Origin of the sequence: Psychroflexus planctonicus, from assembly GCF_014640195.1 — a bacterium.
Lineage (GTDB): Bacteria > Bacteroidota > Bacteroidia > Flavobacteriales > Flavobacteriaceae > Psychroflexus > Psychroflexus planctonicus.
The window spans coordinates 403,700-458,111 of the sequence record NZ_BMGM01000001.1; the positions used below are offsets into that span (position 1 = coordinate 403,700).

At 34.3% G+C, this 54,412-nt stretch carries 46 protein-coding genes (1 of these 46 only partly in view); 30 read left to right on the forward strand and 16 right to left on the reverse strand.

The window, feature by feature from the left end:
- The 6 genes in view from kdpB to IEV72_RS01955 are tightly spaced (at most 50 nt apart) and all read left to right on the forward strand, a layout consistent with a single transcriptional unit that may run on beyond the window.
- Positions 1-1,734: the 3' portion of a potassium-transporting ATPase subunit KdpB gene (gene kdpB, locus IEV72_RS01930; protein ID WP_188457381.1), read on the forward strand. Its footprint begins 333 nt before the window's first position; 1,734 of the gene's 2,067 nt are visible here — the last part of the coding sequence; the start codon falls outside the window, past its left edge; its stop codon occupies positions 1,732-1,734.
- 11 nt (positions 1,735-1,745) lie between these two features.
- Positions 1,746-2,342, forward strand: coding sequence for a potassium-transporting ATPase subunit KdpC (gene kdpC, locus IEV72_RS01935; protein WP_188457382.1), 597 nt, complete (start codon positions 1,746-1,748; stop codon positions 2,340-2,342).
- Positions 2,343-2,353: 11 nt separating this feature from the next.
- The gene (locus IEV72_RS01940) at positions 2,354-3,463 is read left to right on the forward strand and encodes an outer membrane beta-barrel protein (protein WP_188457383.1); all 1,110 of its coding nucleotides are present in this window, start codon (positions 2,354-2,356) and stop codon (positions 3,461-3,463) included.
- Positions 3,464-3,513: 50 nt separating this feature from the next.
- Positions 3,514-3,873, forward strand: coding sequence for a nuclear transport factor 2 family protein (locus tag IEV72_RS01945; protein WP_188457384.1), 360 nt, complete (start codon positions 3,514-3,516; stop codon positions 3,871-3,873).
- Between the two features lie 8 nt (positions 3,874-3,881).
- Positions 3,882-4,988: a sensor protein KdpD gene (locus tag IEV72_RS01950; RefSeq protein ID WP_188457385.1), complete on the forward strand. Its 1,107-nt coding sequence runs from the start codon at positions 3,882-3,884 to the stop codon at positions 4,986-4,988.
- A 12-nt stretch (positions 4,989-5,000) separates the two neighbouring features.
- Positions 5,001-6,767: a HAMP domain-containing sensor histidine kinase gene (locus tag IEV72_RS01955; RefSeq protein WP_188457386.1), complete on the forward strand. Its 1,767-nt coding sequence runs from the start codon at positions 5,001-5,003 to the stop codon at positions 6,765-6,767.
- A gap of 67 nt (positions 6,768-6,834) precedes the next feature.
- Here the strand turns inward: IEV72_RS01955 and IEV72_RS01960 are convergent, their stop codons facing one another.
- The 10 genes from IEV72_RS01960 to IEV72_RS02005 form a co-directional block, all read right to left on the reverse strand.
- Positions 6,835-8,511, reverse strand: coding sequence for an ABC transporter ATP-binding protein (locus tag IEV72_RS01960; protein WP_188457387.1), 1,677 nt, complete (start codon positions 8,509-8,511; stop codon positions 6,835-6,837).
- Positions 8,512-8,523: 12 nt separating this feature from the next.
- Complete coding sequence (locus tag IEV72_RS01965; RefSeq protein ID WP_188457388.1) at positions 8,524-9,237, reverse strand: 3'-5' exonuclease; 714 nt, start codon at positions 9,235-9,237, stop codon at positions 8,524-8,526.
- Positions 9,238-9,249: 12 nt separating this feature from the next.
- Positions 9,250-10,407: a serine hydrolase domain-containing protein gene (locus tag IEV72_RS01970; RefSeq protein WP_188457389.1), complete on the reverse strand. Its 1,158-nt coding sequence runs from the start codon at positions 10,405-10,407 to the stop codon at positions 9,250-9,252.
- A 152-nt stretch (positions 10,408-10,559) separates the two neighbouring features.
- Complete coding sequence (locus tag IEV72_RS01975; protein WP_188457390.1) at positions 10,560-11,234, reverse strand: SCO family protein; 675 nt, start codon at positions 11,232-11,234, stop codon at positions 10,560-10,562.
- Positions 11,235-11,383: 149 nt separating this feature from the next.
- Positions 11,384-12,466: a bifunctional 3-deoxy-7-phosphoheptulonate synthase/chorismate mutase type II gene (locus tag IEV72_RS01980; protein WP_188457391.1), complete on the reverse strand. Its 1,083-nt coding sequence runs from the start codon at positions 12,464-12,466 to the stop codon at positions 11,384-11,386.
- Positions 12,467-12,469: 3 nt separating this feature from the next.
- Positions 12,470-13,315: a prephenate dehydrogenase gene (locus IEV72_RS01985; RefSeq protein ID WP_188457392.1), complete on the reverse strand. Its 846-nt coding sequence runs from the start codon at positions 13,313-13,315 to the stop codon at positions 12,470-12,472.
- The gene (locus tag IEV72_RS01990) at positions 13,312-14,478 is read right to left on the reverse strand and encodes a pyridoxal phosphate-dependent aminotransferase (RefSeq protein WP_188457393.1); all 1,167 of its coding nucleotides are present in this window, start codon (positions 14,476-14,478) and stop codon (positions 13,312-13,314) included. The genes IEV72_RS01985 and IEV72_RS01990 overlap by 4 nt, the downstream gene beginning before the upstream one ends.
- Complete coding sequence (locus IEV72_RS01995; protein ID WP_188457394.1) at positions 14,475-15,302, reverse strand: prephenate dehydratase; 828 nt, start codon at positions 15,300-15,302, stop codon at positions 14,475-14,477. Before IEV72_RS01995 ends, IEV72_RS01990 begins: the two co-directional genes overlap by 4 nt.
- 379 nt (positions 15,303-15,681) lie before the next feature.
- Positions 15,682-16,212 (reverse strand): ribosome maturation factor RimM, encoded by a 531-nt coding sequence (rimM, locus tag IEV72_RS02000; protein WP_188457395.1) that lies wholly within the window; start codon positions 16,210-16,212, stop codon positions 15,682-15,684.
- Between the two features lie 12 nt (positions 16,213-16,224).
- The gene (locus tag IEV72_RS02005) at positions 16,225-16,800 is read right to left on the reverse strand and encodes a 30S ribosomal protein S16 (protein WP_188457396.1); all 576 of its coding nucleotides are present in this window, start codon (positions 16,798-16,800) and stop codon (positions 16,225-16,227) included.
- Between the two features lie 142 nt (positions 16,801-16,942).
- On the opposite strand from IEV72_RS02005, the gene IEV72_RS02010 reads away from it, so the two are divergent.
- The 5 genes from IEV72_RS02010 (at position 16,943) to IEV72_RS02030 (ending at position 21,743) form a co-directional block, all read left to right on the forward strand.
- The gene (locus IEV72_RS02010) at positions 16,943-17,746 is read left to right on the forward strand and encodes a DUF6252 domain-containing protein (RefSeq protein ID WP_188457397.1); all 804 of its coding nucleotides are present in this window, start codon (positions 16,943-16,945) and stop codon (positions 17,744-17,746) included.
- A gap of 5 nt (positions 17,747-17,751) precedes the next feature.
- Positions 17,752-18,774 carry a pirin family protein gene (locus IEV72_RS02015; protein ID WP_188457398.1) on the forward strand — a complete coding sequence of 341 codons (1,023 nt, stop codon included), beginning with the start codon at positions 17,752-17,754 and terminating at the stop codon, positions 18,772-18,774.
- Positions 18,775-18,867: 93 nt separating this feature from the next.
- Positions 18,868-20,730: a T9SS type B sorting domain-containing protein gene (locus tag IEV72_RS02020; protein WP_188457399.1), complete on the forward strand. Its 1,863-nt coding sequence runs from the start codon at positions 18,868-18,870 to the stop codon at positions 20,728-20,730.
- A gap of 354 nt (positions 20,731-21,084) precedes the next feature.
- On the forward strand, positions 21,085-21,432 hold the full coding sequence (locus tag IEV72_RS02025) for a type II toxin-antitoxin system RelE/ParE family toxin (RefSeq protein ID WP_188457400.1): 348 nt from the start codon (positions 21,085-21,087) through the stop codon (positions 21,430-21,432).
- Positions 21,429-21,743: a helix-turn-helix domain-containing protein gene (locus tag IEV72_RS02030; RefSeq protein WP_188457401.1), complete on the forward strand. Its 315-nt coding sequence runs from the start codon at positions 21,429-21,431 to the stop codon at positions 21,741-21,743. Before IEV72_RS02025 ends, IEV72_RS02030 begins: the two co-directional genes overlap by 4 nt.
- A gap of 261 nt (positions 21,744-22,004) precedes the next feature.
- Here IEV72_RS02030 and IEV72_RS02035 read toward each other — a convergent pair whose 3' ends face one another.
- Entirely contained in the window at positions 22,005-22,370 is a 366-nt protein-coding gene (locus IEV72_RS02035) for a cupin domain-containing protein (RefSeq protein ID WP_188457402.1), read from the reverse strand.
- 120 nt (positions 22,371-22,490) lie between these two features.
- Between IEV72_RS02035 and IEV72_RS02040 the strand changes: the two genes are divergently transcribed.
- Entirely contained in the window at positions 22,491-22,988 is a 498-nt protein-coding gene (locus IEV72_RS02040; protein WP_188457403.1) for a GreA/GreB family elongation factor, read from the forward strand.
- Between the two features lie 90 nt (positions 22,989-23,078).
- On the opposite strand, the gene IEV72_RS02045 is transcribed toward IEV72_RS02040, so the two are convergent.
- The 4 genes from IEV72_RS02045 to IEV72_RS02060 are packed head-to-tail and all read right to left on the reverse strand — an operon-like array spanning position 23,079 to position 28,870.
- The gene (locus IEV72_RS02045) at positions 23,079-23,558 is read right to left on the reverse strand and encodes a hypothetical protein (RefSeq protein WP_188457404.1); all 480 of its coding nucleotides are present in this window, start codon (positions 23,556-23,558) and stop codon (positions 23,079-23,081) included.
- A gap of 20 nt (positions 23,559-23,578) precedes the next feature.
- Complete coding sequence (locus IEV72_RS02050; protein ID WP_188457405.1) at positions 23,579-26,455, reverse strand: response regulator; 2,877 nt, start codon at positions 26,453-26,455, stop codon at positions 23,579-23,581.
- The gene (locus IEV72_RS02055; RefSeq protein WP_188457406.1) at positions 26,449-27,525 is read right to left on the reverse strand and encodes an FIST C-terminal domain-containing protein; all 1,077 of its coding nucleotides are present in this window, start codon (positions 27,523-27,525) and stop codon (positions 26,449-26,451) included. The genes IEV72_RS02050 and IEV72_RS02055 overlap by 7 nt, the downstream gene beginning before the upstream one ends.
- A 1-nt stretch (position 27,526) precedes the next feature.
- Positions 27,527-28,870 carry a sigma-54-dependent transcriptional regulator gene (locus tag IEV72_RS02060; RefSeq protein WP_188457407.1) on the reverse strand — a complete coding sequence of 448 codons (1,344 nt, stop codon included), beginning with the start codon at positions 28,868-28,870 and terminating at the stop codon, positions 27,527-27,529.
- Between the two features lie 303 nt (positions 28,871-29,173).
- Here IEV72_RS02060 and IEV72_RS02065 point away from each other — a divergent pair, with 303 nt between their 5' ends.
- The 8 genes from IEV72_RS02065 to IEV72_RS02100 all read left to right on the forward strand — a co-directional run bounded on the left by IEV72_RS02065 (position 29,174) and on the right by IEV72_RS02100 (position 43,802).
- Positions 29,174-29,608: a hypothetical protein gene (locus IEV72_RS02065; RefSeq protein WP_188457408.1), complete on the forward strand. Its 435-nt coding sequence runs from the start codon at positions 29,174-29,176 to the stop codon at positions 29,606-29,608.
- 909 nt (positions 29,609-30,517) lie between these two features.
- Positions 30,518-32,287: a tetratricopeptide repeat protein gene (locus IEV72_RS02070; protein WP_188457409.1), complete on the forward strand. Its 1,770-nt coding sequence runs from the start codon at positions 30,518-30,520 to the stop codon at positions 32,285-32,287.
- Positions 32,288-32,787: 500 nt separating this feature from the next.
- The gene (locus IEV72_RS02075) at positions 32,788-33,165 is read left to right on the forward strand and encodes a hypothetical protein (protein WP_188457410.1); all 378 of its coding nucleotides are present in this window, start codon (positions 32,788-32,790) and stop codon (positions 33,163-33,165) included.
- Positions 33,166-33,170: 5 nt separating this feature from the next.
- Entirely contained in the window at positions 33,171-38,510 is a 5,340-nt protein-coding gene (locus IEV72_RS02080; RefSeq protein WP_188457411.1) for a T9SS type A sorting domain-containing protein, read from the forward strand.
- A 62-nt stretch (positions 38,511-38,572) separates the two neighbouring features.
- Entirely contained in the window at positions 38,573-38,782 is a 210-nt protein-coding gene (locus IEV72_RS02085) for a hypothetical protein (protein WP_188457412.1), read from the forward strand.
- A 594-nt stretch (positions 38,783-39,376) separates the two neighbouring features.
- A complete protein-coding gene (locus IEV72_RS02090; RefSeq protein ID WP_188457413.1) occupies positions 39,377-43,198 on the forward strand; it encodes a T9SS type A sorting domain-containing protein in 3,822 nt (1,273 codons plus the stop codon).
- Positions 43,199-43,306: 108 nt separating this feature from the next.
- A complete protein-coding gene (locus tag IEV72_RS02095; protein WP_188457414.1) occupies positions 43,307-43,585 on the forward strand; it encodes a T9SS type A sorting domain-containing protein in 279 nt (92 codons plus the stop codon).
- A gap of 7 nt (positions 43,586-43,592) precedes the next feature.
- Positions 43,593-43,802 (forward strand): hypothetical protein, encoded by a 210-nt coding sequence (locus IEV72_RS02100; protein WP_188457415.1) that lies wholly within the window; start codon positions 43,593-43,595, stop codon positions 43,800-43,802.
- Between the two features lie 303 nt (positions 43,803-44,105).
- On the opposite strand, the gene IEV72_RS02105 is transcribed toward IEV72_RS02100, so the two are convergent.
- Positions 44,106-45,242, reverse strand: coding sequence for a helix-turn-helix domain-containing protein (locus IEV72_RS02105; RefSeq protein WP_188457416.1), 1,137 nt, complete (start codon positions 45,240-45,242; stop codon positions 44,106-44,108).
- Positions 45,243-45,482: 240 nt separating this feature from the next.
- On the opposite strand from IEV72_RS02105, the gene IEV72_RS02110 reads away from it, so the two are divergent.
- The 10 genes from IEV72_RS02110 to IEV72_RS02155 all read left to right on the forward strand — a co-directional run.
- Entirely contained in the window at positions 45,483-46,466 is a 984-nt protein-coding gene (locus IEV72_RS02110) for a phage tail-like protein (RefSeq protein WP_188457417.1), read from the forward strand.
- A 536-nt stretch (positions 46,467-47,002) separates the two neighbouring features.
- On the forward strand, positions 47,003-47,896 hold the full coding sequence (locus IEV72_RS02115) for a phage tail-like protein (RefSeq protein WP_188457418.1): 894 nt from the start codon (positions 47,003-47,005) through the stop codon (positions 47,894-47,896).
- Between the two features lie 413 nt (positions 47,897-48,309).
- Positions 48,310-49,170 carry an Lcl domain-containing protein gene (locus tag IEV72_RS02120; protein ID WP_188457419.1) on the forward strand — a complete coding sequence of 287 codons (861 nt, stop codon included), beginning with the start codon at positions 48,310-48,312 and terminating at the stop codon, positions 49,168-49,170.
- 23 nt (positions 49,171-49,193) lie between these two features.
- On the forward strand, positions 49,194-49,997 hold the full coding sequence (locus IEV72_RS02125; RefSeq protein ID WP_188457420.1) for a phage tail-like protein: 804 nt from the start codon (positions 49,194-49,196) through the stop codon (positions 49,995-49,997).
- A gap of 45 nt (positions 49,998-50,042) precedes the next feature.
- Positions 50,043-50,213, forward strand: a complete 171-nt coding sequence (locus IEV72_RS02130) for a phage tail-like protein (protein WP_188457421.1) — start codon at positions 50,043-50,045, stop codon at positions 50,211-50,213.
- Positions 50,214-50,218: 5 nt separating this feature from the next.
- A complete protein-coding gene (locus IEV72_RS02135; RefSeq protein ID WP_188457422.1) occupies positions 50,219-50,647 on the forward strand; it encodes a T9SS type A sorting domain-containing protein in 429 nt (142 codons plus the stop codon).
- A 7-nt stretch (positions 50,648-50,654) separates the two neighbouring features.
- On the forward strand, positions 50,655-50,864 hold the full coding sequence (locus IEV72_RS02140) for a hypothetical protein (RefSeq protein WP_188457423.1): 210 nt from the start codon (positions 50,655-50,657) through the stop codon (positions 50,862-50,864).
- 236 nt (positions 50,865-51,100) lie between these two features.
- Positions 51,101-52,921: a tetratricopeptide repeat protein gene (locus IEV72_RS02145; RefSeq protein ID WP_188457424.1), complete on the forward strand. Its 1,821-nt coding sequence runs from the start codon at positions 51,101-51,103 to the stop codon at positions 52,919-52,921.
- 644 nt (positions 52,922-53,565) lie between these two features.
- Positions 53,566-54,174: a phage tail-like protein gene (locus tag IEV72_RS02150; RefSeq protein WP_188457425.1), complete on the forward strand. Its 609-nt coding sequence runs from the start codon at positions 53,566-53,568 to the stop codon at positions 54,172-54,174.
- Positions 54,175-54,200: 26 nt separating this feature from the next.
- Positions 54,201-54,412, forward strand: a 212-nt coding sequence (locus tag IEV72_RS02155) for a phage tail-like protein (RefSeq protein WP_505891261.1), incomplete at its 3' end; no start/stop codon positions are given.

The following is a 54,412-nucleotide window of genomic DNA, read 5'->3' on the forward strand; positions in this document are numbered from 1 at the left end:
CAGGACATCAAAAATCCGATAGACAACAGTCGTTTTACTGAAATTTCGTCTTCAGAATTGAAAAAAGGTGACCTTTACGTTTGTGAACCCGGCGACATTATCCCTGCCGACGGTAAAATTGTGGAAGGTCTTGCTTCCATAGATGAAGCCGCCATAACTGGTGAAAGTGCTCCCGTTATTCGAGAAGCTGAAACCGATAAAGACTCGGTGATTGGTGGTACAAAAGTGCTTTCAGATAAAATTGTAGTCGAAGTTACCGCAAATCCAGGAAGCAGTTTCTTAGATAAAATGATCGGTCTAGTAGAAGGGGCAAATCGCCAAAAAACACCCAACGAGGTCGCACTAACGATTTTGCTTTCAAGTTTTACCTTGATTTTTTTAATCGTAACCGTTACACTTCAACCTTTTGCCAGTTTAGCGAACACCCCCATCAGCATTGCAGCTTTAATTTCGTTGTTTGTGTGTTTAATACCTACCACCATCGGCGGATTGCTTTCTGCCATTGGTATTGCTGGTATGGATAGAGCCTTACGCGCCAATATTATTGCCAAATCAGGTAAAGCAGTAGAAACTGCCGGAGACATAGACACCTTATTGCTCGACAAAACCGGCACCATTACCATCGGTAACCGTGAGGCCACTGCTTTTGTCGCACTTGATAATGATGATAAAGAAGAATTTATTAAATATTGTTTAATCAGTTCTTTGTCCGACAAAACTCCCGAAGGAAAAAGCATTGTGAAATTGGCAAAAGAGAAAAGCAATGCAACTATAGATAAAGACCACAGTAGCTTAAAAGATGCAGAATTCATCAGTTTTTCTGCGGAAAACCGAATGAGTGGTGTTGATTTAGCCGATGGAAAACAAATTAGAAAAGGCGCTTGGGATGCCATTAAAAAATGGGGTAGCCAATCTTCTGAAAGCGATAAAAATTTCCTTGAAGAAAAAGTCAATGACATTTCAAACAACGGCGGAACACCCTTAGCCCTTGCCATTGATCATAAGATTCTTGGGGTGATTCAGCTTGAAGACATCATAAAACCGGGCATAAGTGAACGATTTGCAAGATTGAGAAAAATGGGTGTAAAAACCGTCATGGTCACGGGAGACAATCCATTAACTGCAAAATTTATTGCCAAACAAGCTGGAGTAGATGATTTTATAGCTGAAGCCAAACCGGAAGATAAAATGCAGTATATCAAAGACGAACAACAACTTGGTAAACTTGTAGCCATGATGGGAGACGGTACCAATGATGCGCCCGGACTTGCCCAAGCCGACGTAGGTGTGGCCATGAACAGCGGTACACAAGCGGCTAAAGAGGCGGCCAACATGGTAGATCTCGACAGCGACCCCACCAAGCTGATTGAAGTAGTGGAAATTGGAAAACAATTGCTCATTACCCGAGGAAATGTAACGACTTTTTCAATTGCCAACGATGTGGCCAAGTATTTTGCCATCGTACCGGCTTTGTTTGTCGTGGCTATTCCAGGTATGGAAGCCTTAAACATTATGAATTTAGGCTCTCCGGAAAGCGCTATTTTAAGTGCGGTAATTTTTAATGCCATCATCATTCCATTCTTAATTCCGTTGGCTTTAAAAGGTGTAAAATACCGTCCTGTTGGAGCTTCCACTTTACTCACCAGAAACTTGTTGTTGTATGGTTTAGGCGGAATTATCGTTCCATTTATTGGTATAAAAGCCATCGATTTGTTAGTGAATCTATTTATTTAAAAAAATTGAAAATGAAAAATTTAAAATCATATATCATCATAACCCTTATCACCATGCTCGTTTTTGGAGCCTTGTATCCATTGGCGATGACAGGTTTAGGAGGGTTGATTTCGCCGGAAGGCGCAGAAGGAAAACCTATTTTTAAAGGAGAAACTTTGATAGGTTATGAAAATGTAGGCCAAGCGTTTTACAGTGACAAGTATTTTTGGAGTCGCCCGTCTGCTGTAGATTACGATGCATCTTCAACAGGAGGAAGCAACTATGGCAACCAAAGTCCGGATTTGCTTGAAGAAGTGCAACAACGAACAGAAAAATTGCTGCAGAACAATCCAGGTTTAGAAAAATCTGAAATCCCTGTGGAATTGATTACTGCTTCCGGTTCAGGTCTGGATCCGCACATCAGCAAAACCGCGGCCATGATTCAAATCAATAGAATTTCTGAAGTGAGAGGAATTGCCAAAGAAGACCTTACAAATCTCGTCAATAAACACAATGAAGATGCATTATTGGGTATTTTTGGCCCAAAAGACATTGTAAATGTGTTAAAACTCAACATCGCCTTAGACGAAATGAGCACTGAAGTTACCGTAGAAAATGAATTGAAATAAAATTGTCAAAAATGAAAAAAATACTAATTTCAATAGGATTGTGCATCCTTGGATATTTTACAGCCACTGCACAAGAAGAAGAATCAACTCATAGCATTAAAATATCTTCTTATGCAGATGGCTATTTCGCCGGCTACAGCAACGATTTAAGCCAAACAGAATTACAACCTTTCATCACCGTAGGAGCAAGAGATAATAGTTTTGGGGTGAATGTTGCACAATTTGGCATAAGCTACGAACACGAAAAAGTAAGAAGTAACATCACCCTGCATTATGGCGATATTGCTGAAGCCACTTGGAGCAGTGAGTTCAATATGATTCAAGAAGCCAATGTGGGTATTCTTCTTGCCGATGGGCTTTGGCTCGATGCAGGATTTTTTAGAACCCATATTGGTACAGAAAGCTTTTTACCTAAAAACAATATGTTGAGTAGCACGGCTTTCAAAACCTTTAATGAACCCTTTTACCAGGCTGGTGCAAGGTTGAGTTATGACCAACTCGATGACTGGTATTTTGAAGTTTGGGCCTTAAACGGTTACAACAGTTTTGTAGATAATAACGATGCCAAATCTTTTGGTGCTTTAGTGAGTTACAAATTTTCTGAAAATACTTCGCTAACCTACACCAATTTGTACGGCCGAGAAAGTGAAGACGATGTTTCTCCAAATCAAAACAGGTTGTATCAAAACATTTACTTAAACCACAATTGGGATGATAAAATATTTCTAACCGTAGGTTTTGATTACGGTTTGCAAAGCAATAGCGATTTAAACAACCCATCGGATACGGCATCTATGTATGCAGGGGTCTTTACTGCCCGCTATCAATTTACACCGATTTGGAGTGTTACAGGAAGAGCCGAAATTTTTAGAGATGAAAATGGTTTTATAAGCGGCACAACAATGAATACTGCTGGCGATGTAACAGGCTTCGATTTAACCGGTTATACTTTGGGTGCCGAATATCGCCCCGCAAGTAGCACCTATCTACGAGCAGAAGTAAGACATACCTCAACCCAAGATGATTTAGAAATTTTCATAAATGACGGAGACCCCACCAACAATAGGTTTGAAGTTTTATTCACTTTAGGTCTGGAAATAGATAAGGTTTTTAAATTTTAATCAATATTCACCTCTTCTAAAATAAGAAGGGGTGATAAATAGTCTTGACAATGGAAAATAGAGCAAAAAAAGCAGCTAATGATTTGATAGATGCGCTCATAGCTGGAAATGTAGAAAAAATTGAAAATTTACTTTGCGATGATTGTAAAATTCATTTGCCTTTCGCAACTGAATATGGTATTCATTTGGAAAGTAAGTTAGAAGCTTTAGAGTATTTAAAAACAAATTTTGGTCAACCTACTTGCGAAGAAATTATAGATAGAAAATCTGTAGCCAGCGATGAAACACACGCAGTTGTAAACTTCAAAGGGAAGTTGAATAAAATTAAATACGAGGATAAAGTTTATGAATATTGCGTATTCTGTGAAGTAGATCAAGGAAAAATTAAAGAACTTTACGCTATTATTTAAGAAGTATTATGAGTGATCTTTCCAATAGTTTTTATGACCAAATAAGCCGCCGTAACCAAGGGCGGCTTAAAATATATATCGGTATGATTGCTGGTGTGGGTAAAAGCTATAGAATGTTGCAGGAAGCTCACGATTTATTGAAAAAAGGCGTAGATATTCGAATTGGTGAAATTGTAACCCACGGCAGAAAAGAAACAGAAGCACTTGTAGATGGCATACCTATAATTCCTAAAAAAGAAATCTTTTATAAATCCAAAAAATTAACTGAACTCAATCTTGAAGACATTCTAGATATAAAACCAAGTGTAGTCATTGTAGATGAACTGGCACATAGCAATATTCCCGGGAGTCAGCATGAAAAACGATGGCAGGATGTCTTAAAAATCATTGAAGCTGGCATCAATGTTATTACGGCATTTAATGTACAACATTTGGAAAGTTTACATGATCAGGTGCATAACGTGACTGGAATTGAAGTTCATGAAACCATTCCCGATCATTTTTTAGAATATGCCGATGAAGTGGTCAATATCGATTTGCCTTCTCAGGATTTAATTCAACGTTTAAAAGACGGAAAAATTTACAGTCCAGAACGGGCAGAGTATGCTTTAGAACATTTTTTTCAACCAGAGAAAATCTTGCATTTACGAGATTTGGCATTACGAAAAGTGGCCGAGAAAGTAGAGCACAAAATTTCCAATACCAATCCCAATACGCCATTTGAAAAGTTTTTGGCGTGCATCAGCACCAATCATAAAGGAGCGAAAAAAATATTGCGAAAGGTATCTAGAATGAGCGCACATTACCAAGCCAAATGGGTGGTGCTGTATGTGCAAACTTCAAAAGAGAGTACGCATAAAGTTAATCTGGCCAGTCAACGTAAACTGCTCCTTAACCTGAAATGGGCTGCCGAACAAGGTGCAAAAACCATGAAAAAAGAGAGTGATGATGTAGCTGAAGCCATTTACGAAGCCATTAAAGAAGAAAAAATAACCACCGTAATTATTGGTAAACCCCAAAGCACTATATTAGATAATCTTTTAGGAAAAAATTATTTTAAAAACCTGCTCAACAAATTGGAAGATCAAGAAATTGACATTGTAATTGTTGCTTAATCCCTTTTCAAAATGACTATAAAAAAGAAACTTATTTTACTTCTGTCGGTCCTGTTTTTGGTGATTATTTCCAGTATTGGTTTAAGTGGCTATTACGTTAATCGATTGGTGCAAAACAGCGAAGAAATTGTAAAAGACAACTACCGTACCTTACTCTATATAGAACAAATGCAGGAAGACTTAGACGAAATTATTTTTAATATCAACAATAAGAACAAAACTTTAGAAGCGCTTCAAGACTATGAAAGCGTCCTAAAAAAACAGGAAGCCAACATCACTGAAAATGGAGAAGCCACATTAACTGAACAACTGAGAGTTGGCTACACAAAAATCAAAGCACACTTAGAAGAAAGCAATGCCGATGCCAATTTGATTTTTAAAGACATTTACAGCACTAAAAAATATTTAAATAAAATTTTTAACCTCAACCAAATTGCCGTTAAAGATCGAAACGAACGCGCTAAAAAAGCTGCAGACGATGCTGTTTTATATTCTTCACTTTTTGCGCTTACTGCCATATTGGTGACTTTGTTTTATATTTTCAAAATACCTGAATACTTGGTGAAACCCATCAAAGGCATCAGTAAACAATTTCAGGAAATTTCGGAACGCAATTACAATGTGTCTTTAGATGAAAGCAGAAACGACGAGTTTAAGGAAATGGCACTATCTTTCAATAAAATGACAAAACGCCTTCAAAAATTTGAGCAAAGCAACCTCGCCCAATTGATGATAGAACGCAATCGTTTAAATGCTGTGGTCGAGCAATTTGACATTCCAATACTTGGGTTTTCAGAAAAAAATCAAATCTTATTTGCCAACGATAGAATGCTGGAGGTGCTTCAGGTAAAAAAGGAAAACATCATCGGAAAAAACATCAACGAAATCGTCTCTAACAACGACTTGTTGAATTTACTGCTCAATCAAGAGAACTCCAACAACGAACGGCAACTGCTGCGCATCATTGTAGAAAACAAAGAACGTTTGTTTTCTAAACGCATCATGACCACCGATACTGAAATTTCTAACAGTGACAGCCTTGCCCACGATTCCATTATCATCCTGGATGATGTTACCGATTTTATCCAAAAAGATGTGCGAAAAACCCAATTTATGGCAACCCTAAGCCATGAGCTAAAAACGCCTGTGGCCGCAATTGAAATGAGCACCGATTTACTCACCAGTATAAAAGTAGGAAAACTCAATGATGAACAAAAAGAATATGTGGACAAAATAAATGACCAAACCCGACATATTCGACGCATGATTAACGAAGTACTGGATTTGTCTAAAATAGAATCCGGTATCATCGATTTTGAATTGGAAAATACCGAAGTTAACCTTCTAATTGAAGAAGCCTTACAAACCGTTCAGCCTTTTTTGAAGAATAAAAACATCCGCATTTCAACTGAAATACAAGAACAACTTCCCATCGTAAAAGTAGATAATCATAAAGTCCTATGGACCATCAACAATTTCCTGACCAACGCCATTCGATATACGCCAGATAAAGGAAAGATTGACCTTTCTGCAAGTTTAAAAGACGGTGAAATTCACATTGAAGTGACTGACCATGGCCAGGGCATCGATAAAGAAAATCAAAAACGAATTTTTGAAAAATACGTGCGATTGAACAAAAATGAAAAAGGTGGAACCGGATTAGGTCTTGCTATTTCCAAAGAATTTATTGAAGCCATGGATGGCAAAATCGGTGTGCATTCAGAAATTGGAAAAGGCTCTACGTTTTGGATAAAATTGAAAACCAATATTACAAGTTAAACCTTTGCTTTAGGGGAAATATTTAATTTAAATTTTGTTTCTTTCGCACATGTATCTTTGTAGAGTCTCACCTCGCATCCAACAACATCTTGGTATAATCGTGCTGTGGTTGTGCATAAACCGCATCCGCTTCACCGCGTTCTACAATTTCACCATCTTTCATGACCAGTAATTGATCGGCCATGTATTTTACAACGGCCAAATCATGCGAAATGAACAAATAGGTAAAACCGAAATCGTCTTTTAATTCATTGAGTAAGTTCAGCACTTGGGCTTGTACGGAAATGTCTAAAGCTGAAACCGATTCATCACAAACTATAATTTTGGGTTGAACGGCTATTGTTCTGGCAATTCCAATGCGTTGACGTTGACCGCCACTAAATTCATGCGGATAGCGATTAAAATGAAATTCTTCTAAACCTACGCGTTGCAACAAAGCCATGGCTTTTTCTTTTCGTTCTTGCTTAGAATGGTATAATTGATGCACTTTCATGGGTTCCATAATGGCTTCACCAACTGGAATTCTTGGATTTAAGGAGGAAAAAGGATCTTGGAAAATCAGTTGAATTTCCCTTCTTAATTTTCGCAATGCTTCGCCTTTAAGTTGTGTGATGTCTTTTCCTTTGTAAAAAACTTGTCCCGCATTGGGTTGGTCTAATCGCAGAATCAAATTTCCTAAAGTAGATTTTCCACAACCTGATTCTCCTACCAAGCCTAAAGTTTCGCCTTCATAAATGCGTAAATTCACATTGTTTACTGCACGAAATTCCGTTTTTTTACTCCACCAATTGGCTTGGTCTGTAAAGCTTTTTACTAGGCTTTTCACTTCTAATAAAGGCGATTTAGCATAAATTTCATCGTGCCTTTTTTTGCGTTCTGAAGCCATTTCAGGTTGAGATGAAACTCGGTTTTGCAAGAAATCACTGACCGTAGGCAAAGGAAAAACACGTTCTTTTACCGAAGGTCGAGAAGCGATTAAGGCTTTGGTATACAACTCTTTTGGATTTTCAAAAATTTCTTTGGCTGTGTTTTGTTCTACGATTTTACCTTGGTACATCACCAAAACCCGATTACATAATTTGGCTACCACTTCTAAATCATGTGAAATAAACAAGACACTCATTTGCGTTTCTTGTTGAAGCGTTTTCAATAAATTCAATATTTCTTTTTGAACGCTCACATCTAAAGCGGTAGTGGGCTCGTCTGCAATTAATAGCATTGGTTTGCAGGCAATGGCCATGGCAATCATTACCCGTTGTTTTTGTCCGCCGCTAATTTGGTGTGGATAAGATGAGAAGATGGATGATGGTCGAGGCAACTTTACTTTTTCAAATAAGCGAATTACTTCGTCTTTAGCTTCTTGCTTTGTTATTTTTTTATGCTGTTGAAGCACTTCTACCACTTGTTTTCCACATTTCATGGAAGGATTTAACGAACTCATGGGTTCTTGAAAAATCATACTGATTTCGTTACCGCGAAGTTGTTCCCAAGCTTTTTTGTTGTTCTGTAAAATGTTTTTTTGTTGAAAAGAAATCTTTCCTTCAACCGAAGCATTATCGCTTAGTAATCCTAATATGGCTAAAGATGAAACCGATTTCCCTGAACCCGATTCGCCTACAATTCCTACGATTTCATTTGGCCAAACTTCATAAGAAATGCCTTTCACTACTGTTGTGAAATTCCCTTCATTTGGAAAACTAACTTCTAACTTATCAACCTTCAATAAAGCTTCACTTTCAGGCATAAATTTGCTGGTTTAGGTAGTGGTAATTTCGTGTTCTTCTAATAATTCTTCTTGCCTTAATCTTAGAAAAACTTGTGCAATGGCAATTACATCTTTTTCGCAATAAATAATAATGCGGTCAATATTGTTTTCTTCATAAAACACTTTGGCAACTTGGCTGCCATCAATATCGTCTTTGGGTGATGGAATTTGTAAAATTTCTGTAAGCAATTTTAAGGAAGTATAATGTTTATAATCGCCAAACTTCCATAATTCTAAGGTATCTAAATGCGGAACTTCCCAAGGTTTTTTTCCAAACAGATTCAGTTTTTCAGGCAAGGCAATTCCGTGAATGAGCATGCGTCTAGCAATGTAAGGAAAATCGAATTCCTTGCCATTATGTGCACAAAGCAAATGCTGTGGTTTGAAAAAATAGTCTTCCAAGAGATGCTTGAAATCGACTAAAATTTCATTTTCTTCACCATAAAAACTTTTTAGTCTGAAGTTGCGTTCGCTTCCCATTGGATTAAAAAAGCCAACTGAAATACAGACGATTTTTCCAAATTCGGCCCAAATTCCTGCACGTTCGTAAAATTCTTCTGGTGTGGTTTCTTCTTTGCGTTGGTAAGCGGTTTTATCTGCGAATAATTTTTGCTTTGTTGCTGAAAGATTTTCAAATTTTTCTTGTTCTGGAACAGTTTCAATGTCCAAAAATAAAATGTTTTCTAGATGAATTTTATGTAGCATAATTATAGGTTTTTATGAAGCATTCCGCATCATTTCATAGGCTCCGTTTAAGTATTCGTAAAAATCAGCTGGAAAAACCGCTGCACTTGTTTTTGATTCTCTTTCGTGACCCAAGCGAACAATTAAAATATTTTTTTCAGGATCTGCAATTACATATTGACCTAAAATGCCTTGCATGACAAAAAAGTTTCTATCGCCAATTTCTTCTAACCAAAAGCCATAACCGTAATTGGTATAGCTATCAAAGCGTGGTTGAGTGCATTTTTGAACAAAATCTTCATTTAAAATTTGTTGACCATTCCATTGCCCGTTGTTCAACATCATTAAGCCGATTCTGGCAAAATCTCTGGCGTTGGAAGAAATACAACAGTAGGTTTTTTCCATTCCGCTTTCTTCACTATCCAATTGCCAAAAAGCGCGGTTTTCCATTCCCATGGGTTTCCAAAAATTTTCACTTAAAAACACCGATAGGTTTTTGTCAATGGCTTTTTCTATTACCATTCCAAGTAATTGGGTATTGCCACTTAAGTAACTAAAAGAATGTCCTGGTTTTTCGTCTACCGATAAACCTAAAATTAAGTCACGGATATTTTCATCGTAATAGGCTTGCGCAGTGATGGAAAAAGGCGAATAATAATTTTCGTCCCAATTTAAGCCAGAAGCCATAGAAGCTAAATCGCCTACGGTAAGTTCATCGGCATATTCGCCTTGTAAATCAGGGAAAAAATCGGTTACTTTTTGGTCTAAACTTTTAATAAAACCATCTTCAATGGCTTTGCCTAACAACAAAGTAGTGATGCTTTTGGCCATGGAAAAGGAATTGGTATGCGATTCTGGTCCGTAGCCATCGGCATAATCTTCATGCCACAATTTTCCATCTTTAAAAATTAAAAAAGCAACTGTTCCATATTTATGATGCGCTTCGCCAAGTTTTTGTGGAATGTAAGCGGTGTTGTAATCTTCATGTTTTTCTAAAGGTATTGCTCGGTCATTTTCGATGCTTCGGTTATCGAAATAGGTATAGTCGTCTATAAAAGCGGTGTCGTGTCCTGTCATGTACACCACGCGAACTCCTTTAAAAATATAATCGTAACCTGTAATGTATAAGCCTAAAACAGCAACTAATACTAAACCTATGATCCACTTCAGGACTTTAGCAATGAATTTCATTCCAATTGATTTTGAGTAAAAATAAACATTTACTTGGATTTTATTAACCAGATAAAGTTCAGATTTTTTATTGATTAGGTTTTTACTTTAGTAAAGGCTCTTTTCTTACCGCTGAGTCGCGGAGATCGCAGAGAGATTTAATTATGTATAATTTAGTCTTGATACTCCAACTTCAAAATACCGATGTCTTTAATAAGCTTATCGATTTCATCTGAATCAGTTCCATCGTAAAAACCACGGATGCGTTTTTCTTTATCTACTAACACAAAATTTTCGGTATGCACTAAATCGTATGGACCGCCATCACCATCGGTTTTGGAAGCTAGATAGTGTTTTCTAGCTAAATCGTATATGTGTTTTTTATCGCCTGTAACCATGTGCCATTTTCCGTCTACAAGTCCCATTTTATCGGCATGTTTTCGCAATTGTGGCACATCGTCAATTTCAGGTGTAACCGTGTGTGAAAGCAGCATGATTTCTTCATCTTTAATAAAATGGTCTTGAACAATCCGCATGTTTTCGGTCATCGGTATACAAATGGTCATACAAGTGGTAAAAAAGAAATCGGCTACATAAATTTTGTCTTCAAAATTTTTGGGTGTTATGCTTTCTCCGTTTTGGTTGGTAAGCTTAAAATCTCCTATTTTGTGAAACTTCCTAACGTATTGAACGCTGGTATCTGCTAATTCTTTATTGACCATATCAGGCTGATAAACCGGTAATTTAGGATCTACCTTTAAAGCTTGATAAATCAAACTGATAATGATAGCTGAAAGAACCAGCATAAAGATGGCAAAGTATTTATATTTTGAAAAGAATTGTAGCATGATTTATAATCGAACTTATATACTTACAAAAATACAAAACAAGCATAAGATAAAGGCTTGTTTTATGATGTGTAGTTATAAAATTAGTGAAAGTTTAAGCTTTTGCAGAAGCTGTCTGATAAGGATGCAAAAGACTTCAAAAAATCATCTTACTCACTTATAATTTTATGTTGATGCTTAATGGATTCTTCATGAATAGCTTTTAAGAATTTCAAGATAAAGTCTTCGCTTAAATCTTGTTCTTTACCCCGATTTATCATGCTGTCTAAGATGTTGTTCCAGCGTTTAGATTGTAAAATAGCAACGTTGTTCTTCTTTTTTAGCAAACCTATTTCTTCGGCAATAGCCATTCGTTTTCCTAAGGCGTCCATCAATTGTTGGTCAATTACGTCTATTTTGGCACGTAGATTTAGTAAAGATTCTTGGTAATCTGATGACTTAGTTGTTTCTTTTCTAATTTTTAAATCAATCGTCATTTTATCTAAAACAGCTGGAGTTATTTGCTGCTTAGCATCGCTCCAAGCATTGTCTGGATCGTAATGGGTTTCTACCATAATACCATCAAAATTTAGATCTAAACCGGTTTGGCAGATATCAAAAATCAAATCTCTTCTTCCTGCAATATGCGATGGGTCTAAGATTAAAGGTAAATCTGGAAATTCATTTTGCAAATCGATAGCAATTTGCCATTCGGGATTGTTTCGGTATTTGGTTTTTTCGTAGGTAGAAAATCCACGGTGAATAACACCCAAATTTTTGATATTGGCATCGTGTAAACGCTCAACCGCTCCTAACCATAAAGGCAAATCTGGATTCACCGGATTCTTTACCAATACAATTTTATCGGTTCCTTGTAAAGCATCTGCAATTTCTTGAACAATAAATGGACTTACCGTACTTCTAGCACCAATCCAAAGTACATCTACATCGGCTTTAAGTGCTAAATCTACGTGGTTTTTGTTGGCTACTTCAGTGGCGATTTTTAGTCCGGTTTCTTCCTTGGCACGTTGCAGCCATTTTAAACCAATAGCGCCAACACCTTCAAAATTACCTGGTCGAGTTCTGGGTTTCCAAATGCCAGCTCGCATAATGCTGGTGTCGGTGTCTTTTAATTGATGCGCTATTTTTACCACTTGGTCTTCGGTTTCTGCACTACAGGGTCCAGCGATAACCAAAGGATGATTCAATCCTAAATTATTGAACCAGTTTTTCATTTCTTTTCTATTTTCCATCTTTTATTTTTTTGCTAATATTTCTTTGATGCGGCTAGTAGAATCCAATAATTGTTCAAGTTCAGAAAATTTGTTGGCTTCCAAAAGTTTTTCAAATTCTTTTAAATGTTGTTGATACTCTTTTAAGCTGGTTAAGACTTCTGTTTTGTTTTGTTTGAAAATCGCCGTCCATGTTTTTGGATTCGATTTAGCCAGACGAACCGTAGAAGCAAATCCACTACCGGCTAAATTGAAGATTTCTCGTTCGTTTTTTTCTAAATCCAACACGGTTTTCCCTAACATAAAAGAACTTACATGCGATAAATGCGAAACATAAGCCAAGTGTTTGTCGTGTTCTTTTGGCGACATAAAATGAAGCTGCATTTGCATTTCTTGTAAAATATGATAGGCTTTCTTTTTAAGATTTTCGTCTGTTTTTTCAGCTTCACAAACAATCATCATGGCCTTGGTAAACAAATTGGGAAAAGCCGCTTTAGGACCAGAAAACTCTGTACCTGCAATGGGATGCAAAGCCAAAAATTGATTCCGCTTAGGATGATTGGCCACTGCCGTACAAATATCGTTTTTAGTTGAACCCATATCCATTACCAAAGTATTTTTCTGTACTTGATTTAAAATCTTAGGCAACAATTCACTAGCTGCATCAACAGGAATACTCAATACAACTACATCGTAATTTTGCAACTGATTGATATTTCCTTTGTGGTGAATTATTTTTCGGGCTAAAGCAGCTTCAACGTGAGCTTGATTTTGATCGATTCCCCAAATTGCTGCATCTGGAAAATGCTCTTGTATAGCCAAAGCAAACGAGCCGCCAATTAAGCCTAAACCAATACTTGCTACTTTCATAAAACTTTCTTTTTCAATTTTTGAACACGTTCTAAACTCGTTTTTAAATCATCTATTACTACACAAAGTGAAAAACGCAAATAGGCTTCTCCTTGGCTTCCAAAAATATGTCCTGGCGTAACAAATAGATTGGCTTCATACAAAAGTTGATCGGCTAAATCTGCTGCTTTTTTCGCTTCTTTTTGTTTCGCCCAAACAAACAAACCAGTGCTGTTTTTATCGTAATCTAAATTTAATTGGTCTGCAATTTTCCAAACCCATTCTCGGCGTTTCCGATACACTGTATTTAATTCTTCAAACCATGTTCTATCTAACTTTAAAACCTTTGAAGCCGTTTGTTGAATGGGAAAAAACATGCCGCTATCCATATTGCTTTTCACTTTTAGAACAGCACTAATAAAATCGGATTTTCCGGCTAAAAAACCCACCCTAAATCCAGCTAAATTGAAGCTTTTGCTCATTGAATTCAACTCCAAAGCTATTTTTTTAGCATTGGTTAATTGAAATATTGAGAATGGATTTTCAGTTAAAATCATGCTATACGGATTGTCGTTTACCAACAAAATATCATGCTGAATAGCAAAGTTGATAATTTCTTGTAATTGCGACCGATCAGCATCTGCGCCCGTTGGCATATTTGGATAATTGACCCACATCATCTTTACCTTAGATAAATCCTTTTTTTGTAATTCCGCTAAATCGGGATGCCAATTTTTATCACCAGACAATGCATAGTAATTGGGAACACAATTTAATAATTTAGTAACTGCGGCGTAAGTAGGATAACCTGGATTGGGAATTAAAACTTCGTCGCCTTCATTTAAAAATGCCATAGAAGTAAGCATAATTCCTTCTTTTGAACCCATTAACGGTAAAATTTCATCTTCTGCATCAAGTTGAACAGCGTAGTGAATTTTATAAAAATTCGACATGGCATTTCGCAACTCATCAATACCTCGATAAGCCTGATATTGAAATGCTTGCGTTTCTTGCAATGCCGTTTCAAAATTTTGAAAAACTGCTTTGGGTGGCGATAAATCAGGACTGCCAATTCCCAAATTAATGATGGGTTTTCCAGCTTCTTTTAAGGCTTTTACTTCCTTCAGTTTTTTACTGAAGTAGTATTCTTCTGTTTGTGCTAAGCGCTTAGAAAATTGAATCATGTTCTTCCACTTTTATATAAACCGAGTGTTTGTATTACTTCTGTTGAAGCATTGAGTACTCGAATTAATTTTTTATAATCACGTATGTGTTTGAATCGTACATCTACAATAAATGCATAATTCCATTGTTTATGGGCAATAGGTATACTTTGAATTTTAGTGAGATTCATACCTAACTCACTCATTGTGGTTAATAGGTTTGCTAAGTTTCCTTGTTCATGTTTCAATTCAAAATGCAAGGTGGCTTTGTTAGCATCTTGGTTTTCAGTTTGGGTTGGTTTTTTCAATAAAACAAAACGGGTTTCGTTGGTGTTAGTATCTTGAACATTAGGCTGAATTACTTCTAAGCCAAACAATTCAGCTGTGCCGTTTGGTACCAAAGCAGCGAGATTTTTTTGCTGATTTTTTGCAATTAGTTTAGCAGGTAAAGCAGTGTCTACATCTTCAATTAATTTAATGTGTGGATGTTTACTGAAAAAATTTCCACATTGATGCAATGCCATTTGATGCGATTTTACTTGGGTAATATCATTCAAACTTTGGTTTGGCAATGCCACTAAGTTGTGACTAATATTCAAATAAAATTCTTGTGTAATTTGCAGATTCGCATCAATTAGTAAACGGTAATTGGGTAAAATACTGCCAGCAATCGAATTTTCAATAGCCATTAAAGAAGCCTCAACTTGGTTATTCACCAGAGCATATACAACTTCTCTAAAAGTAGCGCAAGCTTTAATTTGAGTTTCAGCTTCAAAATAATCACGAATCACTTTATGGTGATTAGATCCTTCTATTCCTTGTATAGCAATTTTTAGATTCTGCATGGGCATAAAAAAAGCCCCAAAAATGGGGCTTTCATAAATTTATGTTCGTATTTATTTAGAACACCCCCGTTTCGCTTAAAAAAGCAAAATAAAAGTAGTTCCAAAAATAAACTTTATTCAACATGGTTGTTTAATATGCTGCTAATGTAATAGAAAGATTTTAATGGCGAAATTTTTTATAAAAAAAAAGCCCCAAAATCTTTCGATTTTAGGACTTTTCATCCACAACATTGATTAGTTAATCCAAGTAATTATGAAAAACACCCTTTATTAGTCCAAAAATAGGAATAATTAAAGTTCGGTATTCAAACAATTTATGAAATGCCTTAAATACTATTTGAAATGTAGTATTTGGTTTATAAATGTACTTTTTAGGGTTTTATTCCAAGTACATTTCAATTAAGCCTTCTGGAGTCTGAAAGTAAAAGCTTTGGTTAGATTTATCTATTTTTTGAATTAACGAATCGTTTACAGGAATTAAAATTTCCTTTCCATTTTTGTGTTCAATTTCAAATAAAGCTTGCGGTGTAGTATCGTTTACTCCTGTAATTTTACCAATTTCACCAAACTTTTCATCAAAAGCGGTAAAACCGATTATTTCGTGATAATAAAATTGGTCTTCTGCTAATTGGGGTAATTGTTTTAAAGGAAGGAAAACAGAAAGCCCAACAAGTTCGTCGGCATCTTCTTCGCTATTTACGTCTTCTAGTTGTACGCGGAGTAAGCTTGATTTATGAAGGCTGGATTCTTCAATAAAAAACGGAATCAATTTTCGGTTTAATTCCACCAAAATTGATTCCGTTGTAAGGTAAGATTCGGGTTCGTCTGTATCTAATTTAATTAGCAACTCGCCCTTAAAGCTGTATTTACTAACGATTTTCCCGAGATAAAAACATTCATCTTTGGTCATCGTATTGCGTAATTAAGCCTTTTTTTCTTCGCTGTTTTCTTCAGCAGTTGGTTCTTCTGCTTTTTCAGCTTCTTCTGCTTCCGCTTTAGCTTTAGCTTCGTCTTCAGCAGCTTTTGCGGCTGCAGCAGCTTCTTCTTCAACAGCTTTTGCTTCCGCTTCACGCTTAGCGTTTTTCTCTTTTTCTACTTCTAAAGCTTTTTGTTTAGCATCTGCAGCAGATTGGCTAACTTCTTGACTTTTAGCAAAAACTTTGTCTTCTTTTTCCTTCAACCAAGCTTCCATTTTTTCATGGGCTTGCTCTTCGGTAAGTGCGCCTTTATCTACACCTGCTAACAAGTGTTTTTTAAGCATCGCACCTTTGTAAGAGAGAATTCTACGAGCAGTGTCTGTTGGTTGAGCTCCATTACGAAGCCATTTTACAGATGCATCTACGTTTAATTCTACAGTTGCAGGATTGGTAGTTGGATTGTAAATTCCTAATTTTTCTAAAAATTTACCGTCTCTTTTTGCACGCGCATCGGCTGCTACTACCCAGAAAAAAGGTTTTCCTTTTTTTCCGTGTCTTTGTAATCTTATTTTTACTGGCATAAAAATTAAATTTTGGAGTTCTCGACCCCGGTTATTAATGTTGTTAAAATCGAGCGCAAAGATACACTTATTATTTTAGGTTTGAGACTAATTGAATTGAATTTTTTATTTTACATTTGCTAATTAATATATTGAAAATACTATGCGAAAAATATTCTTTTTAGCCCTTATTTCTATAGCATTTACAGCTTGTGAAGATGTTGTTGAACCAAGCTCTATTATACAAGGTGAAGTTGATCAAAGCTTATTTAGATCTAATGCTGAAGCTGCTTTTAACAATGAAGGAGAACTTATTATACAAGGCTCTAATATAGATGTAGTTACACTTAGAGTGAACTCTAATACAGTTGGAATGTATGAAATTTCACCAAATTCTGGAAACGCTGCAACTTATGTAAGGGATGGAAGTTCTTATATTACCAATGGACCTAACACGGGTGGAATGATAGAAATTGAAGAAATTAACGAGCAATTTGTTACAGGCAATTTTTTCTTTGAAGCAAGACGTAATGGAGTTGGAGAAAAACTTAACTTTTCTAAAGGAGTGTTTTATCAAGTTCCATTTAATAATGCTGAAGACCCAGAAGATATTGATGATGAAGAAGAAGATTTGATGAATGCCAATGTGAATGGCGCTAATTTTAATTCGTTTTCGACTAATTCAGAAGTTTCAGGTGACATTTTTTCAATTATAACCGTCAACTTAAATGGAGAAAGTATTATTTTATTTTTTCCTTTTCCTGTAGATACAGGTAACTATGAAATTGGCACAGACGAAGGCTTTAGCGCAAATTATTCTTACGGAGAAACTTCTGAAACAGCACAGTCTGGAAATATTGAAATTACTAACTTCAATGAAGATAATGGAACGGTTGAAGGAACTTTTTCTTTTACTACAGAAGAAGGCACGAGTGTAACCGACGGAGAATTCATCATTAACTTTTAATATATATGGCTAAAGTACTCAAGATAAGAGAACTTGGGTTTTATTGGGAAACTTTAGATCCATTTTTATTTTGTGCTTATCATCAAGACAATTTCCCCAAAGGAAATGAAAATTTAGGTCCAGACGCTGAGTTTTTAAAAGGAAGGATAACCGGAAACGATTTTACCAAAAAAGACGAATTTAGGATGTATCATGGTCAAAAAGTACCTGGTTTTCCTGGGCATCCACATGCTGGTTTTGAAACGGTTACTTTAGTAGAAAAAGGTTTCGCAGATCACTCTGATTCACTTGGCGCCAAAGGAAGATTTGGCAACGGAGACGTACAATGGATGACAGCTGGAAAAGGCATTTTGCATTCGGAAATGTTTCCACTTGTGCATCAAGACCAACCCAATCCGTTAGTACTTTTTCAATTGTGGTTAAATTTACCTTCGCGTTCAAAAAAAGTAGAACCACATTTTAAAATGTTTTGGAATGAAGACATTCCCGTTGAGCACATCCAAGACGAAAATGCTAATAAAATACAAATTAAATTAATAGCAGGTAAGCTCTGTAAAAACAAAGCCCTTGCTCCTACACCAGATTCTTTTGCTGCAAAAGCTGAAAATCATTTGCAAATTTGGCGAATTAGCATGGAAGCCAATGCCAAATGGAAACTTCCAGCATCGAGTGCTAGCACCAATAAAATGTTGTTTTTTTATAGTGGAAGCGAAATTGAAGTAGATGGATTTAGTATTGAAGCTGGACATTCGCTTACCTTAAATCCTGCCGAAGAAGTAGAAATTAACAACGGAAACGAAGCTGCAGAATTCTTGTTTTTAGAAGGCATGCCTATCAACGAACCCGTTGTACAGCAAGGTCCGTTTGTAGCCAATTCCAGAAACGAAATGATGGAAGTAATCAACACCTATCAACAAACTCAATTTGGCGGCTGGCCGTTTGATGAGTACGAAAAAGTGCATGCCAAAGATGCGGGTCGTTTTGCGCAACACGCTGATGGAAAAATGGAATATCCACCAGCTAAATAATTTTTCCCTATCCCAATTTACATTAAAATTTTCCAAATAAGTCTCCTCTTTTTTTGGAGAATTCGTTAGCTTGTCAAACTATCAAATTAGTTCATGAAAAAAGTTTTTTTACTCTTTATCAGCATATATCTTTTAAGTTATTTTCAAAGTTTTTCTCAAATTAGTTTTTGTCCTGGAAGTACTGGTGAAGCCATATTCGAAGAAGATTTTGGTCAAGGGCTAACCAACGGACCACCGCTTGATGCAAGTGTAACAACCTATACGTATGTTAATCAGGCTCCAGAAGATGGACAGTATACCATTTCATCTAATTTAATGCAGTTAGGAAGCTTTCATAATACTCCTGACCATACTGGAAATACCAATGGTAAAGCCTTAATTGTGAATGCTTCTTTTGATGCTGGCTTGTTTTTTCAAATTCCCATAAATGGTTTGTGCGAAAACAATCCATATGAGTTTTCTGCTTATTTAATTAACCTGTACAACTCTTCCAATCAAGTCTGTCCGAATGGTGGTATTCCGGTAAATGTAAGATTTCAAATTTGGGATGAAACCGACACAAATTTACTTGCAGAAGGAAGCACTGGAGCTATTCCAGGCACTACAACTCCTATTTGGGAGCAATATGCCGTAAATTTTGAAACGCTACCTGGGCAAACTTCTGTGATTTTAAAAATGCTGAACAATGGTGATGGCGGCTGCGGAAACGACTTAGCCATAGACGACATTGTTTTTAGGTCATGCGGGGATTTAACTGAAATTTTTGACGATGAAAATGAAAATAGTTTCGATTTCTGTGAAAATGAAAATATTGATAATTTAAGTCTAACTGCTGAACCTGATTTCTCTGTTTACGATACGCATTTTTACCAATGGCAACAAAGTAGCGATAATATCAATTGGGACGATATTCCTGGAGAAACTTCAGAAACTATCGAATTAAATGATGTAAACGGAACTCAATTTTACAGGGTTTTGGTAGCTGAAGACCTAATAAATGTAAGCAATAGTTTGTGCAACAGTATTTCTGGTGTTTTTGAAGTTAATGAACGTGAATTTATAGCTGCAGTAAGTTTGGGCGATGTTGAAGTTTGTGAAGGTGAAGATACTTCGCTAGAAATACAAAATAATCCTGAAATTACAATTGAATGGTACGATTCGCCTTCTGGCGGCAATTTACTCCTAGAAGACAGTTTTACTTTTGCTCCAGAATCTTCAGGAACGTATTATGCTGAAAGCACAACAATTAATGGAGACTGTGTAAATCCAAACCGAACTCCGGTTAGTCTAGAAATTAGTTCCATTCCAGAAAACCAGCCAGAAAGTTTCAACATTTGTCCAGGAGATGAACTCAACTTAGATGCAACTTTAGAAGGAGCAACTTATCAATGGTCTACGGGAGAAACCACAGCAGAAATAAGTGTTAGCGAGTCGGGAGTTTACAGTGTACAACGTACAATTGCTGGTTGCTCTGCGACAAAAGAGTTTGAAGTTATTGTAAATGAAGCGGCTGTTGTTCAAAACATTAGAACTGTAAACAACGATATTGTAATTGATTTGGAAAATGAAGGCGATTTTTTATTTTCAGTAAACGGGCAAATTTTTCAAAGCTCTCCTATTTTTGAAGATGTACCCGGTGGTGAGTACGACATAATTATAGATAACAACAATTGTGGAGCACAGGTTATTTCATTTATACATCTTGTAATTCCAAAGTATTTTACGCCAAACGAAGATGGTTTTAATGATGTTTTTAGAATTCCAGCGGACCGATCTTTTAATGAATTCGAAATTTATATTTTCGACCGTTTTGGCAAACTAATGATTGCAGGCAAACGAGCTCCTTTTGCTTGGGATGGCAACTACAACGGAAAAGCTTTACCTTCTCAAGACTATTGGTACAAGTTGATTATTGATGGCCAAACCATTACGGGTCATGTTACTTTAAAGCGTTAAATATTTTTCTGATAGCTCGGATTTGAAATCCGAGTAAACAAAACTTGGAAAATCTGATAATTCGGGAAGTTTTAGGTTTGCAGGTAAATTTATTCGATTTCAAATTAATGTGATAAATACATCACTCAAATTTTGTTCAATTGTTATAATTAATGACATCATTTAGTTCTTAATTTTATGTCACTAATGCACGAATAACCCGAGGAAACACAATTATAATCTGATAGCTCGGATTTGAAATCCGAGTAAACAAAACTTGAAAAACCGAGTTGTGTGTAATGCAAAAATCCGTTTTCAGATTAAATTTGTTTACTGAAAAGGAAACATCTATCTTTGTAGCAAACTTATATCTGAATGGCAGGAAAATTCAAAGTTGAGTTTTTAAAAGAAGTTTTTGAATTTCTAGATGGAATTGACATTAAAGCTCGGAATAAAATCCTTTTTAATATTGATAAAGCGAAAGTTAAAAATGACAATACTCTTTTTAAAAAACTGACTTCGGATATTTGGGAATTTCGGACTTTGTTCAACAAAAAGCAATATCGACTTTTTGCATTTTGGGACAAGACCGACAATAAAGTGACTATAGTAATCGCTACTCACGGAATTGTCAAAAAAACGCAGAAAACACCAAAAAAAGAAATTGACAAAGCGACCGAATTAATGAACAAGTATTTTGAATCTAAAAATAAAAAACGATGAAAACATATTCATTTGACGAAGTAAAGGACAAATACATCGGAAAAAAAGGAACAGCAGAAAGGGATGCTTATGAAAATGAATTGCGACTTGACTTAATTGGTGAAGCAATCAAACAAGCTCGAAAAGAGAGAAAATTGACACAAACCCAGCTCGGAGAATTAATCGGTGTAAAAAAAGCGCAAATTTCTAAAATCGAAAATAACTTGACCGATGCACGATTTGAGACAATTTTAAAAGTTTTTAGAGCATTGAATGCAAAAATCAACTTTAACGTGGAACTTCTGAATCAAAACATGAATGTAGCAAACTGAAAAAAGCACTATACACAAAACAGTCTTTGTGATAGTTAGCTTTGTAATGCTCATACGATTTCAAATTAATGTGATAAATACATCATTCAAATTATGTTCAATTGTTATAATTAATGACATCATTTAGTTCTTAATTTTATGTCACTAATGCACGAATAACCCGAGTAAACACAATTATAATCTGATCGCTCGGATTTGAAATCCGAGTAAACAAAGGCTAAAAGCTTAATTCAAAAATTTCCAAATGTATTTTCTTTAATCCTAAATTTTATTGGGCTTTTTAAGGGTAAATTCATTCTCAATATTACCTGTATTTAAGGTTGTTTTGGGTTCAAACATCAAGACTTTAGCTTCACCTACACCAATGGGTTTATGTGGAGTTCCTTTGGGAATAATAAGCATTTCGCCTGCATTGAGCCTTAAGGTTTTATGCTCAAGTTCTATTTTAATTTGGCCTTCGATAACTAAAAATAGTTCATCTTCCTGTTCGTGTTGGTGCATGATAAATTCATCTTTGAATTTGGCTATTTTAACCTGTTGGCCGTTGAGTTCACCGATAATTTTAGGACTCCAGAATTCTGAAAATGAATTGAATTTTTCTTTGAGATTAATGGGTTGTATGTCCATGGTATTGCTGTGTCTATTTAGAAGCTGATCGAGTAATCAAATTTAGTTTAATGGCTGGAATTGTTCAAAAATTGTTATATTCATTTTTAAGCAGCTTCATTTTAAATAGTAAAGAACGATATGAGCAGAGGATTTGTAAAAGAAAGCGACCAAGAAGAACCGATTGTAGTTCCACCAAGAGCAGCATTGCCCGACAATACGACTAATTATGTAACACCTTATGGAAAGGAAATGTTGGAAAAAGAAAAAACCAATTTAGAAAAACAACGCGCAGAGCTTGACATTAAAGACGAAACCGAACGAAGACGAGCCCTTTCTATGGTTGATGGGAAATTAAATCTACTTATGGAGCGATTAAAAACAGCTCAAGTGATTGAACCTAAAAACCAAAATCAAAATGAAGTTCGATTTGGAGCTAAGGTTAAATTCAAAATGAATGGGAACATACAAGAATTTCAAATTGTGGGTGTAGATGAAGCTGATGTAAAAGAAAAGAAAATCGCTTTTATTTCTCCCTTAGCCAAAGCCTTAACCTCAAAAAAAGAAGGCGATCAATTTGAATTTAAACTAGGTGAAGAAACGCGACCTATAGAAATTTTAGAAATATGTTATGTGTAGGATTTAAACCTTGAGTGATTTCAAGAATTTAAACATAGAAATTGTGGTGTTAAGGAAGTTTGTTTTAATAAGAAAAATTTGTTTGATGGACTATTCAAATTGCTCATTATTTTGAAAGCCCTCTACCCATTCTGCAAAATCTACAAACTCAGGTTCATCTCTCTTGTATATTAAATGTTCTGCAGTTTCTAATTCCCAACTTGATCTCTCGGTTTTCTTTATTGGGAAAATGTCTTTTCTCAAAAACTTGTTCAAAAGATAAGTATTGGAATGATGTGTTTCAATTAACTTCTCTTCTGCTTCCTTGAGTTTATTTGTTTTAAAAAGGATTAATGTCCATTGAAAAAGAAAAATTGGAAAGGTGAAATCGTCTGGGAAAGTTCGATTAAACCATCTTAAATAACGCAAGCCGCCTTTGTAATCCTGTAACTTAATAAATAGTTCTGGTGGCGAATACCTGAGACCACGGCCATCATGATGAAACCCGCCCCAGCGTTTTTTATCAGCTGCAAGTTCTTTTCTAATTCTTGCAATTTTTGTCCGTATTCGTTCTTCTTGCTTTGGCGTCATGGTAAATTAATTTTTAAAAATTAAATCTGATGTTTTAGTTTATTTTTTAAGTCAACTAAAGATTTTTTAATTTCTATAATTTTATTTTCTAAATCTTCAAAAGTATCTAAAACTTCAATTTCTTTTATTCTTCCCAATAAATCGTTTAACATAAGGTCTGATATACTGGGTTTTATCTTGTGCAATGCATGTTTAGCCTTTTCTGCATCTTTAGTGGAATAAGCTTGACTTAAATTAAGAATTGCTTCATTAATTAGTTGTTTAAAAGTGTTAATTAAATCTTGAAAAAAGGCTTCATCTCCAGCTGCAATCTCTTTAATATAGGCAAGATTATAATCAATGTTGATCCTACTACTTTCATGATTAGACTTTTCAATAGATTGGTTTTTAAGCATGTTTGTACATGTAGCCAGTAGTTTTTGTTCAGTAAAAGGCTTTGTAATCACTTTATTTATACCTTTATTTATATAAGAATCTAAGTCGGTTTTAAACACATTTGCAGTTACCGCAACAATAGGAACTTTTAAGTCTAGTTTGGTTCTAATTATTTCTGTTGCTGTAATGCCATCCATTTTAGGCATTTGAATGTCCATTAAAATTAAATCGTAATCATTCTTCCTGATTTTAAGTTCTTCAATAGCTTCTAGACCATTGTTAGCTAAACTTATTTTTGCATTTTTTCTTTCTAAGATACGTTTTACAATTAAAGCATTCATTTGATTGTCTTCAACAACAAGTATATTTTTATTTTCGAGTAATTTAAGGTCTATTTCTTGATCTTTTAAGCTGTTTTGTTTTTTAGAAATCTGGAGCTGTAAGATAAGGTTTATTTTAGTTCCTATATTTTTTTGAGATTCAATTTGAATGTTTCCGTTTAAAAGGTCGATTATGTTTTTAGATATAGGCATACCTAAGCCTGTGCCTGTATTTACAGTATTATTTTTTTCTGTTGAAAATTCTGAAAAAATATCTTTAAGGAAACTTTTTTCCATGCCAATACCATTGTCTTGAATAGAAAAGCTAACTTCTACATAGTTTGGTTGTTGTTTTAAACCTGCTACACTGAAGCTAACCGTTCCATTTGATGTAAATTTTAATGCATTGTTTAAAAAGTTTACCAACACTTGCTTTATCTTGGTAGGATCAGAATGAACGACTAGGTCTAATTTATCATCAAAATTGAAATTGTATTTGTTATTGTTTTTCTTTGCTAAAAATCCTAAAATAGAGAAGATGTTTTTACACAATTCTTTCAGGTTAAAATCAGTTTGTTCTAAATTTACTTTCCCCGCTTTAATTTTGGCTAAATCTAAAACATTGTTAACTAAACTTAGCAGATAAGAAGATGCGTTGATGGTTTGTTTGAGAAAAGCCTTTTGTAATTTTGGTTCATTTTCATAATTTATAAGTTCATTTAAATTTCCATTAATTACATTTAGTGGTGTTCTCATCTCGTGACTGATGTTAGCCAAAAATTTTTCTTTTTCATTGGCAGCAACTTCAGCATTTTTTTTGGCTCTAATAAGCTGTTTTTCTAATTTTTTCTGCTTAGTATTATCAATAAATGCACCAATTACACCTACTTTTTCTCCATGAATATTGCTTTTGGCACCTAAGCTAATTAATATGCTTTTGTTAAGTTTATTTTTTGTTAAGGCATCAATCTCTAAATTTAAATTTTGATTGGCTTGAAGTTTTTGTAGCGCATTGGTTATGTAATCTTGATTATCTTTAGGTATAAAGTGTTGTATGGCGTTTTTCCCTTTTATTTCTTCTATAGTGTAACCAAATAATTTGGTGTGAGCTTCATTGATGAATTCAACATCAAAATGATTATCCACTTCAATTAAACCTACTTCAACACTCTCGAGTAGGGATTGGTATTTTTGTTCTTGGTAGGTTAGTTTTTCTTGAGCTTCTTTTCTGAGTTGGATATTTACTAACAGTTCTGCAAAGAGATGAAGTAGGTTTTTTTCTTTATCGGTATAAATTCTCACCTTCTTAACAGAGTCAAAACCTACAAAACCCATTAAGTTAGATTTATATACTAACGGTAGTGTTATTAAGCTTTTAATATCTTGTGATGATAATATGTTTTTTAAGGAGTATTCTCCTCCATCAGGGAGTTTAGAAACATCTTCTACTATAAATTCTTTACCTAATTTATGTTTATCTATCCAATCAGGAATTTCAGAAGTGGGAATGTCCTGCAAATTCTCTATTTCAGGTGAAATTCCATCTGAGCACCATTCGTAAGTGTTAGATGTTGTGATTAGATCTTTATCGTATTCAAATATATAAGATCGGTCTGCATTAACAAAGCTTCCAATTTCGGCTAAAGAGTTATTTATATTACTTTCAATGTCTTTTAAATCTATATTTACATAAGTAGAAGCCATTTTGATAAGTAAATTTTGAATTTCTATTTCCTTATCAATTTGCTTTTGAATTTTGTTTTTTTGTTCTACCATTTTTGCATTTTGAAGTGCGTTTGCATAAAATTGAAAAACAGGAATTAAGTTTTTACAAAAGCTAGAAGGCATGGGTTGATTTTTAACCAATACAAAATAACCAAAATCGGATAATTCAAAAATATTATAATGCAGTTTGTCCATTTTTGAGTTACAAAAATGAAGCTTTTTAAAGTTATGTTTTAGACTCGCTTTTTGTATTGTATTTTGTATTTTTTCTACATTAATAAAATCAGTAAAAGCATTTGGAAATACAGCTTCTATAGAAATTTTATTTGCATTTTGATCTAATACAAAGGCTGATATACAATTTAATTTTTTTACATAGAAGGCTAAGGTTTCTTTTAGTAAAGCGTGTTTACTAGTAGCTTTTATGGCAAATGTGAGCTCGAGAATTATCTCTTTTTCATGAATTTGATTTAGCATTTTGCTGTTGTAACAATTTTATTATACATCTCTAAATAAGAATTGCCATTATTAACAATTTCACCTATTGAAAATGCCCCCACTAAATTGGTTTTGGCAATACTACTTAACTCTATGTTTATTTTGTTTTGATGGAATAATTTTCTGGATATACAGTTAAAAGAAAGTACATGTTGACTGGTATTAACCGCTATTTTCTCGGCTGCTTTTATTAAATATTCAGAATTGCCAAACATTATTTTAATAAATTCGCCTTCTTCTATTTTATCTACAACTAAAATACCGCCTCTACTAGTTACCGCATAAGGATCTCTAATAATAAGTTCGCTATCCAGCCTCAGCATTCCAAATGGAAACTGCTTAGAAATTTCAACAAAATTATTTTTATTGACATCTAATCCAGATTCTTTATATACAATTTTTTTATAAAACTCAAAAGCGGGTTCCCAATCAATTGATATTATTTCATTTCCTTCATACTCAGTTACTTTATAAATCTTTTTTGAGGATTTCCAGCCGTGTGCATAATTTATTTCTAGTCTGGATTTCAATGCTAAAATTAAACCCGCATTAGCTGTATAACCTTTATTGCTTATTATTTCAATATCGCTTTTTTCTCTAATAGATCCACACCCAGCGCCAAAATAATTAACTGTATTTCCGTAATTGTTATACAAATTTCTTAAAAATATGGTCTTATCCGTTCCAAATGCGCTTAATAAAGTAAAAATTGTTTGTGTTTTAGTGTTTTTTAGACTTGTTTTAAAACTATTTATTTCTTGGTCTAATTCTTTGCTTTCTAAATTTAGGTGTAATATAGTTGCTGCTATAATATCTGGCATTCCTAATAGTATAAATCCATTTTCATAAGGTTTGGAATCATAGATTAAACTTGGAAAAACACCACCATAAATTTCAATTTGGTAAGTATTGATTAACTCTAGATATTGATTTACAAAATTGTTTTTAGTTTGGTCCGAAACGAACACCAAGGCTTTTTTAATTTTGTTATTTTTAAGCTTGTCTAAAGCAGCTAAAAGCTGAGATTTATCTTGTATTAAAAAATGCATACTACTTTAATTTAATTCTATTTTGTTTGGCCAAATGGTATATTGTTGAAACGCCAATATCTAATAGTTTTGCTACTTTTTTCACATTAAAATGATACTTCTCTAGATAATATTGTACAATTTCATTAGTATGTTCGTTTAAGGTTTTTTCTTCTGCAATAGTGGTTTTTATTTTATTGTGGATCCTTATGTCGTCTTTTTCAATAGTATAATTTTCGCACAAGACAAAGGCTAATTCTACCGTAGATTTAAGTTCCCTAATATTGCCTGGGAAGGAATATGATTCTAATTTTTTAATGGCACCTGAAGTAATGTTGGGTGTTTTTTTATTGTTTTGCTTAGCGAAATTATCAATAAAATGCTGAGTAAGTATTTTAATATCAGATTTGCGCTCTCTGAGCGGCGGTAGATGAATTGGAAAACCATAAATTCTATAAAATAAATCTTCTCTAAAAGTTCCGTTTTCAATTTCAGTTCTTAAATCTTTATGAGTAGCCGTAATTAGCTTAAAGTCTACAGGTATTAATTTGCTTCCTCCAATTCTTCTAATCTTTCTTTCTTCTAGGGCCCTTAGTAATTTAGATTGCAATTCAAAATTTAATTCAGCAATTTCATCTAAAAAAAGGATTCCTTTATGGGCTTTTTCAAATAAACCTTCTTTAGATTTTGTAGCGCCTGTAAATGATCCTTTTTCATAACCAAATAGTTCACTTTCTATAAGGTTTGAAGGAATAGCCGAAACATTGATAGAAATAAACTCGCCAGTAATTTGCTTGGCATTTTTATAAATACTGTGCGCAACCATTTCTTTCCCAGTTCCAGTTTCGCCAGTAATATGAATATTAATATTAGTTGTAGCGGCTTTTTTAATATTCTCTTTTAATATTTTAATATCTATATTTTCTCCAATAATATTGGTGTTTTCTACATTTTGCTTTTTTACTTGAGATTTTAAAGTTTTTATTTCATCTTTAAGTTGCCTTTTTTCTTTTATATTTTCAAGAGACTTCCAGATCGCATTTTTTAAATCTTCTGTTTTTACAATATAGTCTTTTACGCCAATTTTTAGTAAGTCTACAACAGTGGGTATATTTTCTTGTCCGCTAACAACTAAAATATCTTGGTTGGGGTTTTGCTTTAAAATTTCATTTATCAGTTGTTTTCCATTCATTTTAGGCATTAAAAAATCTACACAGATTAAATCTGGTTGTTGTTGGAGATTGTTTAAAAGTTGATAAGGGTCATCAAATAAAACAACATCATGATCGGGATTCATGTTTAAGATGTGACGGATTTTTTTCGAAGACCATGGATCATCATCTATAACGAAAATTGTATAAGCCATTTTGTGTGTTTTATTAAAACAAAATTAGAAGCACAAATCTAATTAAATTCTAAAAAATAGAATGTGTTTATAAAATTTAGATTTTTTCTTTTTTTCATACCTGGGTAAGCTTATGATTTCGAAGCATTTGTAATTAAGGAATTAAAATTGCTCTTTTCATTTTTTAAATAAATTTCATTTTATAATAAAAAAAAACTATTTAGTAAATCTATAAAATTAAATTATTGACAAAGCAAATACAAGCTTTAAAATCACAACTCAAAGGTTTATAATAGTATATCCAGCTTGATAAAAATAATGTAGATGAGATATAAGCCTCTAAAGAATGAATATAAAATTTGGTTGGTAAGTGACGATGATTTTTTTGTTAAGTCGCATAAAAAAATACTTCCAAAAACCTTGGGAGTTGAAGTGCAAGCCTTTGTAAGCTATGCATTGGCAAAACAAGCATTAACTTTAAATACAATAGACTTAAATAAAACAGCATTAATAGTGCTAAACCTAAGTACAATAAGTATAGAAGACCAACATAGCATGTGTTTAAGATTACAAGAAATTAATAAAAAATTTAATCACATCATGCAGTATGCAGTAATCATTGACAGAAAGCTCAATCAAAATATTATAGAAAATTATTTATCTAATTTTAAAAAGGTACATTTTATAAATAAGCCTTTACACAAAATGGCATTAATGCCCATACTTAGAAAAGTAATGCCTATTGAATATTATATATAAAATGCAATAACATCAATTTAAGAAATTGATTAATTTTTTAATCTACATCTTGGAGAAAATTCTAAAATATAGAATTAATTAAATGTATAAGTGTCTGTTTACCATTTAATTATGCTAAGGAATGGATTTTGAAACAATTTTGCACAGTCTTTATTAATTTATATAAATTATATTTATGATTTACTTTCTACTATCATTTTTTGTTTTGGCTTTTGGAAGGCTTATATATATAGATTATAAAAATATAAAGAAAATAAACGAATGGAAAGAAATAAAAAAAAGTAAAACAATAAAACAATAATTATAAGCGTACCCCTATTTATCTTTTTAGCTTTTTAATTCCAGGCTTATTATTTAATAAGTCTGGAATTTTTAATATACATAATAAGTGCTGCTAAAACCAGCTTTTATTGTTTTGAAAATAAAAAACACGAGTTATCCAAAATAGTATTGAATTTTATAAAAGATAAAATATTGAAACTCTTAAAGAAAGTTGGAAAAATAAACTGTTTTTACGTAGATAAAACAACATCTTAAAGCAAAGTTCTACTGTAGTCAAAATTCACATGAAGTAAAATTCAAATTTATTGTGCAATTATCGCTTACTATTTATTGGTTATTAGTGGAAGTTAACTTAAATCTTAAAGAAAACTTGCACAATATTTCAAATTTTAAGCATCAATATATTTGATAAAACCCCTGTAAAAGATATGGTTATAAATAATTTCTATAAAACATTGATACTTGAGTAGGTGTATTGTAGAATTTAAACTACTTTTAATCGCTCGCTAGTGAAATAAGATATTGAATATTATATACTAATCAAGTACAGCTGAATTAACTTCAAACTATATGTTTTCAATTCCATTTTATAAAAATTCTCCAAATTTTTATTTTTTAATTCTGTGTATGTGTTCTGGCACTATATTAGGCCAGCAAAATTTATTAAAACAGAAACAAGAAGAAGCCTTTCAACTCATATTCACCAATCAAGATAAGGCTATTGTAATCATTGATTCTCTCATTGAAGCCAACAAAAACAATCTTGACTTTAAACAAGGCAAAAACTTTTCAAATAAAGGGGTTTATTACGCGGTAAAGAACCAATTGGATTCTGCTGCTGTTTATTTTAATAAGGCTATTGAGTTAACACCTAAGGATCATCAATTCTACCCGAAATTATTAAATAATCTAAGCATTGTCCACAAGAAAAAAGGAGAATATATAAAAGCAATTGAAACACTTGATGCAGCTTTGCAAATTGCAAATTCGCGAGATAATAAAGATGCAAAATCCAAAATATACAGTGAATTATCGTCTGTTTACAGAAGTTTAGAAAAATACAATCTAGCCGTAAAATATAGCTTACAAGCAATTGAAATCATAAATACTAAATATACAGTTGATGCTTACGCACTAAATAATGAAAAACAAAAGTTAGCCAATCTATATAGAGCACTTGATAATAATGTTTTTGCTATTCAGCTTTATGAAGAAATCTTACCTTATTTTGAAAATGCCATTTATACAGATTCCAGAATTTCTACTTACATAAACTACGCAGCAAGCTTAATTAATGTAAGTGAATTTGATAAGGCGAAAGTACTTTTAACAAAAGCAAAAAATGAATTAGTAAATTTTAAGAATAAAGAACTATTTGCTTTTTATAAGTTAACCTATGCCTTGTATTACAAAAAAACGGGAGAGCTTAGCAAAGCTGAAAGCTGTTTCGAAATAGCCTTATCGAATTTTGAGAATCACCTAGACAATTATCCCAAAACATTAAATGAATATTTAAGTTTTCTACAAGCACAAAATAAATTTGACAAGTTAATAGATTTTGTAAATAGTGATAAAAAGATAGACAATATGCAGGTGGGGTTTCAAGACCTAGTTGATTACCATGGAGTACTTGGCTTGGCTTTCGAAAAAACAGGTGATTATCAAACATCATTGTACCATTACAAAAACAAAATTCGCTATTCAGATAGTTTAAGCCAACAAAATAATTTTGCAATTGCTAAAGATTTACAAGCCAAGTACCAGAATAAGATCTTAAGTCAGAAAAATAACTTATTACAGCAAGAAAATATAATCCAAGGCAAAACTAATCTTATTGTTTTAATAACTAGCATCTCTTTAATAATCATTTTCTCAATATTGCTTATCCGCTATAAAAATAGAGTAAAAGCCGCCAAAAAGCACCAAGAATTGTCTGATCAAAAAATAAAAGCCGAAGAAAAACTTATTGAAATTAAGGATGCTTTGCTCAAAGAACAAAAAAAAGAATTATTATCTCGTTCGTTTGAAATTAATAAACTGAATAAAGACATTCAGTTTATTAAAAAAAATATGGGTGCTGAAAATGAGATGGTTAAACAAAGGCTAAATGATGTTGACCAATTTATATCACCAAAACATGAAATTGATAAATTACGTTACGAATTTGAAAGAGTTTACCCTAATTTTTATCAAGACATTAAAAAGATGTACCCCAAATTAAATAAAAATGATGCCCTATTTTTATCGTTTGTAAAACTGAAGTTTACCTATAAAGAAATTGCCAACATACTAAATATTACACATAAAAGCGCAATTACTAAAAAGTATAGAATTGCTAAAAAGATGAACCTTGATAACAATGAAGATTTTTACGAATTTGTAGAAAAAAAATTGTAAGTCTTGGCTATTAATTGCGTGTCATTTCACTTTTAAAACTTTTAAGTAAAATATTCTGCTTCTCTTCATATTGCTTTTTTATAAACCTCAGTTCATTTAAATATACAAATTCGTTGAGTGCATAATATGTAATCATCCACTTATCTCATAGTAAATAGGCAATCCATTATTTGTGATGTCGGCTTCATTAGACTAAAATAGATATAGACAGTATATAGACAAGAATGATTTCAGAATCATTAATATTTTATAATATTGATATTCAGATATTTAAATGTTGTTTAATTTGTGTTTTGTAGAACTTTGTCTATAGTTAAATATTGTATTACGCAATGTAAATAGTTTGATTTGTTTGTAAATATAATTAAACCAACAATGTCTCTAATTATCAATAAAAATATTTGAAACACAAATATCATCAAAACTCTTTTGAAGAAAAGAATGTATAATACAACTAATTTACTACACCTTCAATAATTACAAATCTTAAATTTTTAAACATGAAAAACAAACTATTTACTTTATTAATCTTTATTACAAGTTTTGCTTCGTATTCTCAGTCCTTTGAAGACAAAACAGAGAATGATCAAAAAATGGCTGAGTTATTTAACCTTTTTTATAAGCACCAAAATCTTAATGAAACCGTGATTCTTAATCATGGGGTTGACTTAGGATTTATACAACAGGGGTATGTTAAAAATTTTAAAGTCATTACAAAAAATGAAACAATAAATCATAGTTCATATTTATTGTTTCACACTTTAGATATTGAGGGAAATATTGGGAGAATTAGATATGCCATTGTTAGCAATAATAAAAAAGAAGAATTTAAATATCTCCTTTATGATATGAATACGTATAAATCAATCAAAAAATAGTAACTATGAAAAAAAATATACTCTTCTTATTTATCCTTGTCAATTCAATTGCAATGTACTCTCAAAACGTACTTGACAATGGTAGGTTAAGGTTTGGTACAGGGCAAGAAAATTCGGTTAACACTTTAGGAAATTTACAACAACCCTTTTATTTTAATGGTGATGTCTCTAATTGGTATAAATTAACATACTCTTCTTATCCTTTAGATATTGAAGTTGCTGAAGGTGGTGATGGTACTGATGATTGGAATAGGAATGGGGATAAAAGAGTTAATCCAACATTGTCCAACCAAGTAATAGACTATTCAGGGTGGACAGCATTATCAACTAGTCCAAGTGGAAACACATCTGCTAACGCATCAGCTGGTTATGGGACAATAGTTTCCACAGGTGATATTACTATTAATGGTAAAACCTTTCAAATCGAACAATCGTATAATCTACCACAAGATGATGGTTTTATAGAAGTAACCACTACAATAATAAACACAAGTTCTTCTAACTTAGAGAACTTGAGAACTTGGGTTGGCACACGTGATGATTGGGTTGGTCAAGTTGATACACCACTCAAAAAAAGGGGCAATATTGTTGACGGTGAATTTCAGGAGATTTCAAGTACGTCTGAACAGTCGAAGGCTATACAAGTATACACAAATACTGAATCTGTCTTGTTCTACAGTGACTCTGAAGAAGCTTATACAACTTTCGCGAGTTGCTGTAGTTTTACTAACTCTACGGGTTTAAACCCTATAGGTGCACCGGTTTCTACAAATTTCGCTGATGGCTCTTATGCAATGTATGTGAGGTTTAATGATTTGGCTCCTGGAGAATCTGATTCCTTAAAATGGTATTATGCTGCTGGGACATTAGCCGAAATAGATGATATCATAGGTGCAGTTGCAGAAGCTTCTGGCTCAATTAGTAATATTTCGTATGCTACTGCTGATTTTACAGCTGAGACTGATACACCTTCCACAGGTTATTATATTGTGGTTCCCCAGGGATCAACACCACCTTCTATAAGTCAGATTATTGCAGCTCAAGATTATAATGGCGTCACGGTAGTAAATTCTGATAATGCTGCTTTAGCTATAAATACACCAGAATTATTTAATATTTCAGACTTAGAATCTGGTACAAATTACACTTTGTATTTCGTGACAGAATATGATGATAATGGGACAACAGCATACACAGATATTTCTTCAAATGATTTCACAACCCTAGCAAACGACACTCCCACTATTTCAACAATAGAAGATTTAAGTTTTTGTGTTGGAGATTCTTTTACCCCAATAGACTTTACAGTTAATGATGAGTTTCCAGAAACACCACTTACAGTGGTGGCAACATCATCTAATACGGCATTAATTCAAGACAGTGACTTAACAATTTCTAATACGGGGTCAGATTATCAATTAACTTATGTTTCTGTTGATGGTGCGTCTGGTTCAACAAGCATTACCGTTACAGCGACTGATAGCGAAGGAGAATCTGCAACAGAAAGCTTTGTGATCGTCTTAAATCCAAGCGCTTCAATAACAGCAACTACTGGTACTACATCAGCTTTTAACACTGGTTTACCTTATGTAGTTGATTCAGGTATCACAATAATTCAAGATCAATCCATCACTGAATTGAGAGTAAGCATTAATAATTTACAATCTGGAGATAACCTAGAAGTAGGGGCAACCTTACCAGCTGGAGTTACAAGTACATTTAACTCAACAACTGGTGTGTTAAGTATATCGGGTAGTATGACTGATGCAGAAGCACAAGCTATTTTACAATCGGTTGAGTTTAGTACAACCAGTACCGACTTGACTAATCGTGAGATAGAATTTAGTTTAGGTAGCGCACAACCGCTAGAAGATAATGGTCATTTTTATGAATTTGTTGCAGCTCCGGGAATTACCTGGCAAGATGCTGAAACAGCAGCAAGTGATTTAAATTTATATGGTTTACCTGGCTATCTAGCTACAGTAACCAGCCAAGCTGAAAATGATTTTATTGTAGCTAAATTAGCCGGACAAGGCTGGATAGGTGCAAGTGATGCAGCAACCGAAGGCCAATGGCGTTGGGTTACTGGACCTGAAGCCGGTACGCAATTTTGGCAAGGAACAGGCTCTGGTAGTCCTGTTGGCGGTGAATATAGCAATTGGAATACAGGTGAGCCCAATGATGCTGGTGGAGAAGATTATGCTCACTTTAGAACACAAGGTAATTGGAATGATTATCCTTTTGATGCTGCCGCAATAGATGGTTATGTTGTTGAGTACGGTGGCTTAAGTGATGAGTCCTGTGTGCAATTAAGCGATATTAAAGTTGTTACCATAGAACCTAATTCAGTTCCTGTTATAGATCCTGTAGCAGATATTACTGAAAATTGCCCCAACACAGATGCTGTAGTTAACGTAACCATTTCAGATACCGAAACAGCAGCCGATGATTTAGTTTTAACAGCAAGTTCAAGCAATACTGCGCTCTTAAATGTGTTTGATATTTCTGCAACAGGAGCTACTCGTACCATCACAATGACACCTGAGCTAGACCAAACAGGAACTGCTACTGTTACTTTAACTGTAGAAGATGAACTCGGTACAACTTTCCAAACTAGTTTTGATGTAGAGTTTATAGATAACGAAGCACCAATAGCTAGTGCTACCGATTTTGTATTAGACAGCTATAATTGGAATAATGGACTTTATGCCTTTCTTCCTGGCTATGTTAACGATGGTAGTAGTGACAATTGCGGTATAGATGTTATTGATTTGGCAAGAGATGAAGATAGCGACGGCAATCCTGATTCAGGCTATGACGACCGCATAAATTTATCTTGTGCTGATGTTGGAAATACCTTTGATTACTTATTTAGAGTAACCGATGTAAATGGAAATCAGACGGTAATTACAAGAAGTATAACAGTCGAAGATAATATTGCTCCAACAGTAATCACACAAGATATCACTGTTGAATTAGATATAAATGGTACCGCAAGTATTTTACCAAATCAAATTGATAACGGAAGTAATGATGATTGTTCCATTGATGCATTAACTTTAGATGTTACTTCATTTGACTGTTCTAATATTGGAGACAACGAAGTAACTCTTACAGTAACTGATGTAAATGGTAATTCTGCTTCACAAACCGCTACGGTAACTGTAGAAGATAATACTTTACCAGAAGTATTAACGCAAGACATTACAGTAAATCTTGATGCCAATGGTGAAGCTACTATTACGGCTGATCAGATTGACAACGGAAGTACAGACAATTGTGGCGTAGAAAGTTTAAGCCTAGATACTATTGCATTCGATTGTTCTAATGTTGGGGCTAACACGGTAACGCTTACGGTAACAGATGCAAATGGTGATTTTGCTACCGCTGAAGCTACTGTTACTGTTCAAGATAATATTGCACCTATAGCGTTAACTCAAGACATAACAATAGAGCTTGATGCCAATGGTGAAGCTACAATTACTGCTGATCAGATTGACAACGGAAGTACAGACAATTGTGGTGTAGAAAGTTTAAGCTTAGATACTATTGCATTCGATTGTTCTAATGTTGGGGCTAACACGGTAACGCTTACGGTAACAGATGCAAATGGTGATTTTGCTACCGCTGAAGCAACTGTTACTGTTCAAGATAATATTGCACCTATAGCATTAACTCAAGACATTACACTAGAACTTGATACCAATGGTGAAGCTACTATTACGGCTGATCAGATTGACAATGGTAGTAACGACAATTGTGGTGTAGAAAGTTTAAGCTTAGATAATTTTGCATTCGATTGTTCTAACATCGGCGTAAACACGGTAACGCTTACGGTAACAGATGCAAATGGTGATTTTGCTACCGCTGAAGCAACTGTTACTGTTCAAGATAATATTGCACCTATAGCATTAACTCAAGACATTACACTAGAACTTGATGCCAATGGTGAAGCTACTATTACGGCTGATCAGATTGACAATGGTAGTAACGACAATTGTGGTGTAGAAAGTTTAAGCTTAGATAATTTTGCATTCGATTGTTCTAACATCGGCGTAAACACGGTAACGCTTACGGTAACAGATGCAAATGGAAATTTAGCAACTGCTGAAGCAACTGTAACTGTTCAAGATAATATTGCACCTGTAGCATTAACGCAAGACATTACAGTAGATCTTGATGCCAATGGTGAAGCTACTATTACGGCTGATCAGATTGACAACGGAAGTACAGACAATTGTGGTGTAGAAAGTTTAAGCCTAGATACTTTTGCATTCGATTGTTCTAACATCGGCGTAAACACGGTAACGCTTACGGTAACAGATGCAGATGGTAATTTTGCTACTGCTGAAGCTACCGTTACTGTTCAAGATAATTTTGCACCTATAGCGTTAACTCAAGACATTACAGTAGAACTTGATGCCAATGGTGAAGCTACAATTACTACTGATCAGATTGACAATGGGAGTACAGACAATTGTGGTGTAGAAAGTTTAAGCTTAGATACTTTTGCATTCGATTGTTCTAATGTTGGGGCTAACACAGTAACGCTTACGGTAACAGATGCGAATGGAAATTTAGCAACTGCTGAAGCAATTGTAACTGTTCAAGATAATTTTGCACCTATAGCATTAACTCAGGACATTACAGTAGAGCTTGATGCCAATGGTGAAGCTACTATTACGGCTGATCAGATTGACAACGGTAGTACAGACAATTGTGGTGTAGAAAGTTTAAGCTTAGATACTTTCGCATTTGATTGTTCTAATGTTGGAGCAAACACGGTAACGCTTACGGTAACAGACACAGAAGGTAATGAAGCAGAAGCTACAGGTATAGTCACTGTAGAAGATAATCTTTCTCCAGATGTTGTTACCTCAGATATAGTTTTAGATCTTGTAGGTGAAGCATCCATAAGTATTACAGCATTAGACGTTGTTGAAAGTTATGAAGATAATTGTTCTAGCCCAACTGAGATTCAATTTAGCTTAAGTGAGAATACCTTTACAGAGGTTGGTGCGTACACAGTAATTCTTACAGCAGAAGATATAAATGGTAATACCATAGATTATACAGTAAAAGTTATTGTAGTAGATACTTTAAGTATATCAGAATTCAAGGCTAGTATGGTGAGTTTGTATCCAAATCCAGCATCAAACCAAGTTACAATTGAAACTGAAGGAGTTACTATTTCTGAAGTCATGATTTTCGACTTAAATGGTAAACTTATTAAGTCCAGTCGAGAACAAATAATCCATATTGCAGAACTTCCTGCTGGATTATATATGGTAAGACTAAAGGATGAATCAGGAAATATTCTAACTAAAAAGTTAATTAAGAAATAAAAAAACATACCTATCTCTTATTTTATAAAATAAGAGATAGGTATGTTTAACTTAAAGTACTAATGAACAAAATACATGTAAAATTGGTTATTTTAGTTTCGTTAGTTATAATATTAATACTCTTGCGCGAAACCCATGCTCAAAGTTTAAAATTAGCACTCAATTTTAATAACGATAATATTAACAATGTACCAGAAGCACCGATTAACATGTTAATATATGTTGGATTAGTTTTAGGAAGCTATTTTGGCATTAAAAAAATAAAAGCATAAAAGCATGCTGAAACGGTTAAAAAGAATCAATAAGCTCGATATTTTATTATATATTTTATATCTGGCAATTGCTATAATTCTTGTAAACATTATCTTCGTTCTTCAAGAACAAATTCAGCTTGAAAAAGAGCTTGAGTTAATGAAGGAAAACATGTAAAAAAGAGTATAATTCTTGTTAAATCTATCAAAAAACATCACTTTTCAACTAAGGTGGTGTTTTTTTACTAGTAAATCATTTCTTTAAGTATATTTTTATGTTTTTTTGCTAAAACTGAAGCTGAAAAGGCTATTTCTCAATGAGTATAAACGGAAGAAAAGCAGAGGGTAAACCATTGATTATTTTATTAAACTTGAATTCGACAAAGTTTTTAAACTCTCATAAATTTTTGTTGAACTTTTTTCGTTAGTCAACAAAATGTTTTTGTCTTTTTCTAAAGAGTTAGTGCTTTCTATTGATACTATCTTCATATTAAACCTACAAAAGATTATGCTAATTGTTTAGCATAACTGTGTTAATAGACAGTAAACCAGTGTATTTATTTGTACCCTTGTAAAATTAAGTCTACTTTTTAGAAAAACTAAAACAGAGCAATTATGATTAAAAAACTAATATTTACTCTTTTAAGCCTTATGCTAATGAGTACAGGAACAGTTATGTCACAAGGTGACCAGCCAAATGGTTCAGGAAGCAGTGGTGACCCATATAAAATTGCTACTAAGGATAATTTACATTGGCTTTCGCAAAATTCATCTACTGAATGGGATGCCGTTTATGAGCAAACGGAAGATATCGCCTTTGATGTTACCGACTTTGAAACTGATGGAGATTTTTATAACAATGGCAACGGATTCTTTCCTATAGGTAACAGCAGTACCAATTTCACTGGCTCCTATGATGGGCAGGGAAATACCATCGACGGATTGTTTATAGACCGCTCTAACTCTACCCTAAACGGACTCTTCGGCTACATCGGTGATGGCGGCGAAGTGACCAACCTCGGTGTAACGAACATAGACCTCACTGGGCAAAATCAGATGGGAGGCTTAGCAGGTAAAAACAATGGGCTGGTCGAGAACAGCTTCACAACAGGGGTTGTTGATGGTGGAGAGCGAACCGGTGGCCTAGTGGGTCACAACGATGGAACGGGGAAGATAGAAAATAGCTACAGCGGTACAGAGGTTATCGCCGGTAGCCAGGGTAACCAAGAGAAGATTGGAGGTCTGGTTGGGGATAACAGTAATGCAAGCATTAAGAAATCTTACAGCTTCGGTGTTGTAGACCAGGCAGGTGTGGGCTCGGCCGTAGGTGGTCTCACTGGAAGAGAGGACGGCGGCGACGCCATAAACGAGAATAGTTTCTGGGATACACAGACATCAGGACAATCATCATCGGGCGCTGGTTCAGGCAAAACCACTAACGAAATGAAAAATGTTGCTACCTTTACAGATGAAACCAACACAACAGGACTAACTTCGGCCTGGGATTTTGTAGATAATCCCAATAATGACTCGGCGATTGAAGATATATGGAACATCGCTGGTTCGATTAACAACGGATATCCCTATTTGGATAAAGTTGTATCCTATGAGCTTCAGTTCACACTAAACAGTCCAGCGGACGGCAGTACAGGTGTTTCAACACCCCCAGAGCTCGATGTGACAGTCACCAGCTCCTCAGGGAACACTATCAACGTGGAGTTCTACCAAGTTAGTGGATGGGATATAGGAACAGCAAGCTATGATGAAATCGAAATTGACACACAAGACACCGGACCAGAAGGTATTCACTTCAGCGCAGACGGAGTGACCATGTACGTCATGGGCTACAGTGATGAAGAAGTTTATCAATTCTCACTCACTACACCATGGGACCTGTCTACTGCTGTGTTTCAGTATAGCCAGGCAAATGTGAATGCCAATTCCAGCGATCTCTTCGTAAGTCCAGATGGAGAAAACTATTACGAACTTGAAAAAGCCGATGGTGAAATTCATTGGATGGATATGGACGGTGGCGAAATCAGTACGGTCAACATACAAAATATCAATGCAACTATATCTACACAGAGTTCTGACCCAGAAGACATCTATTTCAGTCCAGATGGAACGATGCTGTATGAGCTAAGTAATAGCGATATCTATGAGTACGAACTCTCAACGGCCTGGGACATCAGCACAGCAATCTACAGTAATGTGAGTATTTCCACTCAGGATGCATCTTCAACAGGCCTATTTTTCCATCCAGATGGAGATAAAATATATGAGCTCGGCGATGGCAGTAACCAACTACATCGGTTTAGTCTAAGTACTGCTTGGGATTTATCCACAGCTACACCCGATAATGTTTCAATAGACCTTGACCACGGAGACGCCCACAGTCTCTTCTTTAAACCAACAGGAACTCAGTTGTATTACGTCGGAAGAGACGCCGAAAGAGCTTATTCATATTCATTGAGCAGCACGGGCGAACTGATTGCCAGCGTCCCCAACGTTGATAGTGGTACAGATGCAACCCACACCTGGGAAGGCTTAGATGAATTAACGTACTACGAATGGTACGCTACGGACGACGACGGCTCAATTAATGCCACCTCTGATACCTGGAGTTTTAGGACTTGGAGTCCTATCAAGTGGTCCGGCGAAACAGACTCGCAGTGGAATATTGCCAGTAACTGGTTGGAAGATAATCCTCCAATAAATTCAGATGATGTGCTTATTTTAGGTACTGCCCCCAATATGCCAATAGTATCAAACGATGTTGAAGTAAATAATTTGGAAATTCAAAGCAATGCAGACCTAACAATTAATCCTGATAAAACACTAAAAGTCAATCGTAATATCACCAACAACGGTCAAATCACTTTTAAAAGTGATGTCACAGGCGATAGTTATTTTGATGAATTTACAGGAAACATTTCAGGTACAGGAGATATTGTGTCAGAAAAATATTACCCCGCTAGACGAGCCTTTAGATTGCTATCACCTAGTTTAACAACCTCCACTAGCATTCGGGAAAATTGGCAAGAAGATGCTGCTGCTTGGGACAATGACCCACATCCTGGATTTGGTACACACATTACCGGAATAGGAGAAGAAAATCCAGTACCTGGAACCAATGATGGGTTTAACGGATTTGATTGGCAGCCTTCGGGTAATCCATCCTTGTTTGAGTTTGATAATAGTCAAGGTGCATGGGTGCCTGTAACTAATACCAATAGTACAAATCTTGTGGCAGGAAATCCTTACCGGTTAATGCTGCGTGGCTCTAGAGCTATAGATGTTAGCATTAATGATTCTCCGCCAAGCAACACCATTTTGCGTGAAAATGGTGTCTTAAGTATAGGTGAAATAACCTATAGCGATACTGGGTTTAGTAATGAAGAAGAACATTTTATTTTAATTGGTAACCCTTACCAAAGTATAGTAGATTTAGCTTCAGTTTATCAAAATCCTAGCACATCACATATAAAGACTTTTGTAACTGCTTGGGACCCTACTTTAGGAGGTACGCCAGTAGTTGGCGAGCCTGGTGGTCGTGGGGCTTTTGTGGTAGTAGATTTGCTGAACAATACCACCAATACAGACTCAGAAATAAATAAGTTCCTACAACCCAAACAAGCAGTTTTCTTTTACGCTGATGGTACAGGTACCCCGAGTATTGTTTTTAATGAAGAGGATAAAGCTACAAGCCAAAACCCCAATCAGGTATTTAATGGAGATACAGACTTTAAACTAAATTTGCTATTGTATGACGAAAGCTCCTTTAATCAAAACAGTACTTCTCGCGATGCCTTTTTAATTCGCTTTAAAGAGCATAGAAACAATGCAATTGATACAAATGATGCTCCAAAACCCAATAATTTAGATGAAAATCTCGCACGTCTACATGGTAGCACCTTATTAGCCATAGAAGAACGTAATTTACCGATACATGGAGAAAACTTAGGTTTGTTTATCAGTCAATACCAAAATACAAATTACGTATTTAAAGCTATCATTGAAAATCTACCTGCCAATACAGAAGCCTATTTAGTAGATCATTATTTAAATGAAACTCATGTATTAAGTGATGGAATTACCACTGTTAATTTTTCAATAGACCCTAGTATAAATGCAAGTACAGCTTACAATCGATTTAGTTTAAGCTTTGGTTTAGATAACCTTAGCGACATTGTTTTTAATAAAAAAGAGCTTCAGGTGTACCCAAATCCAAGCGAAGGGGTTTTGAATATACAGAGTTCAACAAACTTTGAGCGAGTAAGCGTTTACAGCTTAGATGGCAAATTAATACTTCAAGAAAATAAAATAAGTTCAGCTAACTACACTATAGATTTAGGTATGTTGGAATCAGGTGTGTATATAATAGAAGTAGAAGATGAGATACAACAGATTACTAATGCAAAAGTGATTATTAAGTAATAAAAATATAATTGTAGGCAGACAAAAATACAGAATTGATATTTAAGCTTCATAAATGCTTTTAAATCCGCTATAAATTTCATTTTACTCAATAGCATGGTTTGAATATTGTTAACAGATGGCGAAGCGTATCACTTTAGCATAGATGCCAATGTGGCGGAATCGGTAAATGCTTTACATTTTTCCCTAAAGTTTGATACAGAAACCATGAGCATGGAAGATGTGGGCAAAAAGTTGTTTAGCCTCTACCCTAACCCAGCGGTAGGTGTAGTGCAACTAAAAAGCAACTTGCGCTTAAGCTTATGCCATTTAGAGTCTGGTTTATACATTGTACAACTTACCGACCAAGAAGGCAATAGCTACACCCAAGAATTAATTAAAAAGTAAAGAGATCATGCAGAAATTAAATATAAAATTAGGTATCGCAATTAGCTTACTTTTCATATTAGTACTCATGCCTGAAGCACAAGCACAGAGTTTAGAAGATGTATTCGATTTTGATAACGACAATGTAAACGATGTGCCCGAAGCACCGATTAACATGTTAATATATGCCGGATTAGTTTTAGGTAGCTATTTTGGTATTAAAAAAATAAAAGCATAAAGCCATGCTAAAACGGTTAAAAAGAATCAGTAAGCTAAATGTCATATCCTATATTTTATACCTAGCTATTGCTATAATTCTTGTAAACATTATCTTCGTTCTTCAAGAACAAATTCAGCTTGAAAAATAACTTGAGTTATTAAGGCAAGGGATGTAAAGATAGTATTGTGAGTTATTTTTAAAACCACCTTTTACGCAAGTAAGGGTGGTTTTTTTAGCAAAAAATAGTTGAAAAAATCAAATAAAGAATTTGAGAAAAGCATATTTAATCCTTGATATTTGGTTAATGGGATTAACCTACTTCTATTCTTTTTCAGTATGAATTGATTGAACAAACTTGGTTGGAGTAGTATTGGTCATTCTTTTAAACGAACGATAAAAGGTGTTTTTTGATTTAAACCCAGATTTTGTAGCAAGGTATTCGATCCCATAAGTATTCAAAAAATCGGGAGTTAGTAGTGTAATACTATAGTTAATTCTAATTTCGTTAATCCATTCATTGTAACTTGAGTACTCAGAATTGATTAAGCTTGATAATTCTTGTTGACTAAGTTGAAGTAAACCTGACAATTTGGTAATGGTTAAATCTACATCAATAAAATAAGCCTGCTCTTCAACAACTTTTGTAAGTTCAGATAATTTGTTTGTTTTTTCAATTTCGTCATTTGGATCTTCTGCTTTAAAATATTTTAGCTTTAATAAGATATCTTGCTTCCATAAAAGGTAAATACTTAAGGTAAAAAAGAAACCTATAGTAAGAATTGCAGGTAGTTTATTTAAAAAAGAATCTTGGGCTTCTTCAGAAATTCCAGGCAAAGTAAATATCGTAATAAAAAGACTCAAAGTAAAAATAGTTTGAAGCAAGGTAAAATTAAACCCCCACTTATATAATTTTTTGTCTTTTTGTTTTAATGCCTTAGCATCAGCAGAAAAAATTAAAAACCATTGTAACACCAGATAAAAGAAAGGATGTACAAGCCTGCCAATACTGTTGACATATTCGGGTATAATACCTATATTATCTGTATAGGTTAAACTAAAGTCTGAAATTATTAAGCTTACGTAAGCTTCTTTTTCTTCTATACCTATAAAATAAAACTTTAGATAAGAAATTAGAAATAAGATAAATGGAGTAAAGTGAAGCCAATCAAATAACTTAATTTGGGTGTTTTTAGAAATGATAAAACGCAAATGAAAATAAGCAAATGGGGCTATTAAATAAGTTATGGGCGCAGGGATTTTATAGAGGTATGGAACATATAAAATATACTCATACTTAATGAGCAAATAGAAGCTAAAACAAAATGCATTTAGCACAAAGTAAAGGGCTAATGCGTTAGTATGTAGTTTATGGTGTAATGGCTGTAACTGAAAAAACAAATAAAATCCAACGATAAAGGATAAAACAATATTTAAAAAGTAAATTAAATCTATAATCATAAACGTAATATTCAATTTAAGCAAATAAACCAATCAAATTAGTTTCATAATAGCCTTTTGACACTTACAGAAACTGTTTTGTAGTAAATAATTTACGAAGATAGCTTAAAATTGTATTTAAATATATTTAGATGATGTTGAGTTGGAAGAATTATAAAAAAGAAGTTTGATATTAAAAATTGGAAACGGTAAAGTTTTCACGATAAAAAATGGAAATTTAGTAACACTGATAAAAGTTAAATGAATAAGAAAAACAAATTATTGAGCCTAGTCTTGATTTTAATAAGTTTAAGCGCATTACAAGCCCAAGTGGGAATAGGAACCACCAATCCCGATGCCTCAGCTGGTTTAGATGTTAATTTTAATGACAAAGGCTTTTTACCTCCCCGTCTAACTACTGCACAGCGAGATGATAATATAGTAAATCCCGCTGAGGGACTAACGATTTATAATACGGATCAAAAGTGTTTACAGTGGTACGATGGGGCAAAATGGTATGATGGATGCAACGGCTATATACCAGGGGCCTTATCAGACTGTAGCACCCCTGGATTTATACCTCCCTTTTTAACAGCAGATGAAACCATGGTGAAGGACGTGACCAACCCAAATACTGGTAAGACATGGATGGACAGAAACCTAGGCGCTTATAATAAAGCGAGGTCATCTACAGATTGCTGGGCGTATGGTAATCTCTACCAGTGGGGTCGTAATTCGGATGGGCATGAATCACGATTATTAGATTGTACTACCGGTGACTGTTTTGATGCGGGTCAAGATAATGCAACGCTTCCAGCTACAGCAGCAGATGTGACCGACCCAACCTTTGCGGGTAAATTTATTTATAACACGGATTTCCCCTATGATTGGCATCAGGACAATCCAGACAACACACTATGGACAAGTGCAGGCGGCACCAACAACCCTTGCCCTGATGGCTACCGAGTACCAACAGAAGCTGAATGGCAAGCAGAAAGTGATGATGGAAGTTGGTCTAATGCAACTGATGCCTTTAATTCAGACCTAGCCTTGACCTTAGCAGGCCGCCGTTTAGAATACTATGGTGGTGTGTTTGACGGTGTTGGCAATTACGGCTTCCATTGGACTATTACCGTTAACCCCTTCGGCAACTATTATCGGATTACAACCTTCGGTGATACTTTTTTCGCTGGTAGCTGGGTACAACGTGCTACCGCTGGCTCCGTCCGATGCATTAAAAACTAGAGTTACTTAGTAAGTTCTAAGAATTAAGTACAATCAAGTTAGAAATAAGAATTGAAATACGCAAACAGGAAACTTCAATGAAATAGCAATTTTTAATTGCGTAATTGCATGCCCACTCTGTCTATTTAGACAGCTTAGGGAATGAATCCCGAGAGCAGTGCGATTCGGGAAGAAAACCGACAACAGACAACAGAAAACCAACAACCGTCAACCGACAACCGACAACAGACAACAGAAATTAAAATGAATAAACAATAATATTGTTAGACACCATTCAGGAAAATGCTTTAATGTGGGGTAAATTAACTAACCAAATTCCCTGGTCTGGTGCACAACAAAAGAAACCTATTAATCTGTTCATTAATAGCAGAAGTTATTCTCCTTCCCAAAATTAAACCCAAAACAAAGAAAAGTAGTGTCAAAATAGCTTTTTGATACTACTAATCATTCAAATAAGAATAAAAAAATGAGTGCTTCTTTATTTTTGTCAAAACAATAAATCAGAGTTTATTCTAAATAACAAAATAAAAACAAAGATGAAAATGAAAAATACCTTCTTCACCTTAGTAGTAGTTCTAATAAGTTTAAATCTAGGATTAGCCCAGGTAGGAATAGGTACAACAATCCCAGACGAATCAGCTGAACTTGAATTACAAAGCACCGAAAAAGGCTTTTTACCTCCCCGTCTAACTACTGCACAGCGAGATGATAATATAGTAAATCCCGCTGAGGGACTAACGATTTATAATACGGATCAAAAGTGTTTAAATGTATATGTTGGTTTAGGCTGGCGTAACCTTTGTGCTGTTGTTGGTGCTAATGATGTAGTTAATCCTCAAACTGGGAAAATATGGATGGACCGTAACTTGGGAGCTACCCAAGTAGCCATTGCTTTAGATGATGCAGATGCTTACGGCGACCTGTACCAATGGGGAAGAACAGCCGATGGACATGAAAAGCGGAACTCACCAACTTACAGTGCTGTTCTATCAACCGATGGGGTTTCCAATTTTAATAATGATCCAGCTAATGCTTGGGATGGTGAATTTATTTTACGCGATAGCGGTGCTAATAATTGGGTAGATCCATCTGTATCTGGGGTAGATAATTTATGGCAAGGCGTAAACAGTGCAAATAACCCCTGCCCTACAGGTTACCGAGTGCCTTCCGAAGCCGAATTAAATGCAGAACGTTTAAGTTGGAGCAGTAACAACGCAGCCGGCGCTTATGCCTCGCCGCTTAAGTTGCCCGTAGCAGGCAGCCGTCGCCGCCTTAATGGTGGTTTCTTCTATGTTGGCTTCTTCGGCCGCTATTGGTGTAGTACCGTTTCAGGCGCAGATGCCAGGCGTCTCGGCTTCAAAGGTTCTGGTGGCAGTATGGGTTCCCGCAACCGTGCTAACGGTCTTTCCGTGCGATGCCTTAAGGATTGAGAATAGTAATAAGTACAAAGTAGTAAGAAATGAGATGTGAGAAATTAGAATTGAAATACGCAAACAGACAACAGAAAACCAACAACCGAAAACCAACAACCGAAATTAAAATAAATAAACAACACTATTGTTAGTCACCATTCAGGGAAAATAGACCTCATCTGAAGTCTTGAGTTAACTAACCAAATTCCCTGAATTGGTGCACAACAAAAAAAACCTATTAATCTGTTCATTAATGGCAGAAGTTATTCTCCTTCCCAAAATTAAACCCAAAACAAAGAAAAGTAGTGTCAAAATAGCTTTTTGATACTACTAATCATTCAAATAAGAATAAAAAAATGAGTGCTTCTTTATTTTTGTCAAAACAATAAATCAGAGCTTATTCTAAATAACTAAATAAAACAAAGATGAAAATGAAAAATACCCTCTTCACTTTAATATTAGTACTTATAAGTTTAAATACAGGATTAGCCCAAGTAGGGATTGGAACAATAGACCCAAAAACCACCTTACAAATAGAAGGTGAACCCACAACGACAACTACCGCAGACGGGGTTCGCGCTCCAATGCTAACGCTTGCTGAATTAGATGCTAAAATTTCGGCCTATGGGTCCGACCAAGATGGAGTAATTGTGTATATCAATGATGTTTCCTCCGCTTCTACGGAAACAGAAACGGCCAACATTACCAAAACAGGCTATCACTATTACGATGCATCAAATGATGTTTGGAGAGCTATGGCAAAAGAACCAACCACCTACTCCTTAGGCGACTTTGCCCAGGGTGGTATCGTTTTTTGGGTAGATGAAACTGGGCAACATGGTTTGGTAGCTGCAAAAGAAGACCAAAGCACAGGAATACAATGGAACAACGGAACAGATAGATATACTGGTTCAATTGGAGACGGATTGTATGCAGGTGCAATGAATACTGCTATGATAGTAGCTACTCAAATGGCAGATAACCAAACAGGCAATTTTGCAGCAAAAGTTTGTGCCGATTATTCTGTTACTACAAGTGGGGTAACTTATGGCGATTGGTACCTTCCGTCTAGAGATGAACTAAATAAAATGTATTCCATGAGATCATTAATTAATAATACTGCTACATCGAATGGTGGTAGTATTTTTTTTACAGGTAGCGATTCTAAACCGTATTGGAGTTCTACAGAAAGTACTAATATTTTTTCTAGAAGTAGATATTTTTCTTTCAACTTTCAATTAGGTAATAGTAAGTCAAATCTTGGCAGAGTGCGGTGTATAAGAGCTTTATAAAGTGAACATAAAAAAACAAACTTATGACTACAACATATTTTAACTTGAAAAAACAAGTAATTTCTATTTTTATAATCCTATTCTCACTTAATCTGAGTATAGCACAAGTAGGGATTGGAACAACAACCCCAGATGCCTCTGCAAGCATAGAATTGCAAAGCAACACCAAAGGCTTTTTACCGCCTCGGATGACCACCGCAGAACGGGATGACATTTCTAGCCCAGCTGAGGGATTAACCATTTACAACACCAGCAACAAATGTTTGGAGTTTTATAACAGTGATGATGATTGGATAAGTGCTTGTAGTGGACAAGTTGTTACATCTCCTGCAATAGGGATGAATTATGAAGGTGGAATTATATTTTATGTATTACAGCCAGGTGATCAAGGTTATGACCCTAATGTAGTCCACGGACTTATAGCTTCAACATCTGATCAAAGTGAAGGGATAAGATGGAATCGGTTTGATCAACAATATGTACAAACAAATGCTTCTGAAACAGCCATCGGAACCGGATTATCAAATACAAATGCAATAATTTCTGCACAAGGCACCCCCCCTGAGAATTATGCTGCAAGTATTGCAAGCGCCTATAACGGCAGTGGGTTTAATGATTGGTATTTACCTAGTAAAGACGAATTAAATTTAATGTATAATAACAAGAATCTCATTGGTGGGTTTGCAAACTGGTTTTATTGGTCCTCATCTGAATCTTCAGGGACAATATCCTGGAATGCAGCATATATTCAACGTTTTGATAACGGCCTTCAACAAGATACTTGGAGAGATGGTACTTATAGAGTGAGAGCTATTAGATCATTTTAATTATTGAATAGGTGTTATCAATTTCAATAGTTTAAAATGGAAAAAATGATTTTCACTCTATTTTCGCTCGCCTTCTTAGGCTTGAGCACCACCAACGCCCAGGTAGGTAATGGCACAACAATCCCAGATGCTTCTGCTATTTTAGATGTAGAAAGCACAAATAAAGGCTTTTTGCCTCCCCAGCTAACTGACGTAATCAAGACTACAGCTTTGTAGCTAACTTGAGTAACTTAGGTGATGTGCAGGTATATATGGTAAATACGTATTTAGGTACGGAGACTTTGTTAACAGATGGAGAAGCGTATCACTTTAGTGTGGATGCCAATGTGGTGGAATCGCTAGATAGTCAACGTTTTTTCTTAAAGTTTGATGCAGAAACCATGAGCATGGAAGATGTGGACAAAAAGTTGTTTAGCCTCTACCCTAACCCAGCGGTAGGTGTAGTGCAACTACAAAACAACTTAGCCTTAACAGACAAAGCAAATGTAGCTGTTTACAACATGCTAGGACAACAAATGCAATTTAAAGCAGAAGCAATGAGTAATAACAACTTGCGCTTAAGCTTAGGCCATTTAGCCTCTGGAGTGTACATTGTACAGCTTACCGACCAAGAAGACAATAGCTATACCCAAGAATTAATTAAAAAATAAAGAGATCATGCAGAAATTAAATATAAAATTAGGTATCGCAATTAGCTTACTTTTCATGTTAGTACTCATGCCGGAAGCACAAGCACAGAGTTTAGAAGATGTATTCGATTTTGATAACGACAATGTAAACGATGTGCCCGAAGCACCGATTAACATCTTAATATATGTTGGATTAGTTTTAGGTAGCTATTTTGGTACTAAAAAAATAAAAGCATAAAAGCATGTTGAAGCGATTAAAAAAAATCAATAAGCTCGATGTGGTATCCTATATTTTATATCTAGCTATTGCTATAATTCTTGTAAACATCATCTTCGTACTTCAAGAACAAATTCAGCTTGAAAAAAACTTGAGTTATTAAGGCAAAGATAATAGTGTAACACTTAATGTGAATAAGATTTTAGTTGCTTAGGTAATTCATTTAACTATATTTGTAGAATATTTATTACACAAATATGGAATTATTAAAAATTATTTTTTCATTTTTAATAAGTATTTTTTTAAGTTTTGCTTGTTTTGCACAAGATAGTGTCTTAAAGGAAAGACAGGATGAAGCTTTTGAGCTTATTTTTTCAGACCCTGAAAATGCACTTAATAAAATTGATTCTCTGAACAAGCAAAACAAGCTTCTTCGACCCGGTAACCAAAGTAGAAATCTCTCACTGAAAGGTGTATATTATGGAGTTCAAAACGAATTAGATTCGGCAGTTTATTACTTTCAAAACGCCTTAAAAATTATTCCTAAAGAAGATGATTTTTATCCTAAGCTGGTAAATAACCTTGCTATTACTTACAAAAAGAAAGGAGATTATCAAAAAGCTTTAAACTTATTATTAGAAGCCTTAGAGGTGGCTTCATCTACAAACAATCTAGATGCTCTTCAAAAAATCTATAGTGAAATGTCATCGTGCTATAGAGCACTAAACAACTACAATCTAGCAGTAGAATATAGTTTAAAATCTATTGAAACAGAAAACAAAAAAAAACAACCCAATGCTAAAAGTATAGCTTTTGAAAAACAGAAAACAGCTAATTTGTATGGTTTATTAGGCAACTATGCTTTCGCTGAAAATATTTATCAAGAAATTATTGGTTATTTTAATGAAAGTCCTTACAAAGATGCTAATATTTCTACCTTCCTAAATTACGCCAATGCACTTATAAAACTTGACAAAACTAATGAAGCATTTGGTTATATAGGAGAAGCTAAAAAAGCACTCAAGGATTTTAAAAATGATGAATTATACGCTTTTTTAAAACTTACAGAAGCTAACTATTATGCATCTATCAACCAAAACAATAAGGCTAAAAAGTGCTATGAAAAATCATTAGCGAGTTTTGATCAACACCAAGATAATTACTTGAAGACAGTTAATGAATACCTTAATTTTTTAAGTAAAAATAATTCTTTTGATGAAATAGTAAATTTATCTAAAACGGTTGAAGTAAAAGATTTAAGAAAATTTGGGGTGCTCGATTTAATTGAATACAAAAAAAATATAGGTGAAGCTCATGAGAACTTATTTAAGTTTGACGAAGCTTCAGCCTATTACAAAGCTACTATACAGCTAAAAGACAGTCTTCAGAAATTAGAAAATTTTCAAATTGCTAAAGACTTACAAGCTAAATACCAAAATGAAATTATTAATCAACGCAATACCATATTGAAAGAACGGGTGGTATCCGAAACAAGAAAAACACTTGCTGTTTTAGGTTTTTCTTTAGCCGTTGGTATTCTATTAACAAGTCTTATGTTTAGGTACAGAATTCAGCTGAAGAATAAAAATAAATTAGCCACAGCCTTAGAAGATAAATTAAGAGCAGAAAACGAGTTATTAAATTTAAAAGATGCCTTGCTTGAACAGCAAAAAAAAGAATTGCTGTCTAAATCCTTTGAAAATATCTCTCTAGAAAAAAAGATTGCTAAAATTAGCCATAAAATACCATATATAGACCAAGATACATCTAATGAGATAGAAGCGGTAAAAAGTATGATTTCTCCAAAAGATGAGCTAAATAAGCTAAAATTTGAATTTGAGCGATTGTACCCTTATTTTAATGAAGAAATTTATGAATTTTTCCCTAAGTTATCAAAAGATGATGTGCTTTTCTTATCTTTTATTAAGCTTCAATTTACTTATAAAGAAATAGCTACCATTCTTAATATTACTCATCAAAGCGTTATTTCTAAAAAGTACAGAATTATTAAAAAAATGAAGCTTAGCAGTGAACTAGATTTGTATGAGTTTATTGCTAAAGAGTTATATAAGTCCTAAATGCAAACAAAAGCCCAATAAAATTTACAATTTAATAGTTAGTCTCATTGTTCTAAAGATTTTACTAATAACCTGAGTTTGATTATTCCATTTTTATCTAATACTAGGTATTATTAAATTACTTGAACAAAAGCACAAAAACTTTTCTCGAGACACACTTGTGTTTGAACAAAACCACAAGTGCTTTTTGATACTGCGATGTAATAAAAACAAATTAAAGCTTAAAACTAACAAATCAAAATCTTACATGCTATGATATACAATGAAATCTAATTGCATAGTTTAAATGAATTGCCATATAGATATTACATAGACAGAAACACCCATTTCTTTAAAAAACCTTATATTCAGTTAGTTACATAAGTTAAATTTTCAATTTGTCTATACAATATCTATATAGACTATCTCCTATTAACCAATTATATGATGTAAAATTGTTCTCAATAGAAGACAAAAAAATAAGAAACCCTTTATTTTTTTGCACCTATCCGCTCTAGGTGAGTGAAATCAAGAAAATAATGCTGCCTTATTGTTCCGTGAAATACGAAGTTAATTTATACGGGATAGGGTCGGGATGAAACTGATTTTCAGTAAATAAATTTTCGTCATGTACTAAAAAAATTAACCTAAAAAATCAATATCAAATGAAAATAAAACGATTAAAAAACAGCACTATTTCGAAGGAAGTATCAAAAGGCCTGTTAGCTTTATCATGTATTGCTTTATTTGGCTTTAACAACTCCTATGCTCAAATAGGCATAGGAACAACATCACCTGATGATTCAGCTATTTTAGAATTGCAAAGTTCGAACAGTGGTTTTTTACCACCGCGCTTAACGAATGAGCAAAGAGACTTGTTAACTACCCCTGCAAATGGTTTAATGATTTATAATTACAGCTCGCAATGTGTTCAAGTTTTTAACGCACTACATTGGTTTGATTTATGCACCAAAGAAGAAATTATAAAACCGCTATTCGCAGAAGTAAATGAAAATGGAACAATCAATTTACAAGCTCCTGAAGGTTATGTTTTTAATGAAGTTTCATTTGCGAGTTACGGAACTCCAACAGGAAGCAACGGTGATTATCAACTAGGTTCTTGTCATGCAGCTAATTCCGAGAGCATAGTTGAAAATCTTGCTTTAGGTAATAATTCATTTTCGATAAGCGCAAGCAATGGCGTTTTTGGTGATCCGTGCGGAGGTGTGGTTAAAAAACTCTTCCTAGCTATTAGTTATGCTAAATTGTTGTAGTCTGCTCAAATAAAGTCGTTAAGTTGATGTCACAAGTTAAAGAAGAAAAAATGAATATAAAATTTAGTGTTAAACGAATAAATAGAAATAAAATGAACAAAACAATTACCCTTATCCTATTGAATATTTTCTTAGGGGTATCTAGTATGAACTCTCAAATAGGCATAGGAACAACATCACCTGATGATTCAGCGATTTTAGAAGTAGAAACAAACAACAAAGGCTTTTTACCACCGCG

Coding starts and splice junctions, on each gene's coding strand:
- kdpC (WP_188457382.1), top strand. CDS start 1,746: ATGAAAAATTTAAAATCATATATCATCATAACCCTTATCACCATGCTC.
- IEV72_RS01940 (WP_188457383.1), top strand. CDS start 2,354: ATGAAAAAAATACTAATTTCAATAGGATTGTGCATCCTTGGATATTTT.
- IEV72_RS01945 (WP_188457384.1), top strand. CDS start 3,514: ATGGAAAATAGAGCAAAAAAAGCAGCTAATGATTTGATAGATGCGCTC.
- IEV72_RS01950 (WP_188457385.1), top strand. CDS start 3,882: ATGAGTGATCTTTCCAATAGTTTTTATGACCAAATAAGCCGCCGTAAC.
- IEV72_RS01955 (WP_188457386.1), top strand. CDS start 5,001: ATGACTATAAAAAAGAAACTTATTTTACTTCTGTCGGTCCTGTTTTTG.
- IEV72_RS01960 (WP_188457387.1), bottom strand. CDS start 8,511: ATGCCTGAAAGTGAAGCTTTATTGAAGGTTGATAAGTTAGAAGTTAGT.
- IEV72_RS01965 (WP_188457388.1), bottom strand. CDS start 9,237: ATGCTACATAAAATTCATCTAGAAAACATTTTATTTTTGGACATTGAA.
- IEV72_RS01970 (WP_188457389.1), bottom strand. CDS start 10,407: ATGAAATTCATTGCTAAAGTCCTGAAGTGGATCATAGGTTTAGTATTA.
- IEV72_RS01975 (WP_188457390.1), bottom strand. CDS start 11,234: ATGCTACAATTCTTTTCAAAATATAAATACTTTGCCATCTTTATGCTG.
- IEV72_RS01980 (WP_188457391.1), bottom strand. CDS start 12,466: ATGGAAAATAGAAAAGAAATGAAAAACTGGTTCAATAATTTAGGATTG.
- IEV72_RS01985 (WP_188457392.1), bottom strand. CDS start 13,315: ATGAAAGTAGCAAGTATTGGTTTAGGCTTAATTGGCGGCTCGTTTGCT.
- IEV72_RS01990 (WP_188457393.1), bottom strand. CDS start 14,478: ATGATTCAATTTTCTAAGCGCTTAGCACAAACAGAAGAATACTACTTC.
- IEV72_RS01995 (WP_188457394.1), bottom strand. CDS start 15,302: ATGCAGAATCTAAAAATTGCTATACAAGGAATAGAAGGATCTAATCAC.
- rimM (WP_188457395.1), bottom strand. CDS start 16,212: ATGACCAAAGATGAATGTTTTTATCTCGGGAAAATCGTTAGTAAATAC.
- IEV72_RS02005 (WP_188457396.1), bottom strand. CDS start 16,800: ATGCCAGTAAAAATAAGATTACAAAGACACGGAAAAAAAGGAAAACCT.
- IEV72_RS02010 (WP_188457397.1), top strand. CDS start 16,943: ATGCGAAAAATATTCTTTTTAGCCCTTATTTCTATAGCATTTACAGCT.
- IEV72_RS02015 (WP_188457398.1), top strand. CDS start 17,752: ATGGCTAAAGTACTCAAGATAAGAGAACTTGGGTTTTATTGGGAAACT.
- IEV72_RS02020 (WP_188457399.1), top strand. CDS start 18,868: ATGAAAAAAGTTTTTTTACTCTTTATCAGCATATATCTTTTAAGTTAT.
- IEV72_RS02025 (WP_188457400.1), top strand. CDS start 21,085: ATGGCAGGAAAATTCAAAGTTGAGTTTTTAAAAGAAGTTTTTGAATTT.
- IEV72_RS02030 (WP_188457401.1), top strand. CDS start 21,429: ATGAAAACATATTCATTTGACGAAGTAAAGGACAAATACATCGGAAAA.
- IEV72_RS02035 (WP_188457402.1), bottom strand. CDS start 22,370: ATGGACATACAACCCATTAATCTCAAAGAAAAATTCAATTCATTTTCA.
- IEV72_RS02040 (WP_188457403.1), top strand. CDS start 22,491: ATGAGCAGAGGATTTGTAAAAGAAAGCGACCAAGAAGAACCGATTGTA.
- IEV72_RS02045 (WP_188457404.1), bottom strand. CDS start 23,558: ATGACGCCAAAGCAAGAAGAACGAATACGGACAAAAATTGCAAGAATT.
- IEV72_RS02050 (WP_188457405.1), bottom strand. CDS start 26,455: ATGCTAAATCAAATTCATGAAAAAGAGATAATTCTCGAGCTCACATTT.
- IEV72_RS02055 (WP_188457406.1), bottom strand. CDS start 27,525: ATGCATTTTTTAATACAAGATAAATCTCAGCTTTTAGCTGCTTTAGAC.
- IEV72_RS02060 (WP_188457407.1), bottom strand. CDS start 28,870: ATGGCTTATACAATTTTCGTTATAGATGATGATCCATGGTCTTCGAAA.
- IEV72_RS02065 (WP_188457408.1), top strand. CDS start 29,174: ATGAGATATAAGCCTCTAAAGAATGAATATAAAATTTGGTTGGTAAGT.
- IEV72_RS02070 (WP_188457409.1), top strand. CDS start 30,518: ATGTGTTCTGGCACTATATTAGGCCAGCAAAATTTATTAAAACAGAAA.
- IEV72_RS02075 (WP_188457410.1), top strand. CDS start 32,788: ATGAAAAACAAACTATTTACTTTATTAATCTTTATTACAAGTTTTGCT.
- IEV72_RS02080 (WP_188457411.1), top strand. CDS start 33,171: ATGAAAAAAAATATACTCTTCTTATTTATCCTTGTCAATTCAATTGCA.
- IEV72_RS02085 (WP_188457412.1), top strand. CDS start 38,573: ATGAACAAAATACATGTAAAATTGGTTATTTTAGTTTCGTTAGTTATA.
- IEV72_RS02090 (WP_188457413.1), top strand. CDS start 39,377: ATGATTAAAAAACTAATATTTACTCTTTTAAGCCTTATGCTAATGAGT.
- IEV72_RS02100 (WP_188457415.1), top strand. CDS start 43,593: ATGCAGAAATTAAATATAAAATTAGGTATCGCAATTAGCTTACTTTTC.
- IEV72_RS02105 (WP_188457416.1), bottom strand. CDS start 45,242: ATGATTATAGATTTAATTTACTTTTTAAATATTGTTTTATCCTTTATC.
- IEV72_RS02110 (WP_188457417.1), top strand. CDS start 45,483: ATGAATAAGAAAAACAAATTATTGAGCCTAGTCTTGATTTTAATAAGT.
- IEV72_RS02115 (WP_188457418.1), top strand. CDS start 47,003: ATGAAAATGAAAAATACCTTCTTCACCTTAGTAGTAGTTCTAATAAGT.
- IEV72_RS02120 (WP_188457419.1), top strand. CDS start 48,310: ATGAAAAATACCCTCTTCACTTTAATATTAGTACTTATAAGTTTAAAT.
- IEV72_RS02125 (WP_188457420.1), top strand. CDS start 49,194: ATGACTACAACATATTTTAACTTGAAAAAACAAGTAATTTCTATTTTT.
- IEV72_RS02130 (WP_188457421.1), top strand. CDS start 50,043: ATGATTTTCACTCTATTTTCGCTCGCCTTCTTAGGCTTGAGCACCACC.
- IEV72_RS02140 (WP_188457423.1), top strand. CDS start 50,655: ATGCAGAAATTAAATATAAAATTAGGTATCGCAATTAGCTTACTTTTC.
- IEV72_RS02145 (WP_188457424.1), top strand. CDS start 51,101: ATGGAATTATTAAAAATTATTTTTTCATTTTTAATAAGTATTTTTTTA.
- IEV72_RS02150 (WP_188457425.1), top strand. CDS start 53,566: ATGAAAATAAAACGATTAAAAAACAGCACTATTTCGAAGGAAGTATCA.